Here is a 53,190-nt window from a genome sequence, read left to right as displayed (position 1 = left end):
GCATGCTCAACGCAAACAACGGCGTGCGCCTTGATGCCTTCCTCTTCGCTTCGCTCGATCCTGTCGTGGAGATGGCGAGACGAGAATCGATTTCGGCGATCCCGTGACAGTAACCAAGGCCGAGCTTCGTCGCTTCGTCGAGAACAACCGGCACGCCACCCGTCTTACGCGCAATTTGCAGGCGCCGCAGAATCCATTGCGTGGCCCGGCATTCTTGCGGACCTACAAACGCCAATTCGATCGGATGCAGGATTTCATCAGAGAAGCCGTCGCAGCGCGGCATCAACTGGAAGCTGTCGTCAATGCCACCGGTCAGATCCTGGCCAACGCGGCGTTCCGCGCCTTGCTGCAGGCGCATGATCTCGGAACGCTGCCTTGGATCCTGACGCAAGTTTCGCATACCGGACCCGATTCCCGTTCTGAAGAACAGCACGGCCCGTCGTGCTTCACAGCCGAGCCGCAGCTTGTCGGCGGTGTGTGTCTCGAGGCTCTCGACCTCCTGAACGATTTCGGCGCCCCCTTGAAGATTTTCCCCTTGTTGCGAGAGGTCGTGCCGAGCCGGCAGGTTGAAATCGTGCGTCTCATGCTAGCGTTGGACCGGGTGCAATTTCGAGTGGCGAGAGTGTTGATCGCGCTCACACCACGATCGCAGCTCACCGATCCCTTTGCGCCCAGAAAGCAATATGAGGGCATCTCCCCGACGCAATTGGCTGACATGCAAACTGACCTGGCCAAGGTCAGCCATGAATATCTGAGCGCCGCCAACACCCATGGCGCAACAGTGCTCAACCTGATCGCCGTTACCGGTTATATTGACAGATTGCTGAACAACCCCGCGCTAGTGCGGTTTATGGCGCGCAATTTTGCCGGGCACCTTGAGGTGTATCAGGAATTGCTCGACTTTCGCGAAAGTCGATTTCAGAAACGCACACCGACCGTTTGAACAAGAAAAAGCCCCGCCGATGGTTCGACGGGGCCGCATTTCTCAGAGCGGTGTTGTTCGGCGAACGCGGTCGTTCGGCCTCGATGTCATCATCGGCCTGCTGCGCTAGAATTTGAGACCAATGCCGACGCGGAAATCATGTGTCTGCGCGGTGTGCTCCAGCACGCAACCGCCGCCGCAATAGTCAAAGCTCTTCTTGCCGAAGAAAGAAAAGTCGTACTCGCCGCGCAGAAAAACGTTGTGGGTCAGCGGCACGTCGATGCCGGCGCCGACAATCCCGCCAACGATCGTTCCGTCCCGTCGCGCAAAGCCGACCGCGTCGGTTTTCAAGTCCGACACCGTTACACCTGCCGTCAGGTAGGGCAGGTACCCGCCCAGGTCCATGCCCACGCGGCCCTTGAGCGAGCCGAAGAGACCGAGCGACTCGTCGAGGTCGCCAGGGCCTGGCACGTCGTGGAAGTGGCCCTTCTTGAACCGGTAGCCCAACTCGCCTTCTAACCCGTAGACGATGTTGCCCGACTGGAAGTTGTAGCCGACAAAACCGCCGATAGTCGGCGAGCCTACGTTGTGCGTCACGCTGGCGCCGATATTGGGCTCGCGGATCTTATAGTGCTCGAGCGTCCCCGCACCGAAGGCACCTGCATAGGCGCCCTGCCATGTCCATTCGCTCGTCGCTGCCGGTTCTACGATATCGGCCGCCATGACAGGGCCGCAGACAGCAAGGCCGAATACGCAAGCAAGCAAAAGAGATTTCATGTTTGTCCCACCGCAATTTAACGTTGACTCGACATATACCGCACAGCGCGCCGGATTGCTGTTGCGAAAACATCACGGTGCAGTGGTTCTGAAGTCGGCCGGTGGATAACCGAGGGTCAACGGACACTCTAACCCGTGCCTCTTACGGCCTCGGGCGCCGCCTGCCCATGGAACAAGAGGGCTCGCTTCAGGGTGCGAGGAATGATGCGCGCCGGGTCCGCATGCACAATTCTGTGCTGGTCTGCCATCAGGTGCTAAAGCGGATTCGACAACCAAATACAAATGGACCACTATCGTCTTCGGTGTCGGGGGATGCCCCAATGTATATGAGACTGCATTTTGCCGCGGCGAGTGTGCTCCTGGTGTCGTGCTGTACTTGCCGATCTGCCGAAAGCCGGCCGGGCGGCGCGATGTGATCGGGATCGACAAGTCCCGTTACGACAACCGCTCTGGCCAGTGGCGTCGGCGCACTGGCGCGAAACGATCGCGCGCCAGGCGATGGGCAAGCGTGCCGCTTCGTCTTGTGCTCGTGACGGTGGCTGCGTTTTCTGCCTTGGTCACGCAGTTCGTCATGCACAACAGCGGATCGCTTCCGGAAGTCAACCTGCAGAACATCATCAAGCCGAGGCCGGTATCGATAGCCGGCGTCGCCTCGGTGATCGATGGCGACACGATCGAGATTCATGGCCAGCGCGTGCGCTTCAACGGCATCGACGCGCCGGAGAGCCGCCAATATTGCGACGATGCAAAGGGTTTCGAGTATCCTTGCGGCCGCCGCTCCGCCGAAGCCCTGGACAAATTCCTTGCGGCGTCCAAGCCGGTGCAGTGCTCGTTCGTGACATGGGACCGCTACGGGCGCTTTGTCGGCAACTGCACGCGCGCCGACGGGGCTGACGTTGCCGCCTGGATGGTCGAGCACGGGCAAGCGCTGGATTGGTCGAAATACAGCTACGGCGCTCATGCAGCGCAACAGGCCAAGGCTCGGGCGGCAAAACTGGGCTTGTGGGTTGGAAACTTCCAGGCACCCTGGGACTGGCGGGCGCAGCACAGCGACGACGCGCAGGTACCGTCGACACCAACTTTCGCGCTGGGCAGCGGCAACGCCGGCTGCAACATCAAGGGCAACCTTTCAGCCGACGGCGAACGAATCTACCATGTGCCCGGACAAAAATATTACGGCGCCACTATCATCAACCGGGCCAAAGGCGAGAGGTGGTTCTGCTCGGAAGCTGATGCTCTAGCCGCAGGTTGGAGGCGGTCAAGGAAGTAGTGCAGTAGCGGTAATGGAGTAAACCGTCTGTGGATTCGTCTTTGGCATACAAGAAACTATATCACTCAATAGAAAAACGTAAGCGTTTTAGCCGTGGTCCTGAACATTCAGCGCTCGGTGCAGCATTGGATGAATATGGATTCTAGTCTGCAAATCAACTGCATCTGGACTTATGACGGGAACGTCCTGATAGGAGTAGATATACCTTTCCGCCGCCGACGTTTTTACGCCGACGGCCCCAATCCGGTAAAGTTCACTGATCAAATTCTTTGCAACCGCCAGCGCGGATGCCTCGGACCCTTGTTGCATATAACGTTCAACGCACTGCTTGATCGGGTCGTTTTCCCATGAAGGCACTTGATGGACCTCAAGGACAAAGTCGTCCATAAATTCCTTCGAAGCGATTTCAGTCGACTTGAACCTCCCTCGGCGGCTCGAAAGGAGCCGAAAAGCAACCGATAGGGACGGAAATGCGCTTTGCCATTCCTGAATTAAGGCCTGCATCCGAATCCGTGAGTATTCAGACTCCGCTTCCTTAATGATCTTTGGTGTAACCTCAGTTCCGCCTTGCGCTTTTTCAAAACACTCGTTAACGAACGAAATGACATCTCTAGGCCGCAATAGAGTTCGCTCAAGAATGTAGTCCATTGGGTCTTTATTGGCCACCTTATTGCGGAAAACGTCATGAAACGTCACATTTGCAGAAGTGTATTTCCTTTTATAAAGTAAATTGATCCGCTTTCTGATCAGCTCTTTAAGTTGCGCTTCATCCCAAATAACACGCAAAAAATAGTCGTCGTACTTTTCTCGTTGGAAACCCATGTCCTTAGTCTCTTGTACAACTCGCTCAAGAACGTCCTCGCGAATTGCGACCAAAATTTTCAGATTGTGAACTTTGTTGAACGTACGAAGACATTCGATCAGAGCGCGAATTAAATCAAAGCGAACCGACTCATCGACCCACTTCTCGTCCAAGCGATCTATTAGGATGTAATATTTGCCTGCGTATTTGTCAGCGCTGTCGACATTGGAAAGCAAATCTAGGACGCGATTTAGATCAGCGAGTTGAGCAGAGCTCACAATTCGTTTTGCACGTGCCACCAGTTCAGACCGTTTTTCTGCGCTCAATGTCCGCGTGTAGCCGGCCCGGGCAGAGAACTTATCCACCTCGCCTCCGAGTTCTCCGGTCACCTGCGATTCGAGTTTCGAGGTTATTTCCTTGATGTTCTCGTCCATCGTAATGAAGAACCGGCCTTCCCACTGTGCCAGGTACTTTAAAGCCGATTCACGCCGTTCGTCGGCGCGGAAAAAATCCTTGAGCCAGCCAAAAATTTCTTTGGATCGTTCTGCGTTCTTTACGTTGTATCTCATTCGGATATATTCGAGGCATAGAACGTGCTTCCAGAGAGCTTGGAAAAAAAGGTCAAGGTCGATATCCAGCGACTTCAAGAACCGTATAATGTCGGAATTTGCAACATAGTCCATCGAAAGTCCGGGAAGGTCGATGATAGACGTTGTTTCCGGAAACTGATGTTCTATTTTCCTAAGCAGTGCCGTTTTTCCACTACCGGTTCTTGCAGATACGAACATCTTCGAATTCTTCAGCGTTCGCGCCACCTCTAGGGCAGGATGGTCTACAAAGCACTCGAACAGAAAATCGTCATCTGCTTCTGCCGATATGTTACCAATGGTGGTGTCAGGACGTATGACGACAGGATTGTGCTTAAATTCTTTAATCATGGGAAACCCCTCCGATTGACGAGCGTAGTTCGAGGTTGCTGTCGTGACAATCAGCCGAGCGCAGTTGCTGACAGGTTTGTTTCACAATTCGGTGGCTGAAGATGGCCTACCAGGATCTCTAAGATCGAGCCCTATAGCCAGATCGTCAACAATCGGCTCTTTGCGCGGCGCAAAACACGGGACGGACGGCCCCTATCACCGCGCATTGTACTTACCCACCACCCGATGGCAGATCGGCCAGTCAACGCGGCTCTCCGTGAACGTCTTCGCGGGCCGGTACTGCTCCAGTGTCCATTCGCGGTCGTTCATGCCGACGAGGCGCTTGATGATCGCCTCCTCGTCGCCGCGCTCCTTGGGCGGGGTGTGGAAGAACACGGCGTCGGAATCGCGCGCCGGCTGCAGGTGAGGATTCACCAGCGCGGTGTCGCCGGGCCAATAGGCGGGGATCATGGATTCTCCGCGCACCAGGATGCCATAGCCGCCGCGCACATTCTGCAGCACCGCCGGTCGTTTCACCCAGTCGATCGCCTCGAAGGTGACGATCATATGGCCTTCACCGCCCATGGCGGCGGCGTAGATCGGCAGGTCGCGGCCGCCGACCAGCTCGTCGCCGGGGATGATCGGCGTTCGCGCCGCTCTTGGCTTCGGCTCCCGCGCGACCGGCACAGGTGCAGAGCCAGAGGCGTCGAGCAGCCACGCCACATCGGTCTTGAGCAGCGCGGCGAGCTCGGGCAGGCGCTCCATCGAGGGGCGGGTGGTGTCGGCCTCCCATTGCGTGACCGAGACACGCTTGATGCCGAAATGATCGGCGACGTCGTTCTGCGTCAGGCCGGCAGCCTCGCGGGCTTGGCGGAGGCGCTGGCCGAGTGTCGTCGAGTCGGTGCGTATCGTCGCGATCATGCCGCAGCATAGTAATTATTGCTTACTTTTTTGCAAGCGGTTACCTGTTGACATAGTAGGTAGGTATTACCTACCATCAAGCCATGATCGAAATCGTCAGAATCGCAGCCGCCAAGGTTGGCGGATTGGGCGCGCTCGCCTCGCATCTGGGCATCCGCCACCAGGCTTTCTACTCCTGGAAGCGGGTGCCGGCCGAACGCGTACTCGACATCGAGCGCGCCACCGGCATCTCGCGGCATGCGCAGCGGCCCGATCTTTTCGGTCCCGATCTCCTTGCCGGTCCCGCATTCTCCCAAGCCGTGACCGGCAGCGGCGAGGAGGCGCAGCGATGAGCCGCGCCTCCTCGATCAAAATGCCGGAAAATGGCCGAGATTGCCAGAACGCGCCGGTGGATTTCACACTCTTTGCGCTCTTCCTCGAAGCCCGGCGCATCCATCGCGGCAAGTCGCCGAGGCGTGTTGCCAGGGAAGCCGACGTCGAGGTTGACGCCGTCTTTCGCGCCGCGCGCGGCCGTGATCCAGGCACCGAGGAGTTTCTCGCGCTTTGCGCCTGGATCGGCGAGGAGCCCGCGTTGTTTTTCAAAAAGGAGGCCAGGCATGGTCAGGCTCGCTGCCTATGACTATCGCGAGCTGGGCAAGCTGTTGCGGGCGAGGCTTGAGGAAGACGGCCGCGGCTGGCGGGCATGCGCCGGCCACATCGGGGTAAGCGCTTCCGACCTTTCGCGCATCTGCAACGGCCAGAGCGTCTCGGCGCCCAAGGTCATCGCCGTCTGCGACTGGCTGAAGCTTTCCTTCCGCGCCTTCTACCTGCCGCCGCCGCATGACACCGGCGCGATGTTTCACGGGACGAGCACTGAAACAGGGAGCACCTGTGATGCTGGATAGACCTGCAAAAGCAATCTTCGGAACACCCGGCAGCATCGACGCGGCGACGCTGTTCAAGCTGCCTTTGCCGATGCAGGCCGAGGGCGTGCGGCTGCTGTTCGAAATGGGCCAGACGATGTCGCAAGTACAGGTTCGCATTGGACTCTCCGCAAGGGAAATCCGGCAGCTCGTCGAGCTGGCCCAGACTTTCAGGCGCAGCGGCGACACCAACCTGGTGGCGAAGGGCGTGTGAACTATGCCATCGCCACCTACCTATCGATACGAGCCTCTATGGCTCTATAACCGCCAATTTCGCAATCAGGGTATCGTTGTACTCATCACCGTCTGCGCCGTGGTGCACTCGCCGGTGGCAAGTGGGGCAAAGGCCAATGACGAAACGAGGGTTGTCAGGTCCTCCATCACTGAGACGTCGCGTATGGTGTGGCTCGAGATACGGAGACCCGTTGCGACGAAGGAAGGGGGCATCGAGCTCGCATCCCTCGCAGGTTTGACCGGCTCGACGGAGAACGTAATCCCGGATATCTCGGCTTCGCTGATAGGCAGTCCTAATGCCCTGGGTGGCATTCGGTGTCGCAGTGGCTGCCATAGCACGCCGCCGAAGTTCCTCCAGTGCCGGCTCTTGATCTGGCGGCTGGTTGATTTCCTCGTTGATGGAGTCAATGGGCACCAGTTTGAACACAATAGCGTCTCGCAGGTGCCCTTCACCGTCGGGATGCTGTTGAAACTCGTATCCTTCGCAGACCATCTCATCAACGAACTTGAGTCCGTTCGTGACGCTTTGGAAGAGCAAAACAGCTTTGCCATTCGCTGCGTGATCAGCCAGAGCTCTATTTGCTCGGGCGAGCTGCATTGCTCCGCGCTGCCCATGCCCGAAATAGAAGAACGCTCCGTTCTCCCATCGGTCATGGTATCCGTGCTGCTGGCCTTCTTCGCCTGTCACGAGAATGATGACGGGGTGTCGGGCTGGCGTAATCATTCCGCCCTGTCGCTGTCCGTCAAATCTCGCGTGAACGTCGAGGCGGCGGTTGTAGACTCGCCCCCGTTCGAAGCCCCAACTCATAGACGCCCCCCTTCTGTAAAGACTGCTCGCGTGTGCGATCTATTACGGCACGTTCTTTGCGACAGTTTCCTGTCCGTACTTATCGGAGTCGGTCGGCTTTGCTGTCCAGCGTTGGTCGAGATCGAGGGTCGTGTTCGCCACCGAGCTTGTCTCCTGGAACGGCTATTTGTCAGTTTCTCTACAACTCTTCCCGTACGTCTCCAATCGAGGTTCGCCCGTTTAGAGCCACAAGATCACAGCTTTCTTGAGGAACGCCGTCACGCTAGGCGGCGGTATTCAGTATTCGCTCACCGTTCCTCCATGGCCTGTAGTCAGTGGGACGCCTACGAATGAGCTCAGACGCTGTCAAGCAATTCGTCGAAGAGGCGCGCGCCGTCTCGATCGACGCCGCCGCCAAACGGCTCGGCCTGAAATTCACCGGCCGCCGGCACGAGCACCCGCAGCCTTGCCCGCATTGCGGCGGCACGGACACCTTTGCGTTTAACACCGCCAAGAACAAATGGAACTGCCGGGCCGGCGGCGCCGGCGGAAATGACAGCATCGGCATGGCTGCCCACTGCGAAGGCCTCGACCTGCATCGTCGCGACGCGTTGCTGGAGGCGTGCTCCATTGTGCTCGACCGACCGGTTCCTAGCCAGGCGGGAACCGAAAATGCCGACGCGGCGAACGCTCGACGCAGGCGTCTCGAAGAACGCCGGCGTCTAAATGAAGCTCGGGCGGCTGAACGCGCCGAACGGCGGGTCGACTATCGCGAGCGCGAACGGCAAAAGGCCAGGTCCATCTACGAAGCCGCGGCACGCGTCGGCCGGTTCGGGCGGCTGGTCGCCGACTATCTCGAGGCACGCGGCTGCGGGCGCATTGGCGCTTCGCAATGGCTGCGCTGCGCATCGGAGCTGGCTTACTGGCACGGCAGCGATGATCGCGGTCGTCCGAGTGAGCTCCATTCTGGGCCGGCGATGGTCGCGCCCTTCCTCAAAGCCGACCTGGATGCGATCGGCTGCCACATCAGCTGGATCGATCTGGCGCGGCCGCCGAAGTTCCGGCCGCTGCTCACCGATCCGGCGACCGGCGAGCCCCTGCCGACCAAGAAAATGCGCGGCTCGAAGAAGGGAGGGCTTATCCCGCTTTTCGGCGATCCTTCCGCGGCGCGCTGGGTCGGCGGGGAGGGGATCGAGAACGGCGCGGCCTTTGCGTGTTGGGAGAGCTGGCGCGAGGACACGTTCTATTTCGCCGCCGGCGATCTCGGCAATCTTGCCGGCCCGGCCGATCCCGCCTCGCGGTTCGCCCATCCAGAATTGAATAAGCCAGATTCGAAAGGCGTGCCGCGACCGGTGATGATTGCCGGCCCGATTCCTCGACCTGGTCAGGACCCCGAGGACGCCATGTGGGTGGGCGAACAGGTCACCGAGCTCGTGCTGCTCGCCGATGGCGACTCCGAGCGCGTTGTGACCGCGGCGGCGATGGCGCGCGCCCGTGCCCGGCATGCGCGGCCGGGAAGGGCGATCCCGATCGTATGGCCGCGGCCTGGCTGCGATTTCGCCTCCATGGCTGCCGAAGCCGCGAAGAGGGTGGCGTGAGCAGCAAGAAGCCCGCCATGCCGGACCAGGTGGCCGCCGTGCTTGAGGAAGCTCAGCGCCAGGCGGCCGCCTATGCCAATGAGCCCCGATCCCCCTTGCCTGGCGCGGGTGAAACGCGGCGGCAGCTTCCCGAACAGCCCGACGAGCAGTCGGTGCTGAGCGACTGCGCCTCGGAACCGGAAACGGATATCGGCAATGGGCGCCGTTTCCTGATCCGCTACGGCTCGCGCGTGCTGCATGTGGCGCGCGTCGGCTGGCATGGTTTCGACGGCACGCGCTGGAAAGAGGACGAAGACGGGTCGGTGGTCCGGCCGCTGGCGCAGAAAACCGCCGAATTGATCTCCGCCGAGGCCGCGCTTCTGACCGCGACCGAAGATGAAGAAAGGGCCCTGGAGGCCGGCCGGAACGCCCGCCTGGAGCGCAAGCGCTTGGGACCGCCAAGGAAGGACTGGGACGCCGAAAGGCTCGGCCGCCTGATGGAGCTGGAAGACATCATCGACGTCGCCAATGAGGCGCAGAAGAGCGCCAATGCCAGGAAATCGTCACGGCATCGTCATGCGAAAAGCTCGGCCGGTTCCTCAAAGCTGGACAACATGATGAAGGAGGCGCTGCCGCATGTCGCGAGGATGGTGGGCGACCTTAACAAGGACATCTATGCCTTCAACTGCCGCTCCGGCACGCTTCGCTTCGTGCGGATGGAGCACGAGGAATCCGACCCGCAGGATCCCGTCTATGAATGGCAACCGCGCCTCGACCTTCACAACCCGGTCGACCTGATCTCGAAGAGCGGCGAAGCCGAGTATCGGCCGGGTGCCGCGGCGCCGGTGTTCGATGCCTTCCTGAAGGAAGTGCAGCCCGATCCGGAGATTAGGGGCTTCCTGCAACGCTTTGCGGGCTATTGCCTTCTCGGCCTCACAGTCGAGCAATGCCTGGTCTTCTTCTACGGCGCAGGCTCCAACGGCAAGTCGACCTTCGTCGACCTGCTCTGCTCGATCTTCGGCGATTTCGCCGTGACGCTGTCGATCGACAGTTTCGCCGGCGACAGCAGGCGAGGGGGCAATGAGGCCACGCCGGACCTCGCGCGCCTGCCCGGGGCGCGGCTGGTCGCGGCATCCGAACCCGAAATGGGCGTGAAGCTGAAGGACGCGTTGATCAAGACGCTGACCGGCGGCGAGAAGATCGCGGTGCGGCGGCTGCACCAGGATTTCTTCGAGGTGGTGCCGCAGTTCAAGATACTGCTTTCGGGCAACCACAAGCCGCGCATCGACGACACCTCCGACGGCATCTGGCGGCGCGTCTACCTCGTGCCTTGGGAAGTCCAGATCTCGAAGGACAGGATCGATCGCGATTTGCCCAAGAAGCTGCGCGCCGAAGCCGACGGCGTCTTCGCCTGGCTGGTACGGGGAACGCTCGACTACCTGAACTACGGGTTGCGACCACCGGAAAGCGTGCTCGCCGCGACCCGCGAATATCGGGAAGAGAGCGATCCGATCGGTGCCTTCCTGCGCAATGCCTGCATCGTAACGGGCAAGGAGGAGGACGAGACCTCGCCGGGCGACTTGCATCTCGGCTACGCCAACTGGGCAGCCCGCGAGGGTGCGGCCGAGTTCAAAGCCTCTACGTTCTCGCGCAAGCTTCCCGACTACACCCGGCTGACATGGCGATCGCCTGAAGGCGCGATGAAGCGCTTCTGGAAGGCGAAAAGCGGCACCACGATTTACCGGGGCATCAGGGTCAAGGACGAGTTCGTCAGGCCGCCCGGCCGCGATCCAGGCCCTTCGCCGGAGGCATACGGCTTTGAGGGCTGACCCTTTCCCCATTTTGGCGCCAAGGCCGCGAGGGACGGTAGATTGCGAGTTGGGGAAGGGAGCCGGACTGAAAGGGTTTGGGAAAGCAGCAGGTTAGGACGCGAGGGACGCTAGGGACGATTGTCGGTTTGCGCGTGCGCGCGATGAGGTCACCTCGAAAGAAATCACCGGATGGCGAGGTGTCTTCATATATGGCGCGAGATTCATCGTCCCTTGCGCCCCTTCCTTCCCGGCGCCCCGCCCATCCTGCTGATTTTGCTCGGTTCTGCATTTTTTCAGCCTGGGACGAAGAGCGGCGAGTTGGGTTGATAAGAGTGAGAATGGGACAAAGGAGAAAGTTCGGATGAAGACGGTGAACGTTGAAGAGTTGCTGACCTGGGTTTTCGTCCATGAGCTGCCGAAGGGCGGTGGCGTGGAAGGTCTGGAAAATCCGCATTCGGCCTGGCGCATGCTGCAGGCTTCCTCATGGGGTAAGATCACCAGCTTTGGCGAGCTTGGCGCGCTGATAGACGGCGGCCGCAAAGACTATGATATTTTTTGGATCGAGCAGGGCGAGCCGCATGAGGATGCGGTGACGGTCGGTCGGGCTGTCGCCGCGCTGGCCGCTTGCGAGGTCGTCATCCCGCAGGGCTGGAATGCCTTGGCGAATTGGCCGGATACGCACGGCCTGGCCGAGCTCTACGTTGCGCGCGCAGTTGAGCGCTATAGCGCCCGTTCGCACTCGCAACGCGGCGAAGGCATTGTTAGCCTAGTCGTCGGAACCGCGATCCTCGGGCGGGAGCCGGATTGGGGCGCGGAGCCTGCCAGGATCCGGCTGGCCGAGCGCGGCGGCAAGCCGGCCTGGTTCGTCATGAAGCGCGTCATCGACGACAACGGCCAGGCCTACGATATCGAGGTGCATGGCTATGACGAGCGCCTCAAGCGGCCGACGAAGGGCGCTTACCGAAAGTACGAGTTCGCGACCGATCCGAGCGGCGACATCATGGGCCGGCTCGACTACCAGATCTGGGTCGCAGCGCTGCGCAGGCTTGAGGCCGAGCTCGGGCCGCAGCTGATCGCGCATCGGCTGGTGTTTTCCGACCGCTCGAGGACGCCCTGGCTTGAGGAGGACAGGCCGGGTGTTTGGCTCGCAGGGAGCACGGCTAACCAGCGAGCGAAAAAAACTGCCTCCGTCCGTTGACGCGCGGCAGAAACTTGACATAGACCTGATCACGGTAAGAAAGAACTCGCCCCGGCGCTCCTCGCGACCGGGGCTTTTCATTTTCGGAGTGCGAGTGTGGACGGCCTGCTGACAATCAAGTGGGCCGATCTGTCTGGTCTCAAGCGGCTGGACAATGCGCTGGGCCGCTTGAGCCAGTTGCAGCGCAGCTTGGCGCTGGCGCGAGCCGTAAATCACGTGGGCGATCGATTGCGCACCAAGCTGACGCGGACGCTCGCGAACCAGACTGGCCTGCCGTACCGGACGATCCGCAGGGCGATCAAGGTCGAGCGCGCCAACTATGGCGAGCTCGCCTATGCCATGCGCACGCAGGGCGGCGACGTCTCGCTCAAATACTTCAATCCGCGCGAGACGCGGGCAGGCGTGACCGCTTCGCCTTTCGGCGCGCGGCGGCTGTTTGCCGGAGACTTCACCAAGGCAGGCCGGTTTCCAAATCGCGTCGCAGCCAAGGGCTTGGGCGGCCACGTCTACGCGCCGGACCGCTCCTCGACGAGGTGGGGTCGCCCCGTTTCGCTCGTGGATTCAGGGGTCATCATCCCGGCCGAGATGGTCAAGGGCGACACGGCTCAAGAGTTTACAGCCTTCGCCAACCGCGAGCTGCCGCCGAGGGTCATGCATGAGATCAGCTTCATGCTCCCCGGCTTCTTCGACTGACCGGGCAAGACAGCCGCGCCGCGCCCAAGGTTATAGGGACCGTATCCCACTCCTCGACCTCCAACGGGCAGACCCGCCCCTGGATTTCTGCCAGTCGCACCATCGAAAAAGTTGGGTTGTCAGGGTTGTCAGCGGCTCGAAGGAAGTTGTCTGAATGCCGTCTGAAGAAAACGTGATGGCGACGCCCGCCGAGATCGCGGCGCGCGATGGCGTCACAAAGCAGGCCGTGACCAAACTCGTGCGGCGACTGGCCGAGGAGCACGACCTTCCCGTCGAGCGCGACGCGCGCGACCGGATCATGCGGTTTTCGCTGGCGCATTACGACTACTACCGCGGCGAGTTCGCTAGCTCCGAGAAGATTGCGGCAGCTCGCAAGGACGCGCCGTCGGCTCCGTCGGCCAACTCCAGCACGTCGCGCGACGAAGCGCTTCGGCAAGAGGCCTGGCTCAAAGTCGGACGCGAGAAGCTGCGTCGGCAGGAGCATATCGGCCGGCTGGTCCGCGCCGACCGGATGCGTGAAGCCCTGACCGTCTGCGGCCGTGAGATCCAGTCGAGCATCGCCCGTCTGCAGAACAAGGCCGACGACATGGCTTTGGCAGTTTCGCGAGAAGGCGCCCATGGGCTGCGCGTGCTGTTGCGCAGCATCGCTTTCGAGTTGAACACCGAGATCGCCGATCGGCTCGGCGCCATCGTCGAGAAAGCCGCCGAGCATGACGACGTGCTTGAGGACGAAGAGATTTGAGCATCCATGTCGGGCCTGGCCATCCCGGCGCGCTGCGCCTTGCCGGCATGGCGCTTGCGGAGGCGATCAGGCCGCGCCCGCCGGCGCGCTTTCGCGAGTGGCTGCCCGACAACATCGTGCTTGTCGACGGGCCTAAGAAGGGAGAACTCTGGGCGCTCGAAGACGCGCCATATCTGGGCGAGATCGCCGACTGCCTGTCGCTCGAGCATCCCTGCAATCTGGTGACGGTGCGCAAGTCGCAGCAGACCGGCGTCTCGATCCTCGCCCTTGCCTGGTCGCTCTACATCGCCGACACGGCGCCGGACAACACCATCTACGGCCTGCCGTCGATCGACTTCCTGCAGGACATGAACAGCCAGAAGCTGCAGCCGCTTATCGAGGCCTGGCAGGCGAAGACTGGTAAGCAGGTGATCTTCCCGTCCGTGAGCCGGTCCGGCTCGGGCTCGACCATTTACGAGAAGCGTTTCGCCGGCGGATCGCTGATGCTCGCCAACGCCAACGTGGCGACCGATCTCTCGGGCAAGACGACGCGCTACGGCGTCAAGGACGAGGTCTCCAAGTGGCAGACCCATGTCAGCGGCGACGATCCGGAAACGCTCTTTTTCGGTCGCTTCACCGCCTTCCGGCGCACGAAGGCCTTCAAGATCTTCGAGCTGTCGACGCCGGAGATCGACACCGGCGACGACCTGGGCGACCTGCCGGGGCATTGCCGGATCGACCGTTCCTTCAAGCGCTCCGACCAGCGTTTCTGGAACATTGCCTGCGTTGAATGTGGCGGAGAGTTCGTCCAGGCCCACGAGGGGTTCCATCTCGATCGACTGCATCCGCACAAGAGCTTCTATGTCTGCCCGCATTGCGGGCACATCATCACCGAAACCGAGCGGGTCATCGGCGTCCGCAATGGACGCTACATCGCCACCCTGACCGGTCCTGACCGGCACCCCGGCTTCCACGTCGATGCCTTCATCTCGCTGATGATGAGCTACGAAGCGATCGCCGAGGACATACTCAACCACTCCAAGGCCGGCGGTCTCGGCGACAAGGGCATTTTCAATCTGGTGTACGGCCTTCCCGCAAAGGTGAAGGGCAACGCGCCGGAATACGAGCGGCTGATGGAGCGCCGCGAACCCTTGGCGGAAATGAAGATCCCTGCCGATGGGCTCATTCTCGTCGCCGGCGCCGACGTGCAGCACAATGGCATCTGGACCGTCGTCGTTGCCTTTGGCGAGGACCGGCAATGCTGGGTGCTGGGCGTCCGCTTCTTCGAGGGTGCGACGGACAACGCCGGCGAAGGCGCCTGGACCAAGCTCGGTGAGTTCTTCGCCAAGCCGCTCGGCGACGCTTTCGGCGGCTGGCGGCGGATCGAGGCACTGGCGGTGGACGGCGGCGACGGCGGTCGTACCAACCAGGTCCTGGAATGGTGCCGGCGGCGCCCCAATGCCTATGCTGTCAAGGGTGTCGGCGGACGCGGTGTGCCGGCAATCAGCGTCCCGGCCAAGAAGTCGGTCACCAAGCGCGGCAAGCGCAAGCGTTTCGGCAGCGCGATGCTATGGCCGGTCGGCACATGGGGCCTCAAGTCGGAACTGTTCGCCAATCTGCACAAGCCCGGTCTGCGTTCCGGCGAGCCGGCCGATCCGCCGGGCTACGTGCATTTCGGCGACTTCCTGCCGAAGGAATATTTCCTGCAGCTCACGGCGGAGGCCTTCGTCGCCGAGGTGGTGCGCGGCAAGTTCCATGAGGAATGGAAACGCCTGCGGCCGGACAACCACTGCCTGGACGCGCAGGTCTACGCCATGGCGATGGCGGAAATGCTCGGGCTTTCGACCAACAGGGCGGACGACTGGGCGGCGCTGCGCGAGCGGCTGAGACCGGCTTCGGAGCCGGACCTGCTTCACGGCCTGCGCCATGCCCCGAAGCCTGAGACCACGGACCCGACGGAATCGACGACCGACGAGGCCTCGCAAGCCCGTCGCGAGAAATGGAAAAGGCGCGCATGAAGTTGCTGGAGCGGATATTCGGCAGGGGAGGCGCGTCCGCTCCGCGCCCGCCTGCAAATGCCGGGTATCTGCGCGACAGCCGTTCGCGGATCCTGTCGACGCGCGGCACCGCGCTGCGCGACCACCGCGACGAGGTCCGCACCGCCTGGCGCCGCGCGGCCGGCCTTGCCATGGACATCATCCAGAATTCCGGCCGTCTGAGAGGCGCGGTCGACCAGGTCATCGCCGACACCGTCGGGGTCGAGCTCATCCTCAATCCGATGCCGGACCTGGCAAAGCTTGGTTACGACAGGAAGGAGACGGACGATTTCATCAAGCTGTTGAAGGCCGAGTGGAAGCGCTGGGGGTGGAACGCGCGCGAATGCGACCTCAAGGGCAAATTCATCGTGCCGCAAAAGGTCGACATCGCTCTGCGCCATGACGTTGTCTTTGGCGAGGCGCTGATGCTGATGGACTATATGTCCGCCGGCGACCGCCGCCGCTACGGCATCACGTCCGGAACCAAGATGTGCCTGACGACGCCTACCGCTTTGGTGCAGGACACCAGTGAGTTCGAGGGGCTGTATCAAGGCGTCATCCACGATCCGAACGGCCGTCCTTTGGCTTACCGTCTCGCCGAGAAAGAAACCGGCATCGTCGTCAAGCGCGACCATCGGGCCTATGACACGCAAGGGCGGCAGATGGTCGCTCATGTGTTCGATCCGGTCGACGGCAACGACGTGCGCGGCATTTCTCGGCTCGTCGCGGCCTTTCGCGAATACCTGCAATGGGAGACGCTGGTCGACGTGACGATCCAGACAGGTATCCTGCAGACCGTCTTTGCCCAGGTGCTGACCAGCGAAAAACCGTCGGCAGAGGCCTTCGAGGCTCTTGAAGCGCTCGGCGAGAGCCAGGACGGCAAGGAGCTGCGCGCCCAGTTCCGCGACTATTTCCTTGCCGTCATGGACAAGGCGGCCGAAAGCGAGATCTCGGTCGGCAGCGATCCGAAAATCTCGCATTTGGCGCCGGGAGAGAAACTCGACCTGATGTCGACCGGCATTCCGGGGCCGCAATTCCTGCCCGTGTCCAACGAGCTGCAGCGCGGCATGGCGCGCGCGATCGGCATCAGCGTTGCCAGCTACACGATGAACTATGAGGGCGCGACCTATTCCTCGACCCGAATGGAAGGGGCGTCCCTGCACCCGGTTGTCACCCGCCGTCGCGATCGCATCGCTTCTCCGATCTGCCAGATCGGCTTCGAGCATCTGGTGGACGAGCTGATCGGTACCGGCCGGCTGCCGTTCAAGGGTGGCTACGCGGCTTTCTCCGCAAACCGCGACAGGGTGCTTTGGGCAATGTGGCAAGGCCCGGCCAAGGCCACTGCCGACGACCAGAAGAGCGCCAAGGCGGCGAGCGAGCGGCTGCTCAACGGGACGTCGACGCTTGACATGGAATGCGCCGAGATCGGCGCCGACGCGGAGGAGGTCTTCGAGCGCCGGCTCTACTGGCATAAGCGCTATGTCGAAGCGGGCATGCCGTCGCCCTTCGCTCGAAGTCAGGGATCGGGCGACGCGAAGGACGACGTCATCCAGGACGAGAAGGCATCGAAGAAAAAGGAAGATGCCTAATGCCGGCTCTCGTCACCATCAACGGCGTTGCCGTCGACCAGGATGACCCCTGCGCGCTCTATCAGGCGCTCTATGCGGTCAAGCTGCGCGCGCTCGCCGGCGAGCATGTCGAGGAACTTTCCATCCAGTCGCCGGTGACGCGGGAGCAGCTTCGTTTCTCCGGCGCCGACATCAAGGCGCTCGACGCCGAACTGATGCGCCTCTCGGCTGCCTGTTCGGCAAAGAACGGAAAGCGTTCGCGCTACGCCAAGACGATGCGGTTCATCCGCTAGGAGCTTCCATGACATCGCTGATCCATATCGCCGACCGGGTGCTGAACCGGCCGCTGCTGATCACGCGTGACAAGGCCGAGGTGGTGCTTTCCGTCCTTGCCGGCAGGCTCGGCGTCAAAGGGCCCGAGAGTTCCCGATTCGAGGGGGGATCGGTCGTCGAGGACGAGAACGGTGCCCGTCGCGCCGTGCCTTATCGCGTCACCCGCGACGGGGTTGGCATCATCACGATCACCGGCTCCCTGGTGAACCGCGGCGCCTGGGTCGGTGCCAGCTCCGGTCTGACTTCCTACGAAGGGATCGGCTTCCAGCTGAAATCGGCAGCTGCCGACCCGGCTGTCAGGTCTGTCATCCTTGACATGCATTCGCCAGGCGGCGAAGCCGTGGGCGCCTTCGAAACCGCGGCCCTCGTGCGCGATCTTGCCGCAAGGAAGCGGACCGTCGCGGTCGTCAACGGCATGGCGGCTTCGGCCATGTACGCCATCGCGTCCGGCGCCAACGAGATCGTCACCACGGAAACCGGTATAGCGGGCTCGATCGGCGTCGTTCTTCTGCACGCCGACTTCAGCCGGCAGCTGGACCGCGACGGCATTACGCCGACACTCATCCACGCCGGCGCCCACAAGGTCGACGCCAACCCTTTCGAGCCGCTTACCGACGCCGTCCGCGCGGATCTGCAGGCCGAAGTCGACGCCTTCTACTGCGCCTTCCTCGGCACAGTGGCGAAAGGGCGGGGCTCCAGGCTCACCGCAGCCGCCGCGCGCAAGACGGAAGCACGCACTTTCATTGGCAAGGCTGCGGTCGACGCCGGCATCGCCGACCGGGTCGGTTCGTTCGAAAGCGTACTTGCCGAACTTTCCCGCGCCTCCACGCCGAACGGCGGGCGCTCAACCCCGCAGAAAGGGAGCACATCCATGAGCGAGACCACCGGCGCGCCCGCAGCCTATGAAGTTGCCGGCATTCCGAAAGCCGATCACGACGCGGCCGTCGCGGCTGCCGAGACCAAAGGCCATGCCTGCGGCGTGGCGGCCGAGAACAAGCGCCTGACGACCGCCCTTGGCGCCGAGGGCGTCAAGGGCGACGGCGGTCGCATGGCGGCGGCGCTCGACCTGGCGACCAGGTCGCCTGCCATGACCGGTGAAGATGTCGCCGCGTTCGTCGTCGCCAACGTCGCGGCGTTCAAGCCGGTAGACGCAGGCGCCGAGGTCTATGAGAAATCGCGCCTTGCCGCGGCCGGCCTCGCGCAGCCCGGCGCTGGAAAGTCCGCGGCGGCATCGCAGGAAGCGGCCAACCGGATCCTGGCCAATTACCGCGCCTCGACGGGAGCGCCGGTCAGGCAGGGCTGATGCCTCGCACCATCCAATCGCAACTCCTCACCTGAAAGGGTCGATCATGACCAGCATTCCCTTTGCGCAGCCGGGCATGGCGGCACGGGACGTTTCCGAGACGTTCACCTCCGCCGAAATCTTCAATTCGGCTATACCGCACCCTGTCACCGAGGACTTTCCCGTGGCAGCGGATGTAGCGCTGCCGGCTTTCTCGGTTGTCGGCCTCGCGGCCACGGACACCGTGGCCATGGCGACTTTCGTCCATGCGCCCGGCAGCAAGGCGACCGGCCGGCTGGTGCTCTCCGGTGCCGGGGCTGTCGACGACACCATCACCCTCGGCGCGACGGTCTATACCTTGAAGGCTGCGCCGACGACTGTCGCCGGTCAGATCAAGATCGGTGCGACGGCGGCGGAGACCGCCAGCAATTTGATCGCGGCGATCAATGGCGGAGCTGGTGCCGGCACCGCATACGGCTCGCTCACCACGCCCCATCCCGATGTCAGCGCTCAGTCCGATGCCGCCGGCATCGTCGGTATCGTCGCCAAGACCGCGGGAGCGCCCGGCAACGCGATCGCAACCACCGAGACCGGCGCGGCCATCGCATTTTCGAACACCACCCTCGTCGGCGGGGCGGATCAGCTCGGTGTGGCGCCGCTCGGCATCACGACTGCCCCGGTGGTCGACACCGATGTCGCGCAGCGCGTCGCGATCTACCGGGCCGGCAATTTCAATCCGGATGCGCTCAATTGGGATGCCTCGTTCAACACGGATGACAAGCGCGAGGCCGCTTTCCGGGGCGCGCCGGCGCCCACCAACATCCTTGTCCGCAAGCGGCTCTGAGCGCAAGGCGCAAACCCTCAATGCAATCGCGGCCCCGGCCGCCTCTTTCAAAGGGCCACGACCATGGCGGATTTCGACAACTACGAACTTTGGGATACGCACACCCTGCTCGGTGTGTTCCGCGAACTCGACATCGTGCCGAGCTACTGGCTCGACCTTCTCTTCCCCCACCAGATGTCATCGACCGACGAATATATCGACCTGGAGAAGATTCCGCGTTCGGGTCGCAAGCTCGCGCCCTTTGTCGCCCCGATGGCGCAAGGCCGGGCGATCTACGAGGAAGGCGCGCGCGTCGAGCGCTTCAAGCCGGGTTATGTCAAGGCCAGCGATCCTGTCTCGCCGCTGCGCGCTCTGACTCGCCGCCCGGGCACCTTGCTTGGTCCCAATGCGCAGAGCCCCGCGGCGCGCTACGATGCGGTCAAAGCCGACATCCTGCAGTTCCATCGCGTCGCGGTCGAAAGGCTCTGGGAATGGATGGCCGCCAAGGCCGTCATCGACGGCAAGGTCGTCATCGAAGGCAAGGACATGCCGCAGCGGCTGGTCGACTTCGGTCGAGCAGCCGGACACACCGTGGTGCTCGGCGCCGGCGCGCGCTGGGGCGATCCCGGCGTGTCCATCCTGGACGACATCCAGGGCTGGGCGGACACGATGCATTCGGCCGAGTTCGGCGGCGCGCCGAACCGTATCACGGTCGGCACGGATGCCTGGGGCGTCATGCGGCGCGACAGCGAGATCCTCGCCGAGATGGACTTGACCAGGCGCGGCAATGCCGACCTGACGATCAAGACCGGCCTCATGACCACTGGCGAGGTCCGCTATGGCGGCACGCTCGGTGGCGGCATCGAAGTCTGGGTCTATAAGGACTATTACACCGTCAACGGCTCGGTCACTCCGTTCATGTCGCCCAAGGATGTCGTGCTGACCGGGCCGAACGTGCAGGGCTATCGCTGCTTCGGCACGATCGTCGACGTGCATGCGCAGTTCGAGGCGCTGCCGATCTTCCCGCGCAACTACATCCCCGAAGGCGATGTGGCGATCGAGCAGATCCTCACCCAGTCGGCGCCGCTGATGGTGCCCGTCAATCCGAACGCGACGCTGAAGGCGACCGTCCTCGGCTGATTGCCCCGGTCCGACGTCTTTTCTCGGCAATTCAACACAATTGGAGAAGCATCATGGTCAAAGCCGTTGCTTTGAGCACCGTTCACCTGTGCAAGTCGCCAGGCGAGAAGAGCCCGGAAGGCAAGACAATCAAGCGCGCCGAAATCGAGGTGAAGGCGCCTGGATCAATCATCGACGTCGACAAGAAGCAGCTCGACGATCTTGTCGCGAAGGGTGCCGCGCGCCCAGCCAGCAAGGTTGACCTCGTGAAGGCGGACGAGGCCAGCCAGATGGATCTCGGCCAGGCCTGAAGTCTCATCTTTTCGGAGCCTTTCATGGATATTCGTGCAGCCCGATCACGCCTTGTCCATGAGACGCGCTCCCGGATGGGCGACCTGATCATCATCCGCGCCAAGCTGCGGGGCGAGATGTCGGTAGCCGACGATCCGTCGCGCCCGGCGATGGTCGACCTGAAAGGCCGGTTCGACATCGATCCGGACCTTGAATTCCTCGGCGGCCGCGATCGCGGCATGGCGCCTACCCGCTACGCCGGCCGCCTGTGCACCGTTTCGATCCCGCGCGCCGTCATGGCCTGGTTGCCGAAGGCGGGCGATCAGTGCGAGGTCACCAGCCGCCCGGCCGAGCCGATCTATTCGATCGAGCGCGTCGTCGATGACCTGCCCGAGGTGATCGTGTTCTATCTGTCGAACCTGAAGGCGGCGTCGTGATCTCCGCCGAAGGCGGCAAGGGCGACCGCCGGTCGGGCACGTTTGCCCGGCCGTCCGCAGCGAGCGGCGAAGCCGCGCCAAGCGAAGGACGGAACGGATGAGCCTGGTCAACGCAATGCTGCGCATGCTTGCCGTGCAGGCGCTGCGCGGCAACACCATCGCCGCCGACGGCGTCACCGATTCCTCGATCGAGGCGCTGTCTTCGATCATGAGCGACCGGCAGGCGCCGGTTATCTTGGTGCGTATCGACGAGAGTAAGTATGCCGGCCAGAACGAGGGCTTCTTCGTCACGTCCGGCACCGTGACCTTCGCACTGGACCTGATCGTGGCCAGCAGCGTCACCTATCAGACGACGAACGGCCAGACGGTCACTCAGATCGAAATCGCCGCGACCGATGCCGGTCTTGAATTCTCGCTCGACATGCTCGATCGGCAGTGGCGGCGCGTGCTGTCCGACCCGAACAATGCCTTCGCGGAATGCTTCCGCTCGCTGATTGCGGCGATCGGGCCCGTGAAGGCCGCTCGCGGCGTCGATCCGGAGGGCGGCCGCAAGCATGCCATCCGCCTGGTCGAGATCGAAATCGAGCCGGTCTGCGATCCCGCTCCGGGCGCCGCGCTGCCTTCCATCATCGACGCGACGCTGACCCAACTGGCGACGGTCGCGGACTATCAGGCGGCGGTCACCATCATGCGCGCCGAGCTGGCCAAGGGCGGTGACCTGATGACCTGGCAGAAGATTCAGTCGACTCTGATGACCACGGCCGCGGTGCCGGGCATGCTGGGCGTGGCGCCTCTGGACGCGGTTCCCGACATTGTCGAGGCAGTCGATTTCGAGAATGTCGGCACGGTGATCAACGGGGCGCAGACCGAACTGACGGAAGACATCCTGCCGGACCCGGACCTTGGCGGGGCCGCCTGATGCATGACCCCGAACTGGTGAAGGTCATTCTTGGCCTGCAAGCCGATATCGCCGCGCTCAAGCGCATGGTTGCCGGCAATCTGCGGTTCGGCACCGTCAAGAAGGTCGACCATGACGCTAAGCGCGTGCAGCTATTGCTGTCCGAGGCCAATGGCCGCGAGTTCCTGTCGCCCTGGCGGCCGTGGGGTGAGATCGCCGGCAACGAAAAGTCCTGGCGGCCGCCGACGCAAGGCCAGCAGATGATGCTGGTCGCGCCGCATGGCGACATGCGCCAGGGCATCGCATTGCCGATGACCTTTTCGGACCAGAACCCGGCGCCGTCTTCCGATTCGAGAACGCGGATCCTGTCGACCTTCGGCGGGGCGACGGTACTGTTCGATGCCGGCGGCGAGCGGGCCGAGCTGTCGGCTTCCCGCGTCGATCTCGGCGCGGCCGGGGGGAAGAGGATCGCCCGCGTTGGCGATCGCGTCCATGTCATGTCGGGTTCCTCGACGGGCTTCTGGCCGATCGTCGAGGGCTCCTCGAAAGTTTTTGCGGCCGATTAGGAGGCCCCATGGAACTTGTTGTGACACATCTCGCGCCGCACCTTGGTGCCGCCGGAACAACCGTTGAGATGACGCCATCGCAGGCAGCTTACGAGCGCCTGCGCGGCCATGTCGTCGAGCCTTCGAAGTCGAAGCCTGCCGCTACGGCTGACGGTCCGGCAAGGCAGGTTAGGCGCGGGAAGCGCAAGTGACGCAATTCGGCATGGACCGCTCGACCGGGCTGCGGCAGAGCGGCTGGGACAACGTCATCCAGGCGATCGAGATCCTGCTGACGACACGCTATTTCGAGCGCGTCTTGCGTGAATATGTCGGCAGTCCGGTCCCGGCGCTGCTCGGCGAGCTCGCCAACGTCCAGACCGTCATCCGCTTCCAGTGGTCGGTCGCGGCCGTGATCCTGCTTTTCGAGCCGCGCCTCACGCCGACGCGCATCTCGCCGCTGACACTCGACCGCGCCGGCGCGTCCGGCTGGGTGATCGAGGGGATTTACCGGCCGCGCGCCCATCTCGGCGACTTCACGCCGGCCGGCACCGTCTCGCTGCGCCTCGGGCAGGCGAGCGGCCAACTGATCGTAACGGGGTAGTTATGCTCGATCTGTCCATGCTCGAGGGCCTGCCGGCTCCCCAGGCGATCAGCGTCACGTCGGAGGCCGACGCGCTCGCCGCGATCAAGGCGGTCTTCGTCGACCTGGCGACCGCATATGGTCTAGACGTCACCGGCATCATCGATCTCGAGGGCGAACCCGGCAACATCCAGCTGCAGGTCGGCGCATTCCGCGAGGTGTTCTACCGGGCGGCGATCAACGATGCGGTGAAAGCCAACCTTCTCGCCTTCGCCGCCGGCGCCGATCTCGATCACCTGGCGGCGTTCTATGACGTCATCCGCCTGGTTGGCGAGACTGATGCCAAGCTGCGCGCCCGCACTGTGATCGCCATTTCCGGCCGTTCCACCGCCGGCTCCGAAGACTGGTACAAAAGTGCCGCCTTCCGGGCGAGCATCCGGGTCAAGGATGTTGCCGTCTATCGCGTCGGGACCGGCCCTGACATCCGCATGGCCGTGCTTGCGACCGACAATTTCGGCGAGCCGGACGCCGCTCTGCTCGGCGCGGTCGACGCCGAGGTGCAGAAGAACAGCGTGCGAGTGATTTCCGACCGCATCACCGTCGTGTCCGCCACAAGCGCGACGGTGAACGTCGCCGCCGATATCTGGCTTCTGCCGACGACGCCGATGACCGTCTTCGAAAGCCTCGAGACGCTGTTGCGTCAGTCGTTGGCCGACGAGGGCGGACTCGGCTTCAATCTGACGCGCTCCTGGCTGGTTTCCAAGCTCCAGGTGCCGGGCGTCCAGAAAGTGTCGCTGACCGCTCCGGTGACCGACACGACCGTGGATGACGGCGCCGCGGTGAAGCTTGGCACGGTGGCGCTCACCTTCAAGGGCCGCGACCGGTGAGCGAACGGCAGAACCTGCTGCCGCAGAACGCGACGCTGTTCGAGCGCTCGCTCGCGGAATCTCTCGACCGGCTGCCGGAGCTTGAGCCCGGTTTCGACGAGCTGCGCGGCTTCAAGTTCGCGCCAGTGCAGCCCTCGATCCTGCCCTGGCTCGTCGTCGAATACGGGCTTGGCGCGATCTCGCAATACCTGCCCGACCTCGCCTCGGTCATCGAATACGGCCTGCGCTGGCAGCGGGTAAAAGGCACGCCGCAAGGTGTCGCCGAAAGCCTGACATGGGTCGGCTACGCCTTCTCGACCTTCTACGAGGCGCCGGTGCGCCGCACCCGCTGGCACCTCTACGAGCTCGAGGTCGACCGATTTCGCGACGACGAGGATGATCTCGGCACGATCGAGGCCGTGGTGCGCCTGTCGGACCCGGTGCGGTCCGAGTTCTACCGCGCCTGGAACGGCTACAATGTGCGCGAGCACGACTGGGCCTACACCAGGTGGGGCGACGGCATCTGGGGCGACAATTCCGGCGTCTTCCTGCGCGCCGGCGGCGTCAAATGGTCCTTCGGCCGCACTTTCGATGCCGGCCAGCACGATCTGACGGAAGCCGAGCTGACCGCGCTCGGCGCCTGGATCGAGCCGGTCGGGGGCGGGTCGATCAGCTGGGGGCCGTTCCCCTGGACCACGGCCGGCCTGAAATGGGTCTCGGATGCGGCTCTGTCGCGGGCGCAGATCATCGCGACCGCGCTGCTGGCGAAGAGTTGCTGGATCGGCGTCTATCGCGAGGACGGCTCGCCGATCGGATTCCGCAAGGCGCGGGTTTATCGGCCGGTCAGCGCTTCCTTCGGCGGCTACTATCAGGCGGCGGGGCAGGGCTGGGTCGTGGCAAGCGGTGCCGGCCCGAACATCTATGTCGAAGCCATGCTGGATTTCGGCGAAGGCGAGGGCGAGACCATCCAGTCCTGGAGTGTCACGCTTGGCGGCGCGCCGGTCGGCGCGCACCCGGCCGGCATCATGTGGCTGCCCGGCGCGGGCATCGGTGGCGGCGCCATCGTGGGCGGCTTCGCTATCGTGCCGGCGCTTCTCGGCAAGACATCGCGCGAGCGGTTTCGCGCTCTCCTGAAGATCGTTTGAGGCGATATGTACGAGCACAGATCGAACCTGTCGGGCGCCTATGACCGCTCGGTCGCCTTTCCCCTGTGGGACAGCGTCCTGACGCGAGAAGGCAAGATCGGCCAGGCGGCCGAGATGGTTGAAGCGCAGTCGCTCTTGCAGCGGAAGATCCGCTCGATCGGCAACCTGGTCGCGCGCGACGGCGACCGCGTCGAGGGCAGCGACATAATCATCGACGCCGAGGCAGGCAGGGTGACGCTCACGTCCGGCAGGCTTTATGTGAACGGTCGTGTGCTCGACGCGCCGGGCGCCGTGCTTGCTCCGGTTCCGATGGCGGGGGCCGTTCATATCGGCGTGCGCATGATCGAGACCTATATCACCGAGCTCGAGGAGCCCGCCCTGCTCGGCCTGATGCCAGGCTCGCTGTCCGAGGGCGAAGCCGGCGCCGCGCGCGTCGTTTTCGCGCTCGCCTGGGGCTTCTCCGGCGATGGCGGCGAAGGCGATCTCTATTCGGTCTACCTGCTGAAGGACGGCGTCGCGATTGACCAGACCCCACCGCCGAACCTCACCGGCATCAACGCACAGCTCGCCATCTACGACTTCGATGCCAACGGCAATTATATCGTCTCCGGCTGCTCGGTCTCGGCCCTGGGCAAGGACGGCACCGACCAGGTCTTCTCGATCGCCGAGGGTGTGGCGAACATCAAGGGCCAGAAGCGCACCCGTTATGCGGCGCTGCGCCACCGCGAGACGGAAACCTTCGATCTGTTCCGCATCCCGACCGAGGTGCATACATTCGGCGCGAACCCGACGATCGTCACCCTCAATCACGGGCCGATCGCGACGATCCGCGAAGTCCTGGTCGAGAAGGAAGTCACCGAGACAGTCGTGCGCGGCGGCACGCCGAACGGCTCCGACGCTCTGGTCAACACGGGCGTGACGTCGATCCTTGAGGTGAAGCAGGGCGCCACGAGCTACGCGACGCCGGCCGATTACACGAAGGCCGGCGACCTGGTGTCCTGGGCGGCCGGCGGCGCCGAGCCCGCGACCGGGTCGAGCTACACCGTCAAATACCGCTATCTAGGTATCGTCTCGGCAACGGATATCACCGCAACCACCATCACCGTCGCCGGCGGCGTCAATGGCGGGCAAATCCAGGTCGACTATGACTTCGAGCTGCCGCGCGTCGACGTGCTCGGCTTGGATAGCGACGGCAATTCAGTCTACCTGAAGGGCGTTTCGAGCCGCACCAACGCGCTGCCGCCGACGGTGCCGGCCGACGTGCTGCCGCTCGCGCTGGTCGAGAACATCTGGACCGGCACGCCGAACGTCACCAATATCGGCGTGCGTGCCTACACCATGGCGAAGATCGACCGGATGTATAACAGCCTGGTCGACGCTCTGGACCTGATCGCTCTCGAGCGCCTGCAGCGCGACATCGACAGCCGCGAGCCGATCTCGAAGAACGGCGTGTTCGTCGATCCCTTCACCTCCGACCGCTACCGAGACGAGGGCGAGGCGCAGACCGCGGCCGTGTTCGGCGGCTTGCTGCGGCTGGCGATCGACCCGACCTTCCATGCGGTCAACCTGCCTGGCGTGACGCTGCTGAACTGGACGGAAGAAGTCGCGGTCGAGCAGGCTCTCGCCACCCGCTGCACCAAGATCAACCCCTATCAGAACTTCGCGCCGCTGCCGGCGTCGATGACGATCAACCCGCCGGTCGACTACTGGACCGAGAGCGCCACCGAATCGGCCTCCGACAGCGCGGCGGCTCTGTCGTCGCCGGTTGTCATTACCACGTCGAGGTCAACCGCCGGCCGCACCACGACAACCACGACGACCACGCAGAAGGAGACGATCGAGAGCTCGACCCGCGAGGAGACGCTGGCCTATCTGCGCCAGATACCGCTGCAGTTCACGATCAAAGGCTTCGGTGCGGGCGAGAACCTGACCAAGCTCGAATTCGACGGCATCGACGTCAACCCGGGCGGCCTCAGCGCCGACGGTTCCGGCCAGATCGTCAACAGCTTCACCGTCCCGGCCAACGTGCCGGCCGGCTCGAAGGGACTGGTCGCGGGGGGCGCCAGCGGCTCGAATGCCGCCGCCATCTTTGTCGGTCAGGGCACGATCAACGTTGAGACGCTGCGTCGCGTCGTCACCACCACGGTGCAGCAGACCTCTGTCACCGCGCCGCGCGAAACGGGCGGCCAGACAGGCGGTGGCGGCAATGGCGGCAGCAGGTCCCCGACCCGCTGGCGCAGACCTTCACGCTGACCGAGGGGCGGCACATTGCCGGCGTCAACCTGAAGGTCTGCCTGGCCGGCGATCCCGACAATCCGATCGTGCTCGAGCTTGTCGAGGTCGCCAACGGCATCCCGACCGTCAACGTCATCGCCCAGGCGTTCTACGACATGAACGCAGCGGTGATCGGCCAGTGGACCGAGATCCGCTTCCCCTATCCGATCTGGCTCGCCGGCGGCATCGAATACGCCTTCGTCGTCAAGACCAATGACGGCGACCATTCGATCAAGACGGCCAAGCTCGGCGACTTCGATGCCGACCTGCAGCAGCCGGTTGCCGCGCAGCCCTATTCGGTCGGCGTGATGCTGTCGTCGTCGAACGCCGTCACCTGGACGCCGCACCAGGACGAGGACATCTGCTTCCAGCTGGTCGCGGCTAAATTCGCGCCGGCGACCAAGACCGTCAATGTCGGCACCTTCGCGGTCGCCAACATGAGCGATCTCCTGATCCGCGCCGAGGTCGAGCTGCCGACCGCCGCGGCCGCGATGCATTTCGAGGTCGAGCTCGACGACGGTTCGGTCACCCTGCTCAACCCGGACCAGGCCTGGGAACTGCAGGCCTTCTACACCGGCAATGTCGAGGTCCGCGCCGTGCTCACCGGCTCGGCCAAGGTCTCGCCGGTGGTGTTCCCGGTGATCCTGGCGATCGAGGGTGAACTGCAGACGACGGGCACCTATATCACCCGCGCCTTCGACATGGGGACCGGCATCGACATCCTGTCCTACCTGAAGACCAAGATCCAGACCGGCGCGACAATCGCAATGCACGCAGATGCCGCGAACGACGTCTGGACAGCGGTTCCTCAGGTGACGCAGGCGCCGCTGCAGGATGCCGGCTGGGTCGAGCGCAAATACAGCGTCATTGGCTTCAACGCCAATCCCGTTGGGCGCATCCGCATCACGCTCACCGGCACCCCGGCAGCGCGGCCGATGGCCTACGACTTCCGGGCGATCTCAACCCCGTAACCCTCGCCGAGGATCGCCATGCCAGTAGAAAACACGACGCCGAACCGGGGGTACCAGCTTCCCTTCGGCAGCAACGAGCTTGCGAATGACGTTCTTCGGCTGGTCGCGGCCTTCTCTGCGATCGACGTCGATGTTGCGGGGATCCTGGTCTCAGTCGCGAACCGGGCGCTCCTGTTGCATCAACACACGATTGCAGACACGACGGGGCTGCAGGCCGCTCTCGACAGCAAGCAGGACGCATCCGAAAAGGGCAACGCGAACGGCTATGCCGCTCTCGACGCTACCGGAAAAGTTCCGGCAGCTCAGCTGCCGTCGACGATCTTCGGCTCGCTCTCCTATCAAGGAACTTGGAACGCGAACACCAACACGCCAACCATCCCGGCGGCGTCGGCTGCGAACAAGGGCCAGTATTACAAGGTCGCCACGGCCGGCGCGACGAATGTCAGCGGTATCACGGATTGGCAAGTTGGCGACTGGATCGTTTCCAATGGCATCGGTTGGGACAAGATCGACAACACTGACCAAGTTTCTACCGTGGCCGGGCTTGTGGGCGTGATCACGGCCGCCGCGCTGAAGGCCGCGGTCGCGATCGCGGCGACCGATATCACCGACGCATCTGCCAACGGCCGGTCTCTTATCCAGGCAGCGAACTACGCGGCGATGAAAACGCTGCTCGCCATCACCGCCGCTGACATCACCAACGCGTCGGCCAACGGCCGATCGCTGATCACGGCCGCCGACTATGCCGCAATGCGCAGCCTTCTCGGGCTTGTGATAGGCACCAACGTGCAGGCGTTCGACGCCAACACTCTGAAATCGGACGCGGATAAGACCTTGACCGCAGGTTACCTCGGAACAGACGTTCCGGACGGAACGAAATCGTCAGGAACATACACGCCTACGCCGGCCGGCGGCAATTTCCGGTCGGCTACCAACAACGGCGCACACACCTTGGCGGCACCCACCGTCGCAGGTTCGTATTCGATTATCATCGACTATACCAATGGGGCCACGGCGGGAGTGCTCACGGTGTCCGGCTTCACGAAGGTTACCGGCGATGCCTTCACCACAACCAGTGGATCGAAGTTCCGTCTCTTCATTTCGAAGGGCCAGGCCGGAACTCATCTCCATGTGCAGGCCCTGCAATGACATTTCCAATGCCCGGCTTTTGTCCTGCAGCGGTCGTGGCCGCTGCGACCCAAGGGTCGAGCCTCAATGAAATTGTAACCGCAGACAGCACGTCTTTTACCTTTACCACGCTTACCGCTGGCGTGACTGCCGATGCCTATCCGATCATTGGGCTGATGGCGCGATCGGCCTCGTCGTTCGACATCACCTCTGTCACGCTCGGCGCCCAGCCCTGTATCGAATTGTACAAGCAGTTCAATGGGACAACGGCTTTGGCCTTCTTCTCTGCGCCGAGGGGCGCGACCGGAAATCTCGTCGTAACGTCTAGCGCGACGATGGTCCGCGGTGCGGCGTGCCTCACACCGGTCTTCAATCTGAAAAGCGCAACGACCCCCACTGCGGTCGCAGTAAATCTAAGCGATCCTATGAACGCGACGATCAGTTGCGAAGCTGGCGGGTGGATCGGCGGTCTCGCCTACAATGGTTCGACCTCGGACAGCATATCGTGGACTAACTTGACCGAGAAATTCGACGTTCGCCCGGAGAGCGTTGCTGTGCTCAGCGGCGCTTCTGATGTCTTCGCGACTGCACAGACTAACCGCAGCATCACAGCGAATCCGATGAATACTGGGAGCGGCCAGATCATGGTCCTGATGGCTTTGCGGTAAAAACTGGCCTTGCCATCTAAGCTTTAGCCGATCTCAAGGCGCGCTCGCCGGCTTTGGTGATCTCGAGAACATAGTTTTCACCGAAGTCGCCTTCGCCCTGAGTAATCTGGGCAAGATCGGAGTCGAGAAGAGGGCGCCACACTGCCCAGTCCTCGTTTGCCTTGGGATATCGTGGCAAGAGGCGGAGCTTTGCCAAATCGTCGGCCGTTACCACAGGCCGACGATGTAGAAATCTGGCGGCGAACTTCCATCCGATCACGGCCACCAACAGCGCTGCAAAGAGCCACGTCCACATGGCTCGTTCTTATCTGAAAACGGCCGAGCGTCCAACCGCTCCTGCTTCCCAACACTTTTTCCCGCATCCACAGGAGAGACTGTCATGACCGACCCCGTCTTCGGGATCACAATCCGCCGTGACGCCAACGAGGCGGCCGTGCCGTCGAATGCGCTGATGAGCGTCGTTGGCATCTGCATGCCCTTCGCCAAGGCGCCGACGGCTCTGCAGGCGGCTTTCGACGCGGCATTCCCGGCCGGTGTCGCCGTCCGCCTGAATTCGAACGACACGACCAAGCTGGCGCTCTGCGATCCCGATTCGCTGTTCGTCGACGCCGTCGAGGGCATCAATGCGCAGCTCGGCCCCTACCAGGTCGCCGCCCAGCTCGTGGTCAACCGCGTCGCCGAGGGCGCCGACATCGCCGCCACCATCGCCAACATCGTTGGCTCGTCGGTCGCCGGCACCGGCATCAACGCTTTCGTCAATGCCGGCGCCGATCTCGGCGTCTGTCCGCGCCTCATCCTGGTGCCGGGATACACGACGCAGCAGTTCGGCGCGCTGACCGGCCTGACGCTGACGACACAAGGGTCCAACATGACCGTCGCTCCGGCCGTCGAGTTCACCGGCGGCGGCGCCGATCCGAACAAGGTGCTGCCGACCGCGCATGCCGTCATGGGCACCGGTCCCGACGCGCAGAAGGTGGCTTCGCTCGTCATCGACACGCCCGGAGCGTACCTGTCCGCGCCGCTCAACGTCTCCTTCAGCGGCGGCGGCGTCGACGCGGGCAAGGTGCTGCCGACCGCGACGGCAGAAGTCGAGGAACTCGCCAACGCCGTCTGCGCGGCGCTGCCCGAGGTGCTGAACAAGATCCTCGCCGTTGCGATCGTCGATGGGCCGAACGGCCTTGCCGCCTTCACACAGTGGCGCGAGACCCTTTCGTCCGACCGGCTGATCCCGGTGACGCCCGGCATCAAGCGCCTCGACGCCTCCGGCGACGTCGTCACCAGGCCGGCCGCGCCCCGCATCGCCGGTGTCGCCGTTCGCCGCGACTACGAGAATGACGGGCGGCCGTTCCGCTCCTGGGCCAACCAGGCGCTCTACGGCATCGTCGGGCCCGAGCAGAACTATCGCTTCTCGCTCACCGACGGGTCGACGGAAGGGCAGGAAATCCTTGCTGCACAGGGCGGCATCATCGTGCGCGGCGACAGCGGCGACGATTTCGCCATCGCCGAAGGCGGCTTTGTTTATATCGGCACCGACAACCTGTCGGACCAGACGATCTGGCAGCAGTATCACAAGGTGCGCGGCCGCGACTTCATCGAGCTCACCTGCCTGCGCACGCTGCGGCAGTTCCTGGGCAAGTTCAACCTGACCACCCAGACCATCCAGTCGGTAGTGAACACCGTGCACGATATCCTCGCCAAGGCGGAAGCCAACGGCGACATCCTCGGCTTCAAATGCCGCTTCGACCCGCAGCTCAACAACGCTCAGGATCTGCGCGCCGGCCATATCTATATCGACGCGCAGTTCGAAGAGGCTCCGGTGTTCCGTCGCCTGACCATGACGAGCCGGCCTTATGCGCCCGCCCTGCAGGCGACGATCGACGAGCTTTTGGCTCGCCAAAATCTCGTTTCTTGATCTGCCTCACGCCGCGCACCGGCGGCTTTGCCGCCTGCGGCTCCGGCGGGGCGCGGCACGAGCCGCGACGCCCAGTCGGGCTTGCGGGCTTCGCCCGTACACTCTGAAACCTCTCAAAGGGAACGCCAGCCATGGCCGAGAAACTGCTGCTGCTCGAACAGGTCAACCTCTTCGTCGGCGACCAAGACCCGGAAGATTCGAACCACATCAAGCTCCAGTCGCTTGGCCTGCCGACGCTGGAGCAGGTGACCGTTGCCCATCTCGGCGGCGGCGCGCCCGGCGAGGTCGAGTTCGGCATGAACGCCATCAAGGCGCTGCAGCCGACCTTCAAGCTCGCCGGCTTCGCCAAGTCGAGCTATCGCGCCATGGGCGTCGGCACCAACCAGCCGCTGAACTTCACCGGCTACGGCGTCTTGAAGAACAAGCAGACCGGCGACGCCTTCCAGGCGAAGACGGTCATCCGCGGCATCGTCAGCCGCATCGCGCCCGACGCCTTCGACCGCGCCTCGGCTTTCGGCCATGATCACCAGATCGGCGAGGTGACGCACTACGAACTGTCGATCGACAACGAGGAATGGTTCTACTGGGACTATTTCACGACCCGTCGCCGCCAGTTCGGCGTCGATGAGCTGGCCAAGGCCCGCGTGCTGCTGGGCATTGAATGATGCCGCCCAAGAACGCGATAGAGGACTTCATGACGGGCGCCGACGAAGCGCCCGTCATGGCCGCCGAGGCGCCAGCAGAGGCCGCCGTCGAAGGGGAGGTCTCGCTCGACCTGTCCGATGCCGATTACCGGTATCTGACGCTGCACCGCGCCATAAAGCGCGGCGGCGAGAAGATCGCGAGAATCAGGATGCGGCCGGCCATGCTCGAGGATATCGACGACTGGTCGAATGCCGAGATCAGCAATCGCGAGCTGCTCGCCCGACTCTGCGATCTCCCGCCTGAGGTTCTGAAGAAGCTCGCCTGGGACGATGCGGAAGCCTTGATGGAAATCTTCCACCAGGTCGTGCCGGAATTCGTTTTCGCCGCTGTAAAGGATGATGCCTGATGGCAAGGATGTCGGCGGAGCTGATCGTCAGCCTGCTCGACCGCGTGTCGGGCCCGGCTGCAAAGGCGCGGACCAGCCTGACCGCGCTGCAGCGCGCCGAACGCGATGTCTACCTGGCGCGCAACAACACGCGCCTGACACGCACGCAGGTGGCCGAGGAGCGGCTTCTGGCTGTGCAGGATGCCGAACGGCAGAAGCGGCTTGCTCAATGGGCCACCTTCGGCAAGGCAGCCGGTGTCGCGACCGCCGCTGCCGGTTATGTCGCGATCCGTACGGCGCGCGACTATGCGCAGCTTGAGCGCACGATCGGCCGCATCATCATCAATGCCGACAAGCCGGCGACGGCGATCAAGCCGACGATCGCTGTATTGCAGGAGCTCGCCGACAAGTCGAAGATGCCTTTCGACAGCGTCGTGCAGGGACTGGAGACGCTTATCGCATCCGGCCGGTCGCTTGAGGACGGCCTCGCATTCCTGCCGACCGTAGCGCGTACCGCGCAGGCCTCCGGGGCCGAGATCTCGGACATCGCGCTCACAGCCGATGCGCTTTCCAACTCGCTTGGCATCACCGCCGACAGGATGCAGGAGGCCTTCGACATCCTCGCCTTCGAGGGCAAGGCCGGCAAATTCGAGTTGAAGGACATGGCGGCGGAACTGCCGGCCATCGCGCCCGCCTTCGCCGCGCTCGGCTACAAGGGCACCGAAGGTCTCAAGCGCCTGGCGGCCATGCTGGAGATCGTGCGCAACCAGACCGGATCCTCGGCGGAGGCCGCGACCAATTTCTCGAACATCTTGCAGAAGGCCTATGGCAACGAGGTCGCCAACAACTTCAAGAAGTATAACATCGACATCCGCAAGGAACTCGACCGCACCAGAAAGGAGGGCGGCGACGTCATCCAGACGCTGGTCGAGCAGACGCAGAAGGCGCTCAAGGGCGACCTCTCGAAGCTGCCCCTAATCTTCACCGACATCCAGATGCAGCAGGGCATGCGCGCTTTGCTGACGCAGATGCCGGAGCTGCAGAAGCACCTCGACGCGCTCGGCAGCTCGGCCGGCACCGTGGCAAAGGATTTCGCCCAGATCACCGGCGATGCCGAAGGCAACTGGCAGCAGCTGATCAACAACATTCAGGAAACGGGGAGGGCGCTTGGCGACCTCTCCGGCAGGGCACTCAACCCGGTCCTCGAAAAGGTCAACAGCCGTCTGTCCGACATGATGGCCGTCGACAAGGGCTATGAGACGCTGCGGGCAAGCGGCCGCGATCCGCTGGCCTATATGGACGAGTTCAAGGATCGCTACAACAAGCAGCATCCCGAGCTTGGGTTCTTCGATCGCTTCACCGGCGCGCCGGCCGAGAAGGCGTTCCGCGATGCGCTGGCGCAGCTTGGCCGCGGCGAGATCAAGAGTGTCTTCGATGCGCTGCAGACGAAGATCCTCGAAGATCGCCAGACGCGCGAGCCGAACACCGGCATGCCGGCCTCGAGCACGCCGATCCCCACGCCACGTCCGAGGAACTGGGCAGAGATGACCCCTGCCGAGCGGCAGTACCAGGTGTACGCCGAAGGGCGTCATGCGGCTGCCAGGGGTGGCCAGGCCTATGTGCCGCCGGCACCGGGTCTCCCGGGCATCGGCCCGAACGTCGCCGGCTTCGATGCTGACGAATTCGAGCGTCGGCTGCAATCCGGCGGCGCCGACGCCGGCAGCAAGATCGCCGAGGGCGGCACGCAGGCGGGCCAAAACGCCGCGCAGACCTTTACGTCTGGCGTCGCGGGCGCGGGATCGTCGTTCGGCAAGAACGCCGCCGCTGCCTTCATCGCCGGCGTCAGCGGCTTCCTGTCTTCGGCCAGGGCCGATCTGATGCGGCCGGTCGGCTCGCTCGGCGGCAGGACGACCGGCCAGCAGGTGCAGGCCGATACACGCGGGCAGGCGATCGATTTCGGAGGGCCGCGCTGATGCTGATGAAGATCGGTCTGGTCGAGTGCGATCTCTCCTTCAACATCGATACGCATGGCCGGGAGACGACCCACGACTATGCGGAAAAGCCGGTGGTCGGCGCGATGCCGCCCCTCGAGGATGTGGGCGTCGGGTCGGAAACGCTCACCGTCTCCGGTCGCCTGATCCCGTCGAAGCTTGGCGGTTTGGGCACGTTGAACATCCTGCGCAACGCGCAGCTCGCCGGCACGCCGCAGCTGGTCACACGTGGCGACGGCAGCGTGTTCGGCTTCTATGTCGTCCAGTCGATCAGCGACGAGCACGCATTCCTCGATCGCGACGGGGTCGGCCAGATCGTCGATATCACAGTCAAGATGCAGAAATCGGCGGCGCCGGCGGCGAGCGATTTCTTCGCATCGCTGTTTTCGCTGCTCGGCTAAAGCCGCGCGAAAACGATTACTTTCCTTGGAACCGAACCGCTGTCGAGAGCGTAGTAGACCAAATGAGGGAAGGGACCTTATGGGCGGCGGCACGATTCTGCTCGTTGAGGACGAACCTCTCATCCTCTTGGAAATCGAAACCGCATTGGAGGAAGCGGGCTTCACCGTGCTTAGCAGCAGGAATGCTGAAGAAGCTCTCAACGCCTTCGATGCCAAGCCCGAAAAGTTCAAGGCGCTCATCACCGATATTCGGCTGGGACCGGGCAAATCGGGGTGGGATTTGGCGCGACTCGTTCGCGAAGCCAGTCCAACCATGCCAGTAATTTATGTGAGCGCTGACAGCGCCATTCACTGGCCTGCAGAAGGCGTTCCCAACAGCATTATGATCGCTAAGCCTTTTTTCATGCCGCAGGTCATAACCGCTCTGGCTACGTTGCTTAATGAGCAGCCGCCGGTAGCCAAGAACTAGAGCAACTACCAATCTTGGAAGATATCGTCATGACAGAGACCGTCACCGTCAAGACGGAGGGCACCAGTCTGTCGACGTTGCTGGCACGCCACTATCGCATGGTCTTCGCCGGCATGGTGGCGAAGACCTTCGCCCTAAACCAGGATCTCGCCCGGTCCGGTCCATATCTCCCCGTGGGTCGAACCTTGACCCTGATGACACCGGTAGAAATGGCGGCTGAGGGCGCGGCCGCCAGGCAAGTGATCGATCTCTTCACGTGAGAAAAGGTCATTTCCGCGTCGTGGTCGGTGGGCAGGATGTCACCTCCCGTTTCGTGCCGCTGCTGATCTCGTTGTCCATCACCAAGAGCGGCACCGAGGCGACGCATTCGGCGACGTTCACGCTCGACGATAAAGATGCGACGGTCCGGTTTCCCAAGACGGGCACGCCTGTCTCGATCGAGCTCGGCTGGGAATGCGGCGCGATGCGCCGCTTTGAGGGCGAGGTCGACACCTGCGACTGGTCTCTTGATCGGGGCTCCGGCAGCGTGCTGACGGTCACTGCGCGCTCGGCCAGCCTCAAAGGCAAGGTCAAGCAGCCGACCGACCGCCATTGGGAAAGGACAACGCTCGGACGGGTGCTCCAGGATGCTGCCGCCGACGCCGGTCTGTCGATCAAGGTGCATTCCTCGCTTGCCGGCCGGCAGCTGGAATATGAAGCGCAGGACAATGAGAGCTTCTTCGCCTTCGCCGACCGGCTTGCGCGCGAGCACGGCGCCACCTTCGTGATAAAGGGCGCGCAGGCTGGCTTCGTGCCGCGCAACCAGGGTGTGTCCGCCACCGGCCAGCCTCTGCCGACCATCGTCATCGCCCGCGGTATGGTGATATCGGCGAGCGGGTTGACGCCGGTCACCGACCGGCCGCGCTTCAAGAAGAAGAAAGGCCGCTGGTACGACTTACATAGAGCCAGGCAGGTGATCGAAGAGGTCGAGACCGGCGACGATATCGAGCCGGAGGACGTGCTGCGCTTCATGGAGCCGGACGCCACCGCAGCGCAGACCCGCGCCGATTCCGATCGTATCGACGCCGCCCGGCGGAAGGGCTCCGGCGCGATCACGATCGAGGGCGAGCCGACGGCCGAGCCGGAAGGCACTGCCATCATCCAGCTGCGCGCCGGCGTGGACGGCAGCTACACAATCGCATCCATCACCGATACGCTCGACCGCGGCAGCGGCTACACCACGCAGATCTCGTTAGGCAACCCGCAAGGTTCGGCCGGAACGGACAGCCGTTAGGCCGAGAGCAACTTCACCATCGTCAGCCGCCTACGCACCAACCGTCGTGCTGAGTCTTGAAATGCCTCGCGCTCGGCTTCGAGCACGAAATCCAGGGTCATCATATCGAGCAGGAACTCGTCGACCGCCTCGGCCAGTCCCTGCGACTGATCTTTGAGCTGAGCGAGAAGCGCACGCGCCTCTCCCACCGCGTTGGCGCCGCCGGCGTCGATCAGCGCCTCAAGCTTCCTGAAACAATTCAATCCTGAAATCCCCCTTGCCGCCGGCCTCAATCCCCCGCCGGCAGGAAAGTTCCCAAGCGAAAGGAAAATCATGACCGCATCTCGCGAGCAGGAATCGCTCGCCCGCGTGCTCGCGCATGAGGGCGGCTACAGCAATCACCCGGCCGACCCGGGCGGCGCGACGATGAAGGGTGTGACCCAGCGGGTCTATGACGCCTATCGCAGGAGCAAAAAGGTGGCGCTTCGGTCGGTGAAGAGCATCACCAGCCAGGAACTCTTCGAGATCTACGATCGCCAATACTGGGAAGCCGTGAAGGGTGACCGGCTGCCCGCCGGGGTCGACTATGTCGTCTTCGATGGCGCTGTGAACTCCGGCCCGAAGCAGTCGATCCTCTGGCTGCAGCGCGCGCTCGGGCCTCTTTACAAGGGCCGGTTGGACGGGGTCATGGGGGTGGGCACTATCGCGGCCGTCCAGGCCTGCAACAACCACGATGCCCTGATCGGCCGGATCTGCGATCAGCGCCTGACCTTCCTTCAGCACCTGAAGACGTGGCCGGTGTTCGGCCGCGGATGGTCATCTCGCGTCGCGGAGGTCCGCTCGATCGGCCAGTCCTGGGCAACCGGCCTCACGCCGCGGACGGCGAGCTTCGCCGAAGGCGGACAGGCGAAAGCCTTTATCGAGGACGCCAAGATGGTCCCATCGACCGCACCGGCCGATGCGGCCACCGGCGCCGGTGCCAGCGGACTCGGCATTTCCGGCTATCTGTCCGATCTCCAGAACCAGCTTTCGCCGTTCTCCTACACCAGCGATTGGATCGGCAAGGTCGTCGTCATCTTGGCCGTCGCAAGCGCGCTGCTCGCAATCGGCGGTCTCGCCTGGCGCTGGTATGCGAACCGCAAGGCGAAGCGCCTCGCCGCGGCTCTTGGAGCGGACGCGACGTAATGGAAAACCTCGCCTCGGTCTTTGCCGTGATCCTCGATCGCGCCCTGCGCTTAGGCGGAGCCGCAACCCTGGCTGTTATCGCCGGCTTCCTGATCTGGTGGCTGTTATGAGCGTCCTCATCAGCCTGCTTGTCGGCCGCCTCGGCATCTCGCGCCTGTTTGCGGGCGCTATCGCCTGGGCGGCCAGTGCGGCGCTCGTCTCCGGCGCCGCTTTCACCGTCTACGAACTGATCAAGCACCGCGGCGCCGAAGAGGTCCGCGCCAAGATCGAAAAGGATAATCAGGATGCGATCACAAAGGGCATTGATGCTCGCATTTCTTTTGACGACTGCATCGACGCTGGCGGCGTGTACGACTTCCGCCGTCAGCGGTGCGCCGGCGCTGCGCTCGGCCATCGGTAACAGCCTCGCGGGCGCTCAAGGCAAGACACTGGCCGATCAGAACAAGATCGACAAGACGATCGCGCCGGGCTGCGCGCTCGGCCTCTACACGCCGATTGAATGCGACCGCCACACCAAGGCGAGCGCTGATCGGCGAGCCGAAATAGCATCCTAGCAGTACGTTCTTGAACGGCGGGGCAATGGACGAGGACATCGGTATGCGGAACGCTTCTCAACAGATTGCGAAAAACGTCTTGTTGCTGGCGATCGCCAGGCTCTCGACGGCGTTGGCGCTGCCGACGATCGGCCTGCTGTTCTGGCTCTATTCCCAGTGGCAGGACACGCGCCTGATGACGATGCAAGGTCAGATCGCGGAAGCGGAAGAATCAGCTTCCGACGCGACGTCAAAGGTCACGAAGGTTTCGGAGCGGCTCTATGTCGTAGAGACGAAACAGACGCAGGATGCGGCGTCCAGCGACAAGTTCCAGAGCGCTACCCTCACGCGGCTCGACAGGGTGCAGGACTCGATTGTCGGCCTGTCCAACACCGTTGCTGCGCTGACCGCGACGCTTCAGGGCCTGGTCGATGAGCGGAAGGCAAAGCCCCCTTGAGATCCGCTGCGGTATCGGGTCAATTCTGATCGGAGCGAGGGATGTATCGCGCTTCGCCGGATGGGATCTTGGCACCGAACTGAAGCGTGAACAGGAGCCGGCTTTCCTCGTCCGTCACGTGCATGTACCAAGGGGTCATGTGTTCCCAGAACGACTCCTGCGAGTCGTCTATCATTCCGCCGGCGGCTCGAACGGCCTCTCGCCGCGCGGCGTTTAGGTCGGGCAACTCGGTTCCTGACTCGTCCGGAATGAACTCACCGTTATCGACATGGAAAAAGAAGCGGGGCATCCGGTAGGCTCCTGACAACCTACTTCAACGATGACAGTCTGAATTTGTTTCCAAGGCCGACCAGCAGAGCGGGTTCGCAGCATCAAGCCCCGTGGGAGATTGTTGTCGAATCCAGCAATGCGGCGAGAACTTCGGCCGGAGCTTTAACGCCTACGAAGCTGCGAACAAGGTCACCTGCGCGGGTTTCCCATTGTTCTCGCGGGAGACAATCCTCTACGACCGAACGCCGGAAGGCTTCTCGGATGACGTCAAAATCAAAAGCGGAAATGAAAGAGCGCTTGCTCATGGCTTCCTCCCTGCGGAATTGGGCGAAAGCACCTGAGTTGACTTCCAAGCGCCCGTTTGCCGTCAGAGGTGCGGGCGACGACAGTACCTTACACCCGCACCATGACGTGGTCACTCTCATTTGTTGTATCACTCTGGAAGAAGAAGACGACCGCCGAGCGGGGCGGGGGACCTGGGTGTGTCGACGGTCGTCGGAGGACAAGGGGCCATAGAGTCAGCAAACTGTCGCTGCGAGCGGCCCTAGCTCATCATGTGATCGATTCGGCTGGGGCGTATATAACAAATGTAAGTGTAGGATCCCACAAGGCCCGTTCGGCTCAAGAGCCCCTTCTTTCGCCCGGCGTTTCGAAGGCAGCAGCATCATGATCTGAACTGCCCAGGTTTCGGGGTCCGGGTTGCTTGGCGTCAGGTGTCCCCGACTTCATTCAGCGCTTCAGCAAGGATCGCAAGTTGTTCCGGCGTTGCGGAACATTTCGGCTACGGCTGCAGTCCGACCGGCAGGCATTTCGCGCCATGAGAGATGCGGTTGAGAGCGCCAGGCTGCGAAACACACGTATCACTACCCACGGGCGGCGGACTTGATTATTCTGAGCGGGGGTGTCCGGACGGAGGCAAAGTCATGCCTATGGGGCGGTTGACAAAGGGCGTATTCAATCCCGACGAAATAGAAGTCCTGAGCCGAGTTTTTGCGGCCACCTCTGCAGCCAACGAGACAGAGGAGCAGAAGGAGCACCGAGCCTCGCGCATTATCGCAAACTACATGGCGGGCATCACCGACGAGCGCGAGCTGATTGAGCTCTCCCGCAAGCCGCTGGGCAGATAGCAGGCCGCCACGAGCCAGCGGCCGACGCATACTGCTGGGGGGCGGGGGTTACATGAAAGCGTCGGCCGCCAGCTGGCGGGGCGCGTCATATGACGCAGGGGTAGACTAGGGGCTTTGGCCGCCCCTTCAATCACGATGCCCTGATGTGGTGAATAAGAGGTTACTATCCACAGCCGAGCGGCCGGTCCGAGCGGCTGCACAGGTTAATGCAAGCGTCCAGAAGCATCACGAATCGGCTCTGACGGCGACGGCCATTGTTCCGGCAATGCCTACACTGATCGTCTGCGTTGCTCGAATAGCCGGCCGGAAGGAATCGTTTCCGGTACGCATTTCAGCAATCGCTAATGGAACACTTATGGCTGTGCGATATTGAATCAAATTTCCAGTGTGGCGTTGAGGTTCGTATGCGTAAGCCTGCCGGCGGCGCCCGGCTCTCCTTCATCAGGCCACTGGACCCGATCCAGGTTGAAACACCGCCGGTCAGCGATGATTGGCTGAACGAGATCAAATACGACGGCTACCGAACCCAGCTGATCCTCGACTGGGCCGGCGCCCGTGCATTCTCTCGGAATGGGCACGATTGGTCGAAGCGGTATTGGCCGATAGTCGCCGCGGCGGAAAAGCTGCCAGCGGAGTCCTTCATCATCGACGGCGAGGTGATTGCGCCGGAGCCGGACGGCCGGCCAAACTTCCAGCGGATGCATTCCCGCATGGTGTGGAATGCGGAACAGCTTGCATTCGTCGCGTTCGATCTGCTCCACCTCGACGGCCAGGATCTCCGTTCGCTGCCGCTGATCGAGCGCAAGGCCAAGCTCTGGGACCTGATTAAGCCGGCCAAGGAGATCATTCAGTACAGCGACCATGTTGAGGGCGGCGGCGCCGCATTCTTCGAGGCCGTCGAGCAGATGGGCCTTGAGGGCATGGTCTCGAAACGGCGAGAAAGCCCCTATCGAAGCGGGAAGGTCGAGTCCTGGGTAAAAACAAAATGTTGGGATGTTGCCGACTTCGAACTTCTCGGCATCAAACGCGAGCCGGGCAAGCCCGCTGCGGCGATCATGGCGCGTGGAGGCCGCTATGCCGGCACGGCGTTCATAACGCTGCCCAGCGGCCTCAGGGAACGGCTGTGGAAGCGCGTCAAAGAAGCCAGCGCGTCCAAGCCTTCCCAGCGGGTGCCGAGCGCGTTTGCCGATGAAGTCGAGTGGGTGCGGCCCGGCATCACCGGCCGCGTGAAATTCCTTCGCGGCGAGCACACGCTACGGCATGCGACACTGCAGGACTTTTCGGAGGAGTGATGTCGACTGAAGTTGTTGAGATAATTCAGGGCCTGGTGGATGCAGAAACCAAAGGCTGGGACGAGAAAGAGATCGAGCCGTTTCTAGCTATGATCCATCCTGACATGGCGTGGCCGTTTGCGCCGAATGCAGACGCGCATGATCCGATCGACTGGTTATTTGTCTTAGGTCGCTTCGACGAAGAAGCCTGGCGGAAAGGCTACAACGAGCTGTTTGCCGCCCATGACCTCATCCACAATCGCCGGACCACGGCCAAGATCGAAGTTGCCCCCACGGGAGATGCAGCCTTTGCGGTGGTCGATATCGACACCCTTTGGCGAAACAAAGCAACCGGCGCCGATTTTCATTGGAAGGGACGCGTCTGCAAAATCTTTTAGAAGCTCCGGACGGGTGAATGGAAATTCTACTGGCAAACCAGTGCTCTCAATTTCCCGTCAAACCCAGAAGCGGCTAAGATAGGCACATGAATGGGGCTCCGAGTTTTCCTCAGCATGAGCGCGCGGGCTTTGAAATTTCTGGACCGATGGATGGCAGACCATCTGCCAAACGTGAGCACCGACGACCCTGGGACCATTGCCGATCTTGTCGTTGAACTCCTGGCTTCTGCCGGGCGTCAGGGCATCGCGCCCAAAGAGATATACGAGGAGGTCGACAGCGTGTTTCGCCTTGTGAGCGAAGCGATGCAGCATCGTGGGGGCGGCTTGGCGGGTTGAGACCCGAAACGGCTGCCCAGCACTCCTGGCAGCAAACGGGGGGCGATGTCAGGGAACCTAATCACTCCCTGCTGGTTACCTCCGTATCGCCGGTAACCATCACTAGACACCATTGGCGCCTGAGAGACGAAGAACGCGCTCCCGTCTGAACACGGGAGAGCGCTATGCTCCACGACCAAATGCGACTCGTGCTGCGCGCAGGGCGAGCGCACTGCGATTATAACGATGCACTAGTGGCGACCAGCAGAGAGGCGCTTGACCGCTCTTACAACCTGCTTCGCCTGACAGGCCACATGGTAGACCCACACGAGTTGATGATGCGGCGGGCTGTCGAAGCCCCGCAAGGGCCGTTACGATCGATCTCGGTTGCTGATGACAATGGTGCGGGAGCACCCCTGGGCAGGCGAGACATCCCCCGGCAGAAGGACCGCATAGCCGCATTGGAACGGCTAAATCTGGGTACCGCAAAGGCGGTCGAACTCCTTGCGCTTCTGGAAAGCCTGCAGGACCTTCACGAACAGCATTTGGCATGGCTGCAGGCAAAGGCCGAGGGCGGTACCTGACCCGCCCCAAGGCTCTTGACAACCAGCAATAGCACAGGCCAGTTTCGCGGCGTTTGAGGACCATAGGGGGAATTTTATGAAGAAGACATATGAGAAGCCCACTCTCCGGAAGCGTGAACGTCTGGCTACGGTCGCGGCTGCCCCAATTTCGGGGCCGCCCGTCGAGCCGGCTTAAGCTCGCCGGTCTCGGATCAAAGCCCGTCGGCCCCGGTCGGCGGGCTTTTTGTTTGGCTTGGAACACTTCGGCGCCGCTGCAGTTCGGTTCCTGGTCGCAGCTCCCGGGAGACGGTCGAGCGGGTCTGTCGGGTCGGTCCCGACGCAAAGAGGCCGCTCGCGGAGGAGGTGCGGCGGGCTCTTCTGCGGACTCGCCAAGTCAGTTGCACAGCTTGTTCCTTCTCGGGCGCTCACCTTCTTTCGTGGAAGGGGGAGCAAGCGCCCCTTGGAACGATGTCGGTGTTCTGAGCCACCTTTATCCGCCAGCCCGACTGTTCTTCCTTCACAACCAGAAGCAGAATGCCTTGCCGTGTTCCGGCGGGTGCGCCGTCCGGAGCTGATGCACCGGTTAGGCTCCATGTATAGTGCACCGAGGCAAGGCCGGGTGCTAATTCGACAACTGATGAGACAGCCCCCTCGAGCCGGCTGTTACGAAACATGGTTTCGTGAGTTGCGCGATGCGCCCTCGCGATTTCGGTGCGGTTCTTCCACCAAAGGCCCACGACATTGACGAAATTGGCATCCTCGGCGAACAACGCCGCGAAGTCGTCCATATCGTGTCTATTCCAGGCATCGCCAAAGGCAGTCGCGGCATCTTCAGGGTTGCTGACCACCAGTGTCATGACCAATCTCCCGTTTCGCTCGGCAATCGCTTGGGACAGTAGCGGCATCGTCAGGGGTGCAGATAGTTTCAGTTCGGAGTCTTGGTCCTGGTCCGCCTGGAAAGCAAGCGTAACAGTCTCCTTCTTCCGTGGTCCCCTCATCGAAAACCTGGAATAGTTCCGCCGCCAGTTGATTCCGCTGTTCCTTGTCTTTCTTGGCTAACCGGCGCTCGTCGCACAGCCGATCGAATACCCGCTGGAGCTTGTCCAGGTCGGCGGGCAAGTACACCTGCAACGCGACGTTGACATGGCAGCCGCCCTCGGCGCGGCGCTCATAAAAAGCGTTGGCGCGCGAAAGGAATACTTGTGCCATTATGGAACGAACGTGCGGCTTATTGATTAATAAAGCGATGGTCGGTTCCATCAGGAATGTAGCCGTCTCAGTGGCAACCTAGAAAGCCCGTCGCTTTCGCTCATTAGCTGCGACGGGCTTTTCATTGGCTACAACCTAACCGTGGATGCCTAACCCCGGAGGGTGGCGCATAATCCGTCTCTGCCCCCGCGGCGCTGCCATGGAGAACCTGGCCCATAGTGCCTCCTTCGATTCGGAGGACAAGGATGCCCCATCAAAGCCTGGGATCAAACAGCTAGGTCTTAGAAAATGTTGATGTCAGTCGCTGAAAAGGCGGCGCATAATGCGTATCTGCCCCGGCTCGCAACACGGGGTAAGAGGCCCGGCCTGTCCCGCTCTGGTCGTTCCCCGACTTCCCCGCTCGCAGGCCGGGTTGCCTCAGCTTCACCTGATGGATGAGCAGAACTCGCGGCCAGCTCTCGCCGCTCGGAAACGCCGCAGCCTAATGAGCGCGGCCATTCTGATCTTGCGACTGAAGTCCAGTTTCCATTCGCATTGGTCTTATCTGCGAAACATGCCCCTCGACGTTCGTTGTTCCAATCCCAAAATTGTAATGATCGGCGAAATGCACTGGTAAGGATGCGTGGTAATAGTTGATTCAACCATTGCTAGTATTTAATCGGTGGCGGCTCCGACAGCTGGCAGGGTGGGCTGCTGGGTGTTGCCGAAGCCGCCTGCGCGGCCGATGGGACAGACCGCGCTGTCTCAGAATTAGGACAGCGCGGTCTATAATCAGTTAAGGCTAACGTATTCCCCCCTCCCTCCTTCGTATAGTTGCAAGGTTTTAACGGAACGGACGCTCTCGGTGTCAGTTTCTGCAGGCGGTCATATCCAGCTGTCACTGGCGATTGCCGCTCAGCCCGTCGCCTGTTCCCCCCATAGCTGGCGACGGGCTGTCGCTATTATCAGCACTGCGAAAGCCTGTCGGTAAACAGACAGATGCCCGCGGGACCTACATCTTTTTTAAATGACGGCGCGCTGCTGCCCCGGCCAGATTGATGGCTCAACTTCCGCAAGGGGGTTGAAGGTGTCGCCCTTAGACGGGTGCTCCAATTTGTTAGGCGGAAAGGCATGAAGCCATGACCGACAAAAAAATAGGCGCTGGCGGCGGAAGCGGCTTTGAGATCGCTATGGTCGGCGTCATCGTTTTCGCTGCGATGGGCCTGATCCTAGTCGCAGCTACAGGGATGCGTTGAACCGCCCTGAAGGAAAGGCGAACAAAGCGTCAGGGACGAGCTTTCCATCGCCATCTGGTGACGATTCTGATGACGCAGACGGCGTTGCCGATCACATCGGCTGGGCGCTTCTGGACTCAGGCCCGGTTGGCATCGGCACGTTTCTCCTGTGCGCTCTTACAGAGATCATCTAATTTGTCGCGGATCCGATCGTTATCAAGCAATAGCTTGGCGCGCCGGAAACCTTTGCTACGAAGCTCCTGTTCGATGGCTTGCCATCCTTCACAGTCGCCCGATGCGGCAAGTTTCCCAGCCTGGCGCCACATGCGCACGTCACTCTTTTGCGACACGCGGTTCCTCCATGCTTCAACGGGATGGCGGGCATCTGCTACCGACGAGGAAGGTGACGCATTTCCTCCCGGCTCCATCAAATGCCGTAGCGAGGATTTGGTTTCAGCGCAGGGACCAAAGCTTCAGCCGGTACGACTTATGTCCCGGCTGAACTATTCACCGATGCAACAGCTGCCGACGCGTTGCCCGGGGACTTTGGGTCACAGGACAATCCTGGCAGGAAACATCGCCCGGGCATAAAATCTGGAATGCTGAGCCTCAGGGATAATCTCGGACTCGACGGAGCGCTGGAAGACCGTTCACGTTATAAGCCTTATGGAAAACCCACCTCCAGACAGTCCCCGTCGAGAACATCGCCCGCGCGTGCTGAAGAGCGGAACGATCATCACGGGTTTCCAAAACTCGGAAATCAGCTGCTCTCTACGCAATCAGCACTCCCAAGGAGCCGAGCTAAGGCTCGCCGCGGACATTCAGATTCCAGCACGCTTTCTGCTCTGCGTTCCAGTCGACGGGATCGCTTACAGGGCTGTTGTTCGATGGCGAAGGAATGACCGCGTAGGCGTCGAATTCGAGGGTACGGAGCCAAAGCCGAAGTTCCATTACGGTTGAATGCCGAAGGCGGCACCTGATGGACAAGAGGCAACCAGCGGATAGGGATGAACGTCCGAGGTGATGATTGGACGGCGGGTCACGCGTTGCCTTCGATCGAGCTTTCTTCGTCCAGCGCATAGGGCACCGGAAAGTAGGCTTTCGCCATCAGCCATTCGCCGACGATCGTTCTGACCAGTTCCGCCTTGGAGCCCCCATTTCCGACCTTGGCAACCAGCCGCCGCGGTTTCCTCGCCAGCATCAGGTTCGGGATTAAGGGGCGCTCTTGAACCAAAAGAGGGTGGGGTATCCCAATAGAATATCCCACTCCCTTCACCAGATGGTCTTCACCGCCATGCCACGGTTTCCCGCATGACATGGTCGTAATCAGTTACTATTCCCCGGTCCGGTCGTCGTGGTCGACGTTGAGCAATTATTGCAGTCGGTCTTGCCGTTATTGATCTGCCCGCTCGGTCCGGTCGATGTCGTTGTCGTTGTCGTCCCATTATCGTTGTTGGGTGGGTTTCCGCTGTGTCCCTGTTCACTGGTGGTTGTCGTCGAGATGCCTTTAGGGTCAGCAAACGCGGGAGCGGAGACTGCGAATGCAAGCGCTGTCGTGACGATAAGGATCGTTTTCATTTCGTTCCTCCTGACATGCTACGCACGCCGCATCATTGGAACGCGGCACGGGCCTCCTAATGCCGCGCCGAAACGGTAAGTTTAGACATACCTAATATTCAATGCAATTGAATCGCGGCATGCCTGCATCAGCATTTCGGGGGAGCACACCTGCAAAGTGACTCAGTCGCCGGATCTGTTCTACTTAAAGCGGCTTAGTTCGCAATCGCGCCTACCGGGAGGCCGGGAACATCCTACCAGGCTCTTGCCTTTCTGGCGGTCTCACATTTACTGCCTATATGACGCATGGGTGGCCCGGTAGCCTTTGGGTGTGGCTTTGGGGGCGGCCACCGGGCCTTGGCCGGCTGGGGTAAGAGCCGACGAGCCAGCATATGCGCATCTGCTAATAAAGGGAAATTCAGCCAAAGGGCGCTGATCGACACGTGATGCGCATCCTCGCTGGTGCGGCGACCTCATTTTCGGAGGTCTGCAGGCTTCCGCTGAAAGCCCAACGCCTTCGCCAATTCCGATCGCCGCTCCGCATAGTTCGGCGCCACCATCGGATGGTCTGCCGGCAGGTTCCATTTCGCGCGATACTGCTTAGGTGTGAGACCGTGATCGGTCCTCAGGTGCCGCTTGAGCGACTTGAACTTCTTGCCGTCCTCCAGGCAGATGATGTGATCGGGGAAGACCGAGCGCTCCGGGTCGACGGCAGGCTCCTGCTTTGGCAGCAGGGCTGCGCCAGTGAGCGAGTAATACACCGACGCGATCAAATCCGCCAAGTCGGTTACCGAGACGAGATTATTGCTAACATAAGCGGAGACGATGTCGGCGGTGAGGTCCACTAGTGACATGCGAAATCTCTTTTGTCTGACAAAGCCTCTCTATTTGAGGAAAGTGAGCGGCGCAATGGCCGCGGTTGTGCAACGGAGTGCTATAGACTGAATATTGAGTCCCTTTCGGTCAGGAGTGCCCATCCGCCGAAGCTCCGTGCCAACAATCGCGTCTCCACTGACAGGACCTTGAACAGGTCATATTCGCGATTATAGCGGCGAAGGTAGTTTTGGACGTTCTTGCGATCGCGCCTTCAAGCACGGCCCGGCATCACCGGCCGGCTTCGCAAGGCGGCGCAGCCGCAGCAAATAATCCGGCCTTGTCAGTAACGGCACACCCGCACGCGTTCCAGCACCCGGCGGTGATGATGCCAATGCCTCACCCACTTGACGTGGCAGTGGCGATAGTGGCGGTGCCGGTAGTGGTAGCGATGCGGATAGCGGGCCACGTAGCCGGGATAGTAATCGCCGTAATAGCGCGGGCCGTAGTAGCGGCCGCCATAGTCGTAAAACGGACCGCCGCCGTAGAAAGGACCACCGTTGAATGGGCCACCGTAGAACGGGCTGAAGCCGCCGAATGGACCGAAACCGAGACCGAAGAACCCCTGCGCATCCGCAGGCGCGACCGTGGCTGCCGCGGTGGCAACGGCGATCACTGAAGCAAGTAGCAGTTTTTTCATGGCAACCTCCTCCTGAAGGCTGATCATCGGTTAAACGCGGCGTAGCAAACCATGTTCCCGGTCGCTAATATTCCCGGTTGCACGAGGAGATTGCCGCGAAGCGGCGACAACGGGCCGGTATGGAGCCCGCTCGCCCCTCACGAGCGGACTCTTGGTCTTCTGACTCGGAAACCTATTTCGTCCGGATGAGCGACGGCTGGACCTTCCAGGAACTTATCGAGGCGGGCATGTCGGTCACTGGCGGCTGCCTCGATTGCCATCGTCACCACAAGCTCGATCTGCCGGCGCTCCGCGACCGCTTCGGCGCTGATGCTCCGGCTATGGAATGGGATCTGCGGCCGAGGATGAAATGCGCCGTTCTGTGGCGGCAAGCGCGTCACGCTGACCTATTCGCCAGACACCAGCCCAAAAGAGCTTCACCGCAAAATAGTTCTTAGCTGAATATGGAGCGTGCTCTCGCGGACGCTCAAAGACGCGAATGGGCGCCCGGCCTGCGAGGAGTCGGGGGACGCTGAGAGCTAACAGGCCGGGCCGTTTGCCCTGTGTGAGGAAAGGAGGGCATGTCCGTACTATGCACCACCTTTCGACGGCCTGACAGTAGGACTTTAGTCGAAGCTAATAAAAAGCCCGTCTCAGCTAATGAGCGTAAGCGACGGGCTTCCTGCGATTACAGCGGCTACAGAGTCGGGGGAACACTCGACCGCTTACTTGCTAACCACTGATCCGGGTTTTCGTTCCATAATGGGACAGTAATGCCGCGCTGAGGGCCGCCTGGCGGGCTAGCTTACCAAAGCCGGGCGACGGACCTGCTTTGCTATCCAGGCCGCGTTGAGTCGTTGCGCGTCGGAGTTTTCGATCTCATTTCAAGTGCGCGCCGGAACGCAATAGCACCCACATCGCAACCGTGCTTGGAGGGGCCGTTCGAGCTGATGACGATCTTGGCTTGCGCTACGGTCAAACCGTACTTCTCAGCGAGTGTCTCGGGATCGTAAGTGTCTTTCCAAAGTTCGATTGTCTTGGACATGCAGCCTCCAGGCGAAAATGGGGTAGGCAATACCAAAGCCCGCCGCCGGGAGGATTTGGCGACGAGCTATGGAATGGACACAGTAGCGGAACATGACGCTGGGCTAATAAAGCGTCGGGCCTGGCTTTTGTTCCAACCCCTTGGCAAGCCTCCTATATCGCCCAGCATGACCGGCTGGACTCTCCAAGGGCTGATCGACGCGGGCATGTCCGTCACCGGGGGCTGCCTCGACTGCCAATGGCATCATCGGTCATGCCAGGTACAGCATACGCCAGAAACACCTAGCGCCAACTCTGAGCCCGATCCGGACGGACGTGCTCCGACCGCGCCATCTTCGGAGCCCGGCGGTCGTTCAGCTTGGCGTAGTATTGAAGATGCGGCGGGGGCGTCCGCCGCATCGACCTCTTTGCCCTTCGCGGCTTCAGTCGGTTTTCACCTCGATCTTCTTCACCCGCGAGAGTGCTTCTTGGGTCTTTGGAAGCGTCACCGTCAGGACGCCATTCTTGAATTCGGCGTTCGCCTTGTCCGTGTCCACGACGTAGGGCAGCGGGATGGAGCGATAAAACGAACCGTATGAGCGCTCCGACAGGTGGTAGCCCTTCTTGCTCTCCTCACGCTCGCTCTTCTTCTCGCCCTTGATGGTGAGGGTGTTGTCCGTCAGCGAGACATCGATGTCCTGCCGGTCAATGCCGGGAAGCTCGACCGAAACCTCCAGCGTGCTGTCGGTTTCGGCGATGTCGGTTCGTGGGCCCCCGACTTCCCGGCGGCCGAGCGCGCCGAAGGGTTGATCAAACCGTCTCCAGAAATCCTCGAAGATGCGGTTCACGTCGCGCTGCAGGGAAAAGACGGGGTTGTCCTCCTCCCGCTTCGCAATTTCGCCGCCCTTATTGTTGCTCCATGGAATCAGGTCTCTGATTTGCATCGTCAACCTCCTTTTACCCTCCATTGCTTAAGCCATCTTGAGTTGGATTTTGCGAGCCTTGGCCGGCGCCGCCTTGGGCAACACCAGTCGCAGGACGCCGTTCTTCTGCGACGCCTCGATGCCATCGCGGTCGATGTCCTCGGATAAGGTGAAGACGCGCTCATAATCGCCGGCGCTATATTCCGCATAGACCTGACGATAATTCTCATGCTGTTGATCGGCCGCGTAGCCGCGGATCGCCAGTGTCCGTTTCTCAAGGGTGATATCGACCCCATCCGAGGCGACGCCTGGCATATCGACGAGAAGGACCACGTTGTCCTGCGTCTCATAGATGTCGGCGCGCGGTATGAACATGGGCCGCGAGCGGGTCCGCTCCCCTCCGTCAAGCTTGCTGGGGACCTGGCGTTCGGTGGTCTTCAGTTCCTGAGCCATGTTTTCCTCCTCTCATCCCTTGATCTCGATCTTCTTCGGCCGATCGGCTTCGGGTCGACGCAGCTCGACCTCGAGCAGCCCATTGGCAAAACGTGCCTCGACCTGTTCCGGATCGACGCGGAACGGCAATTGCACCGTCCGCGCGAAGCTTCCATAGGGGCGCTCGCGACGGTGCCAGATGGATTTCTCGTCCTCCGCCCCGGCTTGGCATTCGCCCTTCAATGTAAGTGTGTTCTCGCGCACCGTAAGATCGACCTCATCGGGCGCGATCCCAGGCAGTTCGGCTGTCAGCGCTACGCTATCCTCTCCGACCCAAAGGTTGACCGGGGGAAACTCTTGGGCCGCACTGGTCAGGCCGGCCAGGCGCTGATTCACTTCCTGTTGCATGCGCCGCATTTCCAGAAACGGATCGAATCCGACGCGGCCCAAATCCGATAGCAGCATGGGTATCCTCCTTCGATTGACACCAGACGTTGCAACGCACGAAGCGCGCGTGCACCGGAGCGAACTGGATCGAAGGCAATCGGGGCGCGATCAGGCATGATCGAGACGGCCGAGAGCGCCAACTCGCAATCGCGAGGAGGGGGGTTCGGGCAAACGCCGGAACACATCCTCTATGCGAGCGACATGAACCGAACTCGATCCATGATAGGACCGTCGTTCCCGTGCCAGGACCCGATAGCGGCATCCGGCAAAAATGAGTTAGGTGAGGCAAAATTGCGTTTCAAGAGGTGATGAGACGCTCGGCGAAGGGCGCGGCGAGAGCCCGCGCGCAGATTTCCGGGCGACCCGAAGAGCAATCCTACATCACGAACGAATCATCCCGCAGCAAGCCTACTCGGGCGCTGCAAACGATCGAGCGGGTTGGCGCCTCGCCGTCACAAGGCCGGCTCGCTACAACTCCTTCGCATGGCCTGCTGCTCTGTGTGATCTATGGGACAGACCTAAAAGATTCCACGGCGGTCTTGACGATCAAGGAAAATGTTCCTCTTTTGTTCTCATGCCCGAGACCTATGGCCCGAAGCGGCGCGACTATCCGTTGTCGACCCTGAACGACACCATGCGCCTGGTTCGGGTGCGGTGCCGCTATTGCAAGCAGCAGCACAATTATCATCCGTCGGATCTGATCCAAATCTTCGGTGATGTCGACGTCGACTCGCTCGCCTACCGCATGAGATGCGAGAACGGCGGCGATCACGGCATGCTCGATGTCGAGGCCTTCGTCCCGACCGGCCGCGAAGGCGTCGGCTTGCGCATCCGGCGCCTGGTGGCGATTAAGATCAACCGGGTGCCGATTTGGAAGGAGGAAGGTCCGAAATGACGAACGACCAATTCGAACGCGCGCTTGAGGCTCTGCTCGCGGCCGACCCCGGGCCGGTGTCGATCAAGGCCGGCGTAGCCGCGCTGCGCGCGATCGGGAGCGAGGAGCCGGATGGCGAGCTGCAATCGCTGGTCGGAACGTTCGCAGCCGAACGGGGCAGGGCGATACGTTTTGACCTCTGAAGCGAGCAGGGCGACGACCGTCATCGGGCCTGACCGTGAGTTTCAGGTGGGATATCAGGTGGGAGGTAAAATCGGGAGGAAGCTAACCGATTGTTTTTTCTGGTCGGAGTGGCAGGATTTGAACCTGCGACCCCATCGTCCCGAAC

General features: G+C 62.2%; 70 protein-coding genes (1 of these 70 only partly in view). 50 read left to right on the top strand and 20 right to left on the bottom strand.

Annotated elements, in window-relative coordinates; genetic code table 11:
- Together P9254_RS27505 and P9254_RS27500 are read left to right on the top strand one after the other, a co-directional pair.
- Positions 1-107 carry the 3' end of a recombinase family protein gene (locus P9254_RS27505; protein WP_278056188.1) on the top strand. It extends 1,459 nt beyond the left edge of the window, so only the last 107 of its 1,566 coding nucleotides appear in the window; its start codon lies beyond the left edge, outside the window; the stop codon is at positions 105-107.
- The gene (locus tag P9254_RS27500; protein ID WP_278056190.1) at positions 104-943 is read left to right on the top strand and encodes a plasmid partitioning protein RepB C-terminal domain-containing protein; all 840 of its coding nucleotides are present in this window, start codon (positions 104-106) and stop codon (positions 941-943) included. Before P9254_RS27505 ends, P9254_RS27500 begins: the two co-directional genes overlap by 4 nt.
- Positions 944-1,048: 105 nt before the next feature.
- Here the strand turns inward: P9254_RS27500 and P9254_RS27495 are convergent, their stop codons facing one another.
- Positions 1,049-1,699, bottom strand: a complete 651-nt coding sequence (locus tag P9254_RS27495) for an outer membrane protein (protein ID WP_278056193.1) — start codon at positions 1,697-1,699, stop codon at positions 1,049-1,051.
- A 508-nt stretch (positions 1,700-2,207) separates the two neighbouring features.
- Between P9254_RS27495 and P9254_RS27490 the strand changes: the two genes are divergently transcribed.
- Positions 2,208-2,969 carry a thermonuclease family protein gene (locus P9254_RS27490; protein WP_278056194.1) on the top strand — a complete coding sequence of 254 codons (762 nt, stop codon included), beginning with the start codon at positions 2,208-2,210 and terminating at the stop codon, positions 2,967-2,969.
- Between the two features lie 87 nt (positions 2,970-3,056).
- Here P9254_RS27490 and P9254_RS27485 read toward each other — a convergent pair whose 3' ends face one another.
- Both P9254_RS27485 and P9254_RS27480 read right to left on the bottom strand, forming a co-directional pair.
- Complete coding sequence (locus tag P9254_RS27485; RefSeq protein ID WP_095800220.1) at positions 3,057-4,709, bottom strand: P-loop ATPase, Sll1717 family; 1,653 nt, start codon at positions 4,707-4,709, stop codon at positions 3,057-3,059.
- A 195-nt stretch (positions 4,710-4,904) separates the two neighbouring features.
- Positions 4,905-5,609, bottom strand: coding sequence for an XRE family transcriptional regulator (locus P9254_RS27480; RefSeq protein WP_278056195.1), 705 nt, complete (start codon positions 5,607-5,609; stop codon positions 4,905-4,907).
- A gap of 83 nt (positions 5,610-5,692) precedes the next feature.
- Between P9254_RS27480 and P9254_RS27475 the strand changes: the two genes are divergently transcribed.
- The 4 genes from P9254_RS27475 to P9254_RS27460 are packed head-to-tail and all read left to right on the top strand — an operon-like array spanning position 5,693 to position 6,725.
- On the top strand, positions 5,693-5,941 hold the full coding sequence (locus tag P9254_RS27475) for a transcriptional regulator (RefSeq protein ID WP_278056197.1): 249 nt from the start codon (positions 5,693-5,695) through the stop codon (positions 5,939-5,941).
- Positions 5,938-6,228, top strand: coding sequence for a hypothetical protein (locus tag P9254_RS27470; RefSeq protein ID WP_278056200.1), 291 nt, complete (start codon positions 5,938-5,940; stop codon positions 6,226-6,228). Before P9254_RS27475 ends, P9254_RS27470 begins: the two co-directional genes overlap by 4 nt.
- Positions 6,206-6,493, top strand: a complete 288-nt coding sequence (locus P9254_RS27465) for a helix-turn-helix domain-containing protein (protein WP_278056202.1) — start codon at positions 6,206-6,208, stop codon at positions 6,491-6,493. Before P9254_RS27470 ends, P9254_RS27465 begins: the two co-directional genes overlap by 23 nt.
- Positions 6,483-6,725, top strand: a complete 243-nt coding sequence (locus tag P9254_RS27460; RefSeq protein WP_278056204.1) for a hypothetical protein — start codon at positions 6,483-6,485, stop codon at positions 6,723-6,725. The genes P9254_RS27465 and P9254_RS27460 overlap by 11 nt, the downstream gene beginning before the upstream one ends.
- Positions 6,726-6,761: 36 nt before the next feature.
- Here the strand turns inward: P9254_RS27460 and P9254_RS27455 are convergent, their stop codons facing one another.
- The gene (locus P9254_RS27455; protein ID WP_278056547.1) at positions 6,762-7,079 is read right to left on the bottom strand and encodes an HNH endonuclease; all 318 of its coding nucleotides are present in this window, start codon (positions 7,077-7,079) and stop codon (positions 6,762-6,764) included.
- Positions 7,080-7,112: 33 nt separating this feature from the next.
- Between P9254_RS27455 and P9254_RS27450 the strand changes: the two genes are divergently transcribed.
- Positions 7,113-7,886 (top strand): hypothetical protein, encoded by a 774-nt coding sequence (locus P9254_RS27450; RefSeq protein WP_278056570.1) that lies wholly within the window; start codon positions 7,113-7,115, stop codon positions 7,884-7,886.
- Between the two features lie 2 nt (positions 7,887-7,888).
- Here P9254_RS27450 and P9254_RS27445 read toward each other — a convergent pair whose 3' ends face one another.
- Positions 7,889-8,131, bottom strand: a complete 243-nt coding sequence (locus P9254_RS27445; RefSeq protein WP_278056206.1) for a hypothetical protein — start codon at positions 8,129-8,131, stop codon at positions 7,889-7,891.
- A gap of 12 nt (positions 8,132-8,143) precedes the next feature.
- Here P9254_RS27445 and P9254_RS27440 point away from each other — a divergent pair, with 12 nt between their 5' ends.
- The 23 genes from P9254_RS27440 to P9254_RS27330 all read left to right on the top strand — a co-directional run bounded on the left by P9254_RS27440 (position 8,144) and on the right by P9254_RS27330 (position 30,496).
- Positions 8,144-9,130, top strand: a complete 987-nt coding sequence (locus P9254_RS27440) for a DUF7146 domain-containing protein (protein WP_278056207.1) — start codon at positions 8,144-8,146, stop codon at positions 9,128-9,130.
- Positions 9,127-10,938: a DNA primase family protein gene (locus P9254_RS27435; RefSeq protein WP_278056208.1), complete on the top strand. Its 1,812-nt coding sequence runs from the start codon at positions 9,127-9,129 to the stop codon at positions 10,936-10,938. The genes P9254_RS27440 and P9254_RS27435 overlap by 4 nt, the downstream gene beginning before the upstream one ends.
- Before the next feature lie 343 nt (positions 10,939-11,281).
- A complete protein-coding gene (locus P9254_RS27430) occupies positions 11,282-12,118 on the top strand; it encodes a hypothetical protein (protein ID WP_278056210.1) in 837 nt (278 codons plus the stop codon).
- A gap of 96 nt (positions 12,119-12,214) precedes the next feature.
- Entirely contained in the window at positions 12,215-12,811 is a 597-nt protein-coding gene (locus P9254_RS27425) for a phage tail protein (protein WP_278056212.1), read from the top strand.
- A gap of 154 nt (positions 12,812-12,965) precedes the next feature.
- Positions 12,966-13,553 (top strand): hypothetical protein, encoded by a 588-nt coding sequence (locus P9254_RS27420; RefSeq protein WP_278056214.1) that lies wholly within the window; start codon positions 12,966-12,968, stop codon positions 13,551-13,553.
- A complete protein-coding gene (locus tag P9254_RS27415) occupies positions 13,550-15,550 on the top strand; it encodes a terminase gpA endonuclease subunit (protein ID WP_278056216.1) in 2,001 nt (666 codons plus the stop codon). Before P9254_RS27420 ends, P9254_RS27415 begins: the two co-directional genes overlap by 4 nt.
- On the top strand, positions 15,547-17,157 hold the full coding sequence (locus P9254_RS27410) for a phage portal protein (protein WP_278056217.1): 1,611 nt from the start codon (positions 15,547-15,549) through the stop codon (positions 17,155-17,157). The genes P9254_RS27415 and P9254_RS27410 overlap by 4 nt, the downstream gene beginning before the upstream one ends.
- Positions 17,157-17,429 (top strand): hypothetical protein, encoded by a 273-nt coding sequence (locus tag P9254_RS27405; protein ID WP_278056218.1) that lies wholly within the window; start codon positions 17,157-17,159, stop codon positions 17,427-17,429. Before P9254_RS27410 ends, P9254_RS27405 begins: the two co-directional genes overlap by 1 nt.
- Positions 17,430-17,437: 8 nt before the next feature.
- The gene (locus tag P9254_RS27400) at positions 17,438-18,772 is read left to right on the top strand and encodes a S49 family peptidase (RefSeq protein WP_278056219.1); all 1,335 of its coding nucleotides are present in this window, start codon (positions 17,438-17,440) and stop codon (positions 18,770-18,772) included.
- Between the two features lie 46 nt (positions 18,773-18,818).
- On the top strand, positions 18,819-19,595 hold the full coding sequence (locus P9254_RS27395) for a hypothetical protein (protein WP_127215570.1): 777 nt from the start codon (positions 18,819-18,821) through the stop codon (positions 19,593-19,595).
- Positions 19,596-19,658: 63 nt separating this feature from the next.
- Entirely contained in the window at positions 19,659-20,714 is a 1,056-nt protein-coding gene (locus tag P9254_RS27390; RefSeq protein WP_164748238.1) for a major capsid protein, read from the top strand.
- A 53-nt stretch (positions 20,715-20,767) separates the two neighbouring features.
- Complete coding sequence (locus P9254_RS27385) at positions 20,768-21,004, top strand: hypothetical protein (RefSeq protein WP_095781612.1); 237 nt, start codon at positions 20,768-20,770, stop codon at positions 21,002-21,004.
- 24 nt (positions 21,005-21,028) lie between these two features.
- A complete protein-coding gene (locus P9254_RS27380) occupies positions 21,029-21,421 on the top strand; it encodes a hypothetical protein (protein WP_278056223.1) in 393 nt (130 codons plus the stop codon).
- Positions 21,422-21,518: 97 nt separating this feature from the next.
- Positions 21,519-22,340 carry a hypothetical protein gene (locus tag P9254_RS27375; protein ID WP_278056225.1) on the top strand — a complete coding sequence of 274 codons (822 nt, stop codon included), beginning with the start codon at positions 21,519-21,521 and terminating at the stop codon, positions 22,338-22,340.
- A complete protein-coding gene (locus P9254_RS27370) occupies positions 22,340-22,885 on the top strand; it encodes a phage baseplate assembly protein V (RefSeq protein ID WP_278056226.1) in 546 nt (181 codons plus the stop codon). The genes P9254_RS27375 and P9254_RS27370 overlap by 1 nt, the downstream gene beginning before the upstream one ends.
- An 8-nt stretch (positions 22,886-22,893) precedes the next feature.
- Positions 22,894-23,076, top strand: coding sequence for a hypothetical protein (locus tag P9254_RS27365; RefSeq protein WP_278056227.1), 183 nt, complete (start codon positions 22,894-22,896; stop codon positions 23,074-23,076).
- Entirely contained in the window at positions 23,073-23,465 is a 393-nt protein-coding gene (locus tag P9254_RS27360) for a GPW/gp25 family protein (RefSeq protein WP_278056229.1), read from the top strand. The genes P9254_RS27365 and P9254_RS27360 overlap by 4 nt, the downstream gene beginning before the upstream one ends.
- A gap of 2 nt (positions 23,466-23,467) precedes the next feature.
- The gene (locus tag P9254_RS27355; RefSeq protein WP_278056230.1) at positions 23,468-24,331 is read left to right on the top strand and encodes a baseplate J/gp47 family protein; all 864 of its coding nucleotides are present in this window, start codon (positions 23,468-23,470) and stop codon (positions 24,329-24,331) included.
- Positions 24,328-25,455 carry a phage tail protein gene (locus P9254_RS27350; RefSeq protein ID WP_278056232.1) on the top strand — a complete coding sequence of 376 codons (1,128 nt, stop codon included), beginning with the start codon at positions 24,328-24,330 and terminating at the stop codon, positions 25,453-25,455. Before P9254_RS27355 ends, P9254_RS27350 begins: the two co-directional genes overlap by 4 nt.
- Before the next feature lie 6 nt (positions 25,456-25,461).
- Positions 25,462-27,708: a DUF4815 domain-containing protein gene (locus P9254_RS27345; RefSeq protein ID WP_278056234.1), complete on the top strand. Its 2,247-nt coding sequence runs from the start codon at positions 25,462-25,464 to the stop codon at positions 27,706-27,708.
- A 68-nt stretch (positions 27,709-27,776) separates the two neighbouring features.
- Positions 27,777-28,700 (top strand): hypothetical protein, encoded by a 924-nt coding sequence (locus P9254_RS27340; RefSeq protein WP_278056236.1) that lies wholly within the window; start codon positions 27,777-27,779, stop codon positions 28,698-28,700.
- A gap of 18 nt (positions 28,701-28,718) precedes the next feature.
- The gene (locus P9254_RS27335; RefSeq protein WP_278056237.1) at positions 28,719-29,849 is read left to right on the top strand and encodes a hypothetical protein; all 1,131 of its coding nucleotides are present in this window, start codon (positions 28,719-28,721) and stop codon (positions 29,847-29,849) included.
- Between the two features lie 35 nt (positions 29,850-29,884).
- A complete protein-coding gene (locus tag P9254_RS27330) occupies positions 29,885-30,496 on the top strand; it encodes a hypothetical protein (protein ID WP_278103911.1) in 612 nt (203 codons plus the stop codon).
- 16 nt (positions 30,497-30,512) lie between these two features.
- On the opposite strand, the gene P9254_RS27325 is transcribed toward P9254_RS27330, so the two are convergent.
- A complete protein-coding gene (locus tag P9254_RS27325) occupies positions 30,513-30,791 on the bottom strand; it encodes a hypothetical protein (RefSeq protein ID WP_278056240.1) in 279 nt (92 codons plus the stop codon).
- An 84-nt stretch (positions 30,792-30,875) separates the two neighbouring features.
- Between P9254_RS27325 and P9254_RS27320 the strand changes: the two genes are divergently transcribed.
- The 8 genes from P9254_RS27320 to P9254_RS27285 all read left to right on the top strand — a co-directional run bounded on the left by P9254_RS27320 (position 30,876) and on the right by P9254_RS27285 (position 37,572).
- Positions 30,876-32,408 (top strand): phage tail protein, encoded by a 1,533-nt coding sequence (locus tag P9254_RS27320; protein ID WP_278056241.1) that lies wholly within the window; start codon positions 30,876-30,878, stop codon positions 32,406-32,408.
- Between the two features lie 131 nt (positions 32,409-32,539).
- On the top strand, positions 32,540-33,073 hold the full coding sequence (locus P9254_RS27315) for a phage major tail tube protein (RefSeq protein ID WP_278056243.1): 534 nt from the start codon (positions 32,540-32,542) through the stop codon (positions 33,071-33,073).
- On the top strand, positions 33,070-33,459 hold the full coding sequence (locus tag P9254_RS27310; RefSeq protein WP_278056245.1) for a phage tail assembly protein: 390 nt from the start codon (positions 33,070-33,072) through the stop codon (positions 33,457-33,459). Before P9254_RS27315 ends, P9254_RS27310 begins: the two co-directional genes overlap by 4 nt.
- Positions 33,459-35,411, top strand: coding sequence for a phage tail tape measure protein (locus P9254_RS27305; protein WP_278056247.1), 1,953 nt, complete (start codon positions 33,459-33,461; stop codon positions 35,409-35,411). Before P9254_RS27310 ends, P9254_RS27305 begins: the two co-directional genes overlap by 1 nt.
- Positions 35,411-35,830 carry a phage tail protein gene (locus P9254_RS27300; protein ID WP_278056248.1) on the top strand — a complete coding sequence of 140 codons (420 nt, stop codon included), beginning with the start codon at positions 35,411-35,413 and terminating at the stop codon, positions 35,828-35,830. Before P9254_RS27305 ends, P9254_RS27300 begins: the two co-directional genes overlap by 1 nt.
- 79 nt (positions 35,831-35,909) lie before the next feature.
- The gene (locus P9254_RS27295; protein WP_278056250.1) at positions 35,910-36,299 is read left to right on the top strand and encodes a response regulator; all 390 of its coding nucleotides are present in this window, start codon (positions 35,910-35,912) and stop codon (positions 36,297-36,299) included.
- Positions 36,300-36,328: 29 nt separating this feature from the next.
- A complete protein-coding gene (locus P9254_RS27290; protein ID WP_278056252.1) occupies positions 36,329-36,559 on the top strand; it encodes a tail protein X in 231 nt (76 codons plus the stop codon).
- Complete coding sequence (locus P9254_RS27285; RefSeq protein WP_278056254.1) at positions 36,556-37,572, top strand: phage late control D family protein; 1,017 nt, start codon at positions 36,556-36,558, stop codon at positions 37,570-37,572. Before P9254_RS27290 ends, P9254_RS27285 begins: the two co-directional genes overlap by 4 nt.
- Here P9254_RS27285 and P9254_RS27280 read toward each other — a convergent pair.
- Complete coding sequence (locus P9254_RS27280; protein ID WP_278056256.1) at positions 37,569-37,886, bottom strand: hypothetical protein; 318 nt, start codon at positions 37,884-37,886, stop codon at positions 37,569-37,571. The genes P9254_RS27285 and P9254_RS27280 overlap by 4 nt on opposite strands.
- Between P9254_RS27280 and P9254_RS27275 the strand changes: the two genes are divergently transcribed.
- The 3 genes from P9254_RS27275 to P9254_RS27265 all read left to right on the top strand — a co-directional run bounded on the left by P9254_RS27275 (position 37,885) and on the right by P9254_RS27265 (position 39,726).
- Positions 37,885-38,736, top strand: a complete 852-nt coding sequence (locus tag P9254_RS27275) for a glycoside hydrolase family 108 protein (RefSeq protein WP_278056257.1) — start codon at positions 37,885-37,887, stop codon at positions 38,734-38,736. The genes P9254_RS27280 and P9254_RS27275 overlap by 2 nt on opposite strands.
- A 106-nt stretch (positions 38,737-38,842) precedes the next feature.
- Positions 38,843-39,136, top strand: a complete 294-nt coding sequence (locus P9254_RS27270) for a hypothetical protein (protein WP_278056258.1) — start codon at positions 38,843-38,845, stop codon at positions 39,134-39,136.
- 179 nt (positions 39,137-39,315) lie between these two features.
- Positions 39,316-39,726: a hypothetical protein gene (locus P9254_RS27265; RefSeq protein ID WP_278056260.1), complete on the top strand. Its 411-nt coding sequence runs from the start codon at positions 39,316-39,318 to the stop codon at positions 39,724-39,726.
- Positions 39,727-39,745: 19 nt separating this feature from the next.
- On the opposite strand, the gene P9254_RS27260 is transcribed toward P9254_RS27265, so the two are convergent.
- Together P9254_RS27260 and P9254_RS27255 are read right to left on the bottom strand one after the other, a co-directional pair.
- A complete protein-coding gene (locus P9254_RS27260) occupies positions 39,746-40,015 on the bottom strand; it encodes a DUF6894 family protein (RefSeq protein ID WP_278056262.1) in 270 nt (89 codons plus the stop codon).
- An 82-nt stretch (positions 40,016-40,097) separates the two neighbouring features.
- Positions 40,098-40,301, bottom strand: coding sequence for a hypothetical protein (locus P9254_RS27255; RefSeq protein WP_278056264.1), 204 nt, complete (start codon positions 40,299-40,301; stop codon positions 40,098-40,100).
- A 618-nt stretch (positions 40,302-40,919) separates the two neighbouring features.
- Here P9254_RS27255 and P9254_RS27250 point away from each other — a divergent pair.
- From P9254_RS27250 to P9254_RS27230, 5 genes are all read left to right on the top strand, one after another.
- Complete coding sequence (locus tag P9254_RS27250; protein WP_278056265.1) at positions 40,920-41,123, top strand: hypothetical protein; 204 nt, start codon at positions 40,920-40,922, stop codon at positions 41,121-41,123.
- Between the two features lie 344 nt (positions 41,124-41,467).
- The gene (locus tag P9254_RS27245; RefSeq protein WP_278056267.1) at positions 41,468-42,415 is read left to right on the top strand and encodes an ATP-dependent DNA ligase; all 948 of its coding nucleotides are present in this window, start codon (positions 41,468-41,470) and stop codon (positions 42,413-42,415) included.
- Positions 42,415-42,792: a hypothetical protein gene (locus P9254_RS27240; protein ID WP_278056269.1), complete on the top strand. Its 378-nt coding sequence runs from the start codon at positions 42,415-42,417 to the stop codon at positions 42,790-42,792. Before P9254_RS27245 ends, P9254_RS27240 begins: the two co-directional genes overlap by 1 nt.
- Before the next feature lie 90 nt (positions 42,793-42,882).
- A complete protein-coding gene (locus P9254_RS27235; protein WP_442920345.1) occupies positions 42,883-43,128 on the top strand; it encodes a DUF768 domain-containing protein in 246 nt (81 codons plus the stop codon).
- Between the two features lie 164 nt (positions 43,129-43,292).
- Positions 43,293-43,691, top strand: coding sequence for a hypothetical protein (locus P9254_RS27230; RefSeq protein WP_278056271.1), 399 nt, complete (start codon positions 43,293-43,295; stop codon positions 43,689-43,691).
- Between the two features lie 404 nt (positions 43,692-44,095).
- Here the strand turns inward: P9254_RS27230 and P9254_RS27225 are convergent, their stop codons facing one another.
- The 3 genes from P9254_RS27225 to P9254_RS27215 all read right to left on the bottom strand — a co-directional run bounded on the left by P9254_RS27225 (position 44,096) and on the right by P9254_RS27215 (position 46,443).
- Positions 44,096-44,527, bottom strand: a complete 432-nt coding sequence (locus tag P9254_RS27225) for an SgcJ/EcaC family oxidoreductase (RefSeq protein ID WP_278056273.1) — start codon at positions 44,525-44,527, stop codon at positions 44,096-44,098.
- Entirely contained in the window at positions 44,502-44,930 is a 429-nt protein-coding gene (locus P9254_RS27220) for a hypothetical protein (protein WP_278056275.1), read from the bottom strand. The genes P9254_RS27225 and P9254_RS27220 overlap by 26 nt, the downstream gene beginning before the upstream one ends.
- A 1,300-nt stretch (positions 44,931-46,230) precedes the next feature.
- Entirely contained in the window at positions 46,231-46,443 is a 213-nt protein-coding gene (locus tag P9254_RS27215) for a hypothetical protein (protein ID WP_278056276.1), read from the bottom strand.
- A gap of 316 nt (positions 46,444-46,759) precedes the next feature.
- On the opposite strand from P9254_RS27215, the gene P9254_RS27210 reads away from it, so the two are divergent.
- Positions 46,760-47,053, top strand: coding sequence for a PilZ domain-containing protein (locus P9254_RS27210; RefSeq protein ID WP_278056277.1), 294 nt, complete (start codon positions 46,760-46,762; stop codon positions 47,051-47,053).
- A gap of 79 nt (positions 47,054-47,132) precedes the next feature.
- Here P9254_RS27210 and P9254_RS27205 read toward each other — a convergent pair whose 3' ends face one another.
- The 8 genes from P9254_RS27205 to P9254_RS27170 form a co-directional block, all read right to left on the bottom strand.
- On the bottom strand, positions 47,133-47,294 hold the full coding sequence (locus P9254_RS27205) for a hypothetical protein (protein ID WP_164749232.1): 162 nt from the start codon (positions 47,292-47,294) through the stop codon (positions 47,133-47,135).
- Positions 47,295-47,419: 125 nt separating this feature from the next.
- The gene (locus P9254_RS27200) at positions 47,420-47,671 is read right to left on the bottom strand and encodes a hypothetical protein (protein WP_127239571.1); all 252 of its coding nucleotides are present in this window, start codon (positions 47,669-47,671) and stop codon (positions 47,420-47,422) included.
- Between the two features lie 452 nt (positions 47,672-48,123).
- Entirely contained in the window at positions 48,124-48,504 is a 381-nt protein-coding gene (locus tag P9254_RS27195; protein ID WP_278056280.1) for a MucR family transcriptional regulator, read from the bottom strand.
- A 302-nt stretch (positions 48,505-48,806) separates the two neighbouring features.
- Entirely contained in the window at positions 48,807-49,163 is a 357-nt protein-coding gene (locus tag P9254_RS27190) for a hypothetical protein (RefSeq protein WP_127246298.1), read from the bottom strand.
- A gap of 814 nt (positions 49,164-49,977) precedes the next feature.
- Entirely contained in the window at positions 49,978-50,187 is a 210-nt protein-coding gene (locus P9254_RS27185) for a hypothetical protein (protein WP_127246297.1), read from the bottom strand.
- A gap of 421 nt (positions 50,188-50,608) precedes the next feature.
- Positions 50,609-51,109, bottom strand: a complete 501-nt coding sequence (locus tag P9254_RS27180) for an Hsp20/alpha crystallin family protein (RefSeq protein ID WP_278056548.1) — start codon at positions 51,107-51,109, stop codon at positions 50,609-50,611.
- Positions 51,110-51,136: 27 nt separating this feature from the next.
- Positions 51,137-51,541, bottom strand: coding sequence for an Hsp20/alpha crystallin family protein (locus P9254_RS27175; RefSeq protein ID WP_127246295.1), 405 nt, complete (start codon positions 51,539-51,541; stop codon positions 51,137-51,139).
- Between the two features lie 12 nt (positions 51,542-51,553).
- A complete protein-coding gene (locus tag P9254_RS27170; RefSeq protein WP_278056281.1) occupies positions 51,554-51,985 on the bottom strand; it encodes an Hsp20/alpha crystallin family protein in 432 nt (143 codons plus the stop codon).
- A 556-nt stretch (positions 51,986-52,541) separates the two neighbouring features.
- Between P9254_RS27170 and P9254_RS27165 the strand changes: the two genes are divergently transcribed.
- The gene (locus tag P9254_RS27165; protein ID WP_278056283.1) at positions 52,542-52,862 is read left to right on the top strand and encodes a hypothetical protein; all 321 of its coding nucleotides are present in this window, start codon (positions 52,542-52,544) and stop codon (positions 52,860-52,862) included.
- The gene (locus P9254_RS27160; protein WP_278056284.1) at positions 52,859-53,044 is read left to right on the top strand and encodes a hypothetical protein; all 186 of its coding nucleotides are present in this window, start codon (positions 52,859-52,861) and stop codon (positions 53,042-53,044) included. The genes P9254_RS27165 and P9254_RS27160 overlap by 4 nt, the downstream gene beginning before the upstream one ends.
- Positions 53,045-53,190: the final 146 nt, after the last annotated feature.

The sequence above is a fragment of the Mesorhizobium sp. WSM4983 genome (assembly GCF_029625765.1).
Classification (GTDB): domain Bacteria; phylum Pseudomonadota; class Alphaproteobacteria; order Rhizobiales; family Rhizobiaceae; genus Mesorhizobium.
The sequence above is the reverse complement of the archived record's forward strand: the minus strand, read 5'-3'. Positions and strand labels throughout refer to the sequence as shown.

What these genes read in the sequence shown, in the direction of transcription:
- P9254_RS27495 (WP_278056193.1), bottom strand. Translation starts at nt 1,699, where the DNA reads ATGAAATCTCTTTTGCTTGCTTGCGTATTCGGCCTTGCTGTCTGCGGC.
- P9254_RS27485 (WP_095800220.1), bottom strand. Translation starts at nt 4,709, where the DNA reads ATGATTAAAGAATTTAAGCACAATCCTGTCGTCATACGTCCTGACACC.
- P9254_RS27480 (WP_278056195.1), bottom strand. Translation starts at nt 5,609, where the DNA reads ATGATCGCGACGATACGCACCGACTCGACGACACTCGGCCAGCGCCTC.
- P9254_RS27475 (WP_278056197.1), top strand. Translation starts at nt 5,693, where the DNA reads ATGATCGAAATCGTCAGAATCGCAGCCGCCAAGGTTGGCGGATTGGGC.
- P9254_RS27470 (WP_278056200.1), top strand. Translation starts at nt 5,938, where the DNA reads ATGAGCCGCGCCTCCTCGATCAAAATGCCGGAAAATGGCCGAGATTGC.
- P9254_RS27465 (WP_278056202.1), top strand. Translation starts at nt 6,206, where the DNA reads ATGGTCAGGCTCGCTGCCTATGACTATCGCGAGCTGGGCAAGCTGTTG.
- P9254_RS27460 (WP_278056204.1), top strand. Translation starts at nt 6,483, where the DNA reads ATGCTGGATAGACCTGCAAAAGCAATCTTCGGAACACCCGGCAGCATC.
- P9254_RS27455 (WP_278056547.1), bottom strand. Translation starts at nt 7,079, where the DNA reads ATGGCAGCCACTGCGACACCGAATGCCACCCAGGGCATTAGGACTGCC.
- P9254_RS27445 (WP_278056206.1), bottom strand. Translation starts at nt 8,131, where the DNA reads ATGCAGGTCGAGGCCTTCGCAGTGGGCAGCCATGCCGATGCTGTCATT.
- P9254_RS27430 (WP_278056210.1), top strand. Translation starts at nt 11,282, where the DNA reads ATGAAGACGGTGAACGTTGAAGAGTTGCTGACCTGGGTTTTCGTCCAT.
- P9254_RS27420 (WP_278056214.1), top strand. Translation starts at nt 12,966, where the DNA reads ATGCCGTCTGAAGAAAACGTGATGGCGACGCCCGCCGAGATCGCGGCG.
- P9254_RS27410 (WP_278056217.1), top strand. Translation starts at nt 15,547, where the DNA reads ATGAAGTTGCTGGAGCGGATATTCGGCAGGGGAGGCGCGTCCGCTCCG.
- P9254_RS27405 (WP_278056218.1), top strand. Translation starts at nt 17,157, where the DNA reads ATGCCGGCTCTCGTCACCATCAACGGCGTTGCCGTCGACCAGGATGAC.
- P9254_RS27400 (WP_278056219.1), top strand. Translation starts at nt 17,438, where the DNA reads ATGACATCGCTGATCCATATCGCCGACCGGGTGCTGAACCGGCCGCTG.
- P9254_RS27395 (WP_127215570.1), top strand. Translation starts at nt 18,819, where the DNA reads ATGACCAGCATTCCCTTTGCGCAGCCGGGCATGGCGGCACGGGACGTT.
- P9254_RS27390 (WP_164748238.1), top strand. Translation starts at nt 19,659, where the DNA reads ATGGCGGATTTCGACAACTACGAACTTTGGGATACGCACACCCTGCTC.
- P9254_RS27385 (WP_095781612.1), top strand. Translation starts at nt 20,768, where the DNA reads ATGGTCAAAGCCGTTGCTTTGAGCACCGTTCACCTGTGCAAGTCGCCA.
- P9254_RS27380 (WP_278056223.1), top strand. Translation starts at nt 21,029, where the DNA reads ATGGATATTCGTGCAGCCCGATCACGCCTTGTCCATGAGACGCGCTCC.
- P9254_RS27375 (WP_278056225.1), top strand. Translation starts at nt 21,519, where the DNA reads ATGAGCCTGGTCAACGCAATGCTGCGCATGCTTGCCGTGCAGGCGCTG.
- P9254_RS27370 (WP_278056226.1), top strand. Translation starts at nt 22,340, where the DNA reads ATGCATGACCCCGAACTGGTGAAGGTCATTCTTGGCCTGCAAGCCGAT.
- P9254_RS27365 (WP_278056227.1), top strand. Translation starts at nt 22,894, where the DNA reads ATGGAACTTGTTGTGACACATCTCGCGCCGCACCTTGGTGCCGCCGGA.
- P9254_RS27355 (WP_278056230.1), top strand. Translation starts at nt 23,468, where the DNA reads ATGCTCGATCTGTCCATGCTCGAGGGCCTGCCGGCTCCCCAGGCGATC.
- P9254_RS27345 (WP_278056234.1), top strand. Translation starts at nt 25,462, where the DNA reads ATGTACGAGCACAGATCGAACCTGTCGGGCGCCTATGACCGCTCGGTC.
- P9254_RS27335 (WP_278056237.1), top strand. Translation starts at nt 28,719, where the DNA reads ATGCCAGTAGAAAACACGACGCCGAACCGGGGGTACCAGCTTCCCTTC.
- P9254_RS27325 (WP_278056240.1), bottom strand. Translation starts at nt 30,791, where the DNA reads ATGTGGACGTGGCTCTTTGCAGCGCTGTTGGTGGCCGTGATCGGATGG.
- P9254_RS27320 (WP_278056241.1), top strand. Translation starts at nt 30,876, where the DNA reads ATGACCGACCCCGTCTTCGGGATCACAATCCGCCGTGACGCCAACGAG.
- P9254_RS27315 (WP_278056243.1), top strand. Translation starts at nt 32,540, where the DNA reads ATGGCCGAGAAACTGCTGCTGCTCGAACAGGTCAACCTCTTCGTCGGC.
- P9254_RS27310 (WP_278056245.1), top strand. Translation starts at nt 33,070, where the DNA reads ATGATGCCGCCCAAGAACGCGATAGAGGACTTCATGACGGGCGCCGAC.
- P9254_RS27305 (WP_278056247.1), top strand. Translation starts at nt 33,459, where the DNA reads ATGGCAAGGATGTCGGCGGAGCTGATCGTCAGCCTGCTCGACCGCGTG.
- P9254_RS27300 (WP_278056248.1), top strand. Translation starts at nt 35,411, where the DNA reads ATGCTGATGAAGATCGGTCTGGTCGAGTGCGATCTCTCCTTCAACATC.
- P9254_RS27295 (WP_278056250.1), top strand. Translation starts at nt 35,910, where the DNA reads ATGGGCGGCGGCACGATTCTGCTCGTTGAGGACGAACCTCTCATCCTC.
- P9254_RS27290 (WP_278056252.1), top strand. Translation starts at nt 36,329, where the DNA reads ATGACAGAGACCGTCACCGTCAAGACGGAGGGCACCAGTCTGTCGACG.
- P9254_RS27275 (WP_278056257.1), top strand. Translation starts at nt 37,885, where the DNA reads ATGACCGCATCTCGCGAGCAGGAATCGCTCGCCCGCGTGCTCGCGCAT.
- P9254_RS27280 (WP_278056256.1), bottom strand. Translation starts at nt 37,886, where the DNA reads ATGATTTTCCTTTCGCTTGGGAACTTTCCTGCCGGCGGGGGATTGAGG.
- P9254_RS27270 (WP_278056258.1), top strand. Translation starts at nt 38,843, where the DNA reads ATGAGCGTCCTCATCAGCCTGCTTGTCGGCCGCCTCGGCATCTCGCGC.
- P9254_RS27265 (WP_278056260.1), top strand. Translation starts at nt 39,316, where the DNA reads ATGGACGAGGACATCGGTATGCGGAACGCTTCTCAACAGATTGCGAAA.
- P9254_RS27260 (WP_278056262.1), bottom strand. Translation starts at nt 40,015, where the DNA reads ATGCCCCGCTTCTTTTTCCATGTCGATAACGGTGAGTTCATTCCGGAC.
- P9254_RS27255 (WP_278056264.1), bottom strand. Translation starts at nt 40,301, where the DNA reads ATGAGCAAGCGCTCTTTCATTTCCGCTTTTGATTTTGACGTCATCCGA.
- P9254_RS27250 (WP_278056265.1), top strand. Translation starts at nt 40,920, where the DNA reads ATGCCTATGGGGCGGTTGACAAAGGGCGTATTCAATCCCGACGAAATA.
- P9254_RS27245 (WP_278056267.1), top strand. Translation starts at nt 41,468, where the DNA reads ATGGAACACTTATGGCTGTGCGATATTGAATCAAATTTCCAGTGTGGC.
- P9254_RS27240 (WP_278056269.1), top strand. Translation starts at nt 42,415, where the DNA reads ATGTCGACTGAAGTTGTTGAGATAATTCAGGGCCTGGTGGATGCAGAA.
- P9254_RS27235 (WP_442920345.1), top strand. Translation starts at nt 42,883, where the DNA reads ATGGGGCTCCGAGTTTTCCTCAGCATGAGCGCGCGGGCTTTGAAATTT.
- P9254_RS27230 (WP_278056271.1), top strand. Translation starts at nt 43,293, where the DNA reads ATGCTCCACGACCAAATGCGACTCGTGCTGCGCGCAGGGCGAGCGCAC.
- P9254_RS27225 (WP_278056273.1), bottom strand. Translation starts at nt 44,527, where the DNA reads ATGACACTGGTGGTCAGCAACCCTGAAGATGCCGCGACTGCCTTTGGC.
- P9254_RS27220 (WP_278056275.1), bottom strand. Translation starts at nt 44,930, where the DNA reads ATGGAACCGACCATCGCTTTATTAATCAATAAGCCGCACGTTCGTTCC.
- P9254_RS27210 (WP_278056277.1), top strand. Translation starts at nt 46,760, where the DNA reads ATGGAAAACCCACCTCCAGACAGTCCCCGTCGAGAACATCGCCCGCGC.
- P9254_RS27205 (WP_164749232.1), bottom strand. Translation starts at nt 47,294, where the DNA reads ATGCTGGCGAGGAAACCGCGGCGGCTGGTTGCCAAGGTCGGAAATGGG.
- P9254_RS27200 (WP_127239571.1), bottom strand. Translation starts at nt 47,671, where the DNA reads ATGAAAACGATCCTTATCGTCACGACAGCGCTTGCATTCGCAGTCTCC.
- P9254_RS27195 (WP_278056280.1), bottom strand. Translation starts at nt 48,504, where the DNA reads ATGTCACTAGTGGACCTCACCGCCGACATCGTCTCCGCTTATGTTAGC.
- P9254_RS27190 (WP_127246298.1), bottom strand. Translation starts at nt 49,163, where the DNA reads ATGAAAAAACTGCTACTTGCTTCAGTGATCGCCGTTGCCACCGCGGCA.
- P9254_RS27185 (WP_127246297.1), bottom strand. Translation starts at nt 50,187, where the DNA reads ATGTCCAAGACAATCGAACTTTGGAAAGACACTTACGATCCCGAGACA.
- P9254_RS27180 (WP_278056548.1), bottom strand. Translation starts at nt 51,109, where the DNA reads ATGCAAATCAGAGACCTGATTCCATGGAGCAACAATAAGGGCGGCGAA.
- P9254_RS27175 (WP_127246295.1), bottom strand. Translation starts at nt 51,541, where the DNA reads ATGGCTCAGGAACTGAAGACCACCGAACGCCAGGTCCCCAGCAAGCTT.
- P9254_RS27170 (WP_278056281.1), bottom strand. Translation starts at nt 51,985, where the DNA reads ATGCTGCTATCGGATTTGGGCCGCGTCGGATTCGATCCGTTTCTGGAA.
- P9254_RS27165 (WP_278056283.1), top strand. Translation starts at nt 52,542, where the DNA reads ATGCCCGAGACCTATGGCCCGAAGCGGCGCGACTATCCGTTGTCGACC.
- P9254_RS27160 (WP_278056284.1), top strand. Translation starts at nt 52,859, where the DNA reads ATGACGAACGACCAATTCGAACGCGCGCTTGAGGCTCTGCTCGCGGCC.